The organism is Cohnella ginsengisoli (assembly GCF_029525555.1).
In the GTDB taxonomy this organism is placed as follows: domain Bacteria; phylum Bacillota; class Bacilli; order Paenibacillales; family Paenibacillaceae; genus Cohnella; species Cohnella ginsengisoli.
On the sequence record NZ_JAPDHZ010000005.1, the window covers coordinates 1 to 55,501 of the forward strand.

A 55,501-nucleotide genomic window follows, 5' to 3' on the forward strand; every position below is an offset into this window, starting at 1 on the left:
TCCTCACGGCCTGGAATCGACGGAGGGTTTTCTCGCCGACATGATGGATCCTCGGCCGGACAGCCGCGGCTTCGTCATCGCGGAGGCGGATACGGAGCTGTATATCGGGCAGATCGGGCTGGATGCGATCGAATGGAAAAACCGTTGCGGACGGATCGGCATCGTGATCGGCGCGCCGGAGCGCTGCGGGCAAGGGTTGGGGACGGAGGCGATGCGTCTGCTGTGCGGGTATGCCTTTAAGGAGTTAAACCTGAATCGGCTGGAACTGGAAGTGTACGACTTCAACGAACGGGCGTACCGCAGTTATTTGAAGTGCGGATTCGTCGAAGAGGGGGAGGCTGCGAGAGAAGCTGTATCGCAACGGTCGATATGCGGACGTGATCCAAATGGGATTATTGAGGTCGGAATGGACTGAATGAAAAGCATTCATAAAATATATTATGTAAACTAATTGCGAAAAATCCTTCTTTATGCACCATTCGTGCTTATGTTCGCATCAAGGGGGCCTTTAAATTAATGACGTTAAATAAGTTAGTATATGCTGCAAGGGGGGCGATACTAGAAGACCCTCTTTAGGGAATTTTTAGCGGACGGATGCAACTCCTAATCTTCTAAAGCGTCTAATGAAGAGATTCATAGATCGCTTGGTAGAAAAGGAGCTTACCGATGAAATTGCCTAAACCCGTTCAAAAATGGCTGCCGGCCGTCCTGGCGTCGGCTATTTTGCTGCCGCTCGGCGCACAAGACGCAACGGCGGCCGTCGCTGCCCCTGCGGTCACGATCGTGCTCGACGACGTGAAGTTCCCCGTTCCCGTGCCGCCGATCAACAGCAAGGGGACGATCCTGTTGCCTTTCCGCAAAATTGCCGAAGCGCTCGACGTTAACGCGGTATGGTTACCCGCGACCAAATCGGTCGTCGCCAAGGGCAAAGACGCTGGGGGGCAAGCGGTCGAAGTGCATCTGACGCTCGGCCAGAAATCGGCATCTATTAATGGCGTTAAATTTACGTTGAATGCGGCGCCTGTCATGTCTCACGATTCGGTACTCGTGCCGCTTGCATTTTTTAGTCAGGCCTTCGGCGCCAATGTGACATGGGACGGGCCGGCGAAAATAGTACGCGTCGTTTCGCCGCAGCGCGAGATGCGGCTGCTTGGCTTTTATGCTGTCGCGGCTTATAGTCAGCTGGCGCTAACGAAGGATATGAACGACGTTGCTTTCGGTTGGAGCCAGGTCGATTACAATGGCGAGATCACCTTAGTCGACACGACCGGCGACCGATGGTATTGGCCGCAAGCCGCCGGCGACGATACGCCGGAATCGATCGTCGGGCAGGTCAATGCGAACGGCGCCGGCAGCTACCTGGCCGTGCTGGGCAAGGACGGCAAGGGACAGCTCATGAAGATGCTGACGGACAAGACGCTGCGTGACGCTTCGATCGAACGCCTGCATACCCTTGTGAAGGACAATGCGTTCGGCGGCATCATGCTCGACTTCGAAGGGCTCGGCTGGCGTGACGATCCGGCGATGGCCCAATCGGCGCTGAATGCCTACGTCAAGCAGCTCGTCGCAGCCGTCAAGCCGGACGGCATCAAGGTGTCGCTCGCGGTACCTCCGCTGAACGGCGAATACAAAGGATACGATTATGCGGCGCTGGCCAAAATGGCCGACGAGCTTGTCATCATGGCTTACGATTACGGCGACAACAAAAAGCCGCAACCGAACGCGAAAGTCGACGAGGCGATCAGCAAGGCGATCGCGACGGGCGCGCCGAAGTCTAAGCTCTTGTTGGCGATTAATTTGGACGCGGAAAACGAGACGACGGTCGACGACAAGCTCGGCCTCGCGAAGCGCTACGGCCTGGGCGGCGCCGCTTTCTGGAGATTGGGGATTTTCACCGAGGCAGAGAGGACCGCCATTGGCCGTTCGGCGACGAAGATCGGAGGATAGGCATGCCTTTTGAAGCATTATTAAACCGCTATGATCCCGGGAGACGTTGGACCGTATCCGAAGGAGAGAGCGGCTGGAACAACACGACGCGGATCGCGGAGAGCGATCGCGGCGACAAACGCGTGCTTCGCATCTATGAGACGCACAAAGACGCGGAGAAGATCGCTTTCGAGCACGACGTGCTGCTGAAGCTCAGCGAGGCGGCACTGCCGTTCGCCATACCCCGTCCGCTCGCGCTCCCGGACGGCGCTACTTACGCGACGTTGTCAGACAGTACGGGGCGGTATGCGGCATTGTTTACCTATACGGACGGCATTCGTCCGAACGGAATGGATCCCGTCGTCGCAGAATCGATCGGTACTGCCGTCGGACGCTTGTCGCTTGCGCTGCGTGAGCTTATGCCGACGGCCGCTCCCGCCTATTTGCCCTGCTACGAGCTCGAGCGGACGCATCCGTCTTGTCCGGGCAGCGTCATCGCGGCTTTCTGCGAGGCGCCGCCGGCTGCGTTTCACGACTTGCGGGACTCGCTTCTGCGGATCGGCGAGACTATGCGCGCCTTTCAAGCGGCGCTGCAGAAGGTACGCAGCCTGCCGCATCAGCTCGTGCACGGCGATATTAACGATTCCAACTTGCTGGTGAGCATGCATGACCGTACGCAGATCGCGGCCATACTGGACTTTGAGTTTTGCACGACGGAGCTGCGCGCGATGGAGCCGGCGGTTGCGCTGGCCGGATTAATCGGCGAAGCGGGGGGACCTTCGCGCGGCCGCCGCCTTTTTGAAGGGCTTCGGCGACATCGCTCCCTTGAACGGGGAAGAGATCGATGCATTGCCTTTGCTCATGCGGCTGCGCCGGCTGGATGTATTCGTTCACTTTCTCGGGCGTTATTTGAGCGGAGTGGACGACGCGGCGGTGCTCCGTGAACAGACGATGGAGACGGCAGCCGGGTTAGCCTTGGTGGATCGGCTTGAAGCCGAGATCCGGTCGATGTGCAGAGAGACGAAGACAAAGAATGCGAGCGGATAAAATGGCTATCGCACAAGTGACGATCGTGCCGATCGGCACGGGATCGACGAGCGTGAGCGCATATGTCGCCGAAGTCGAGCGCGTCCTGCGCATGGCGCCTGAGCGGATCAAACACGAGATGACGCCGATGAGCACGATCATCGAAGGCGAGCTCGAGGACGTGCTCGCTGTCGTCAGGCGAATGCACGAGACGCCGTTCAACCATGGCGCCCGGCGCGTGTCGACGTCGATCACGATCGACGACCGCAGGGACAAGCAGGGGACGATGGCGCAAAAAATGGAGGCCGTGGCGGACAAGCTGAGGCAGCAGACGGAATAAAAAAACGGGACGATTCGAGATCGTCCCGTTTTGGCCAAGCGTTTTTTTAAGATTCCTGGCTGCGGCGCTTGTCGATCGCTTCCTCCATCGTTTTGTCCGTCAGATGAGCGTAAATCTGCGTCGTCTCCGGCGAGGCGTGGCCGAGCTGCTCCTGCGTCTTGTACAGATCGTTCGACAAATAATAGTCGGTCGCGAACGAATGCCGAAGCTTATGGACGGACAGATAAGGCTTGCCGAATCGCTTCGCGTACTTGATCACCATCTCTTGGACCGCTCGCTTGGTCATGCGCGAGCCTTCCTTCTTGCCGTTCGCCAGGGCAAGAAAGAGGGCTTTTTCCCGTTTGGGCGCATGATAGCGAATTTCGCGCTGCTGCAGGTAAGACTCAAGGTTAGACAGAGCGTCTTGACGGAAAAAAACGGGCGTTTTAAACGTATCGTCGTTGCTGCCTTTCCGGTAGACGTAGAGCAGTTTCTTTTTTAAGATCAAGATCGTCCAGGTTCAAATTCACCAGCTCCGATACGCGGAGGCCCGAATTCAAGACGAGGCTCACGATGCAGGCATCGCGCGTATGGTTCAACTCGTGTGCGTATAGGGCCTGCTTGTTGTCAGCCACATCCGCTGCATAGTGCTCGTTGATATAAGCGATAAATTCGGAGATTTCCTCTTCTTGAAGCAGCTTGCCTTCCAGCTTGGCGGCCGTATCCTTCGGTTTGTGCGTTCGCTTGATCGACACCTTGGCCATCACGTTGCGCTTCAGCAGCGGGTAGAAGTCGTCATCCTCCGCGATCTGGCTGAGATAGTGGAATAACGAGCGAAGGGAGGAGAGCTTGCGGGAGATCGTCGTCCGCGTGTTGGCGTGCTCGCGCCGGGTCGACAGCTCCATCCGGAAGCTGTCGATCTCGTCCATCTTCAGCTTTTCCAGCGCTTCGATCGGTATGTCGGACATCTTCTCCGCCGTGGTCAATCCTTCGCGCATCAGCCAGTTAAAAAACGTTTCATAATCTCTCACGTACTCCAGCAGGGACGAAGGGGAGAGGTCCGGCAGCTTATAGTTAATAAACTTTTCGACGTACCAGGGCATGCTGGGCACGCGCTGATCCAATTGCTCGCGGTCTTTTGCTTTTTGCAGGTTCATAAGGTTTGCGCTCCATGCGGTTGATTTAGGGTTATTATACCAGACGGGCGGGTCACATTGGGCATCGAGGTTTTTATAAAGGCGTCGTAAATTATATTATGTAAACAAAATATGTTTAACTGCAACGAAAGCAGTTAAAAGGGGGAGGGGGAGACCAATCAACATTTAACGACAATAAAATATTGAATTCGACAAATTAACGCTCTAAATCCTCGCAAACGAGATCCTTAATGCCTCTCCGAATGATCTCGCAACGCAGCATTTGAACAAATTCCGCATCCAATCCAAGCGATCTAGCCTCGAAGTAACTGCTGGCCAGATGGTCGTCCTGGAGATGCGCCAAAATGAACCTCATTTGGGGAATGACTTTTCCGGAAGGGGTCTTCACGAGTTCAGCCGCTTCCTTGAAGCGGAGCGTTTCCAATTGAACTTCTTCTGCGATATTCAATATTTCATGGCGATTAAGCCGTACCCGAATCATCTGCTCCTGCAGCACGGTCTGAACCGCGAGGGAGACGTACCACGCATCGTCGCTTTCCTTAAGCACCTTCATCGTAATCACCTGCAAACCTCGTTTACTTTTAGTATGAATGGAATAGAAATCTTTTGAATGCTATGCGCTTATATGTTAAAGTTTACCTGTAATTTATTGGTGTTGTCAGTGCAATTTGCGTGCGTGAAGATGCACCCATTTTTGCATAGTCTTGCATTCGGTTTGCAAAATAAAAAAGCGTACAACGTGAATTGTACGCTTCGCTTATTCTTTTTTTAGTACCAACCGGTTTCGGACTGGCTATCATTTGGATTCAGCAATGTTCTACGTAGGATTCGAACTTCTTTGGTTGTTAGTTTAAGTTGGGAGGAATCTGAACTTAATGCAGCTTCACGTTTTTCCTGGCTCATACCTTTAAGAGATTTTACTTTGGAAGCGATTTCTGACGAAGGCACTGTAATAATCAAATTGACTCCTCCTAGTGGATAATATTAACTTTTTCAATATAGCACATTTTGTAGAAAAAGAGGTTGTTTTAATGAAAAATATGACCGTTAAAATTGGTGTTGTGCTCCTATTGACTGTTCAAGTTTGGTTTTGTGTGACTATGTTTAGATATCCTTATTTAGATATAGATATTTCAAATAAAAATGGCGAATGGGTAGTCCAAGCGATCGATCACAGGAGTCCTGTTTTTAGAACGGTACTTAAAAAGGGAGATACTGTCTTGCGTATAGACGGTGAACTCCCTGAAAAGCATGTTTCCGTTAAACGGTGGGGGTCCATTGACCAAGCAAAAACGATTGAATTCATTAAGGATGGGTCTATCCAAATTATTGACACTTCAAAATTCCATACGATATCATCTCAGGACTTTTCATCGTTTGCCGGCGGTTTAGTCGGAATAAGTATCTCTATTCTTTTTTTCTTTGGTATAAAGCATTCCTTGTCTTCCAGATATTTATCTTTCGTTTTTCTGAGTATCGGATTTACATTTATGAGCCTAGGAGCTTCCTTGCGAGGCGATTTACTGGGGAAAATTTCAATAGGGGTTTGTATAATTTTAATCCCCGTTGTTCTTGTTCACTTTCTAATCGTTTTTTTTGAACGAGAAAGGGAAAATAAAAATTTCTAACCGATATATGAAGTATCTTTATGGAATCGTTGGGCTATCCGTACTTCCACAGTTCGTTTACTTATTTAATTTGAAAATGAGCAGTATCATCCATAATTATTTAGCGTTATTCGAACTGACTTTCTTTTCAATCGGAATTTTAATAGATGTTATCTTTCTACTTTATATCTATATGAAGTACCGCAAGACACATCCGCATCTGGCTTTGATGTTAAAATGGATAGGCATATTTTTTACACTGTCTACGTCTCCGGTTGTGTTATTAAGTTTTTTCTCAAAAGTGACAAGCAACCATGAATGGATTCCATCTGAATATACCAGTTGGGTCGTATTGTTATTTCCTTTATCTTTGACTTATTTATTGTCGGCTAAGAAAATCTATGATATTGACTTGGTTATCCGAAGATTTTTACTCGCAATCGTTGTTTCTTTTGTTCCAAGTATACTCGTTATTGGTTTAATTCTTATACTCGTATCTCACAAAGTAAGAATTGAAAATTTAATGCTTGCTTTTACCTTTATACTGCTATTATTCTCCGTCACTCTATATACATTGGAATATTTGACATCCAAGCTGGAAAGAGTCCTTTTTCCCAAAAAGCATTACTTACAAAGTTCACTCAATCAAATTTCAAAAAAATTAGGATTGATTTCAAGTTTTAAACAATTAAAGAGCGTGATTTTAATTGATATTATCGACATATTAAACGTACACGGAGGCGCGATTGTTTTTCAGCACGCTGAATCAACCGAAATTATTAGCGAAGGTATCGTTTCGCATGAAGAAGTCATGAATGCATTAAATGATACTGCTCCGAGTATTGATACAGGTCTTTGTTTTGAATTAACGCATAATCAAAAGTATAAGAGTTATCTATGGTTATCTCCGAAAAAAAATAACTTCATGTTTGGTTCAGAAGAAATTCAATGGCTAAAATTAATAGTTTCCTATTTGTCGGTCAGTATGGAAAACTTATTTTTAGTCAGTCAAATGTCGTTAAAACTCGAAAATTTAGCACTCCAAATCCCAAATGAAAATTCCGCTAACGACATTGCCTGGTTTAGGAAATTAATGTTCGAGCTTCAAGAAAAAGAACGGTTTCGTATTGCTACCGATTTGCATGATACGACCATGCAAGATTTATTTTTTCTCAAACGGAAATTGGCGGCCTTGCTTGATAATTACTCGGACGACTGGCAGGATTCAGAGCAGGCAAAGAGTCTGCTCGATTATATCGATATTATCAATATGAATTTGCGCCAGAGTTGCTTTGAGCTGCATCCCTATCTGCTGCATGAGCTTGGACTCGTTCGCACGATCGACAAACTGATTGAACTAGAGCGATCAGCTTTGTCATTTGAGATTGAGTTTAGGTACGCGGGACTCGATATGATCGAATCCTGCGATATGGACATGAAGCGTCATCTCTTCCGTGTATTCCAGGAGTTAATCAACAATGCGAAAAAACATTCGAACGCGACAAAAGTGCATTTTAGTTTGAATGCTTCAAACGGCAAGCTGATGATTCAATACCGTGACAATGGGCTTGGCTTCTTATCCGAACAGGATCTCGTTCGCGAGATCGGAGGCTCTCACATAGGGTTAGAGCAACTGAAGAGCAGAATTTTATCGATGCGGGGCGTATTCGAGATTAAATCCGGTCAAGGCAGAGGCATGTCGTTCAGCGCCGTAATTCCGCTCAAAGAAGGAATGACTGCATGAAACGAAAATATAAGACGATTGTCGTGGACGACCACCCATTGATGGCGCAAGCGACGCTGCAATTGCTCGGCCAAATGGAACGGATCGAGACGGCCGGCGTTGCCAAGAGCGGCGAAGAAGCGGTTCTATTGGCCACTGTCGTCTGTCCCGATCTGGTGCTGCTTGACTATCAATTGCCGGATCTGAGCGGCACGCAGGTCGCGGAGCAAATGAAGGCGGCGCATCCGAATCTCAAAATTATCATTTTCACCGGCGTCGACGTATCGGACTTGCTTCCTTTTTTTACTATCCAATCTGATTAGCGGGATCATCTCCAAAGGGGTCACCGAGTCGACGATGAAACATATTATCGCTTGCGTGCTGGACAACCATATCGTCCTGCCGCAGAGCATGCTGCCTCAGCTGAAGAGCGTATCCGGCAAAGACGCCGTCAACCAGCTATTGTCGGACGAGGAAGTGCTGCTCATGACGCTAATCATTAAGGGCGATACGTACGAGAAAATCGCCGAGCAAATGTATATCAGCAAGCGGTCGGTCGACAACTATCTTCGTCGTATCTATGAGAAGCTCGGCGTTCAGACGCGGGCGCAAGCGATCGAGAAATTCGTGCAAAGTTCGCAATACCAAAGTTGAGAGGGAGACGGGCATGGACGAGAGCGTACGAACAGAGCTTTACCGCATGGTGGACGAATACGCGCTTGAAGCGACGCTGAACGAAACGCTGCGAAAATTTATCGCGGAGAAAGCGGCGGAAAAGACGTCCTGGTCCGAGATGACACGCTGCACGCACCGGATGCTTGGCGGTCGTTCGCCGGACCTGGAGCGGCACGCGGCGCTGACTGAACTGCTCATCCTGCTGCTGGATATCGTGGACGACCTGCAGGATCGGGACAGTCCGGACAGACCCTGGATGACCTGCGATCCGGCGGTTACGCTCAACGCGGTGCTGGCCATGTTCGCTATGATCCTCGGCAACTGCGATACGCCGGGCTTCGGTCGTACCGTCGGAAGACTGCTGGCGAGATCGATTCAAGGTCAGCAAGCGGACATTACCGACGCGGTACAGACGGAAGGAGATTATTTTCATATGGTCTCGAACAAGTCCGGCGCTTTGGTGCAGCTGGCCGTCTATATGGGATATTCGCTTGTCGAGGGTATTGATCCAGACGTTCAAGCGACATTGGACCAGCTGGCCGGATGCGCGGGCATCGTGTCACAGATCGAAAACGACGCGAGAGACGTGCTGAGGCTCGATCTCAAGAACGATCTTCTGCACAAAAAGCGTACGCTGCCCGTGCTGTTCATGCTCGAAGACAGTTACGAGGAATTTCCGGCGCTGGACGAATATTACGCGGGCTCGCTGTCGCGCGAGCAGTTCGTCGGCCGACAACAGGAATTCGTGCAATATGCGCGGGATTCGGGCTGCATCGAATATTGCAAGGTCGTGCAAGCGCTCTACAAAGACAAAGCGAATGAACTGTACGATCTATTGCCCCCGATGCAAGAGCCGTGGGCCGGAAAGTTCAGAGAAATATTTGTCCCGGACTACGACGTTCGGTATAATGCAAGTTGAGAGGGGGGCGTTAGTTGATGGCAAATCACTTTGCCGGAATGCGCTTAACTCATGCAAAGCCTGCGAATAGGGCGATACTTTGCATGGGGCAGGACTTTCAGCTTTAACCGATCGCCCGTACCAGCGTTATCGTTTCTGATCATGGGCTTTGCACCTAATTAGCGCACCATACTAATTAAGGGGCTGAAAGCATGCAACCATTCATTAGAAACCATCAATATAACCTGATTAAAAAACAAGTCGGTCTTCTGCAGCACGCCTGCGCGACCGTCGCCGACCCAAAGATCGTCGAATCGGTCCGCTCGAATATGCAGTTCAAGCTCACGGAAGCATTCCCGGAAGCGAGCGAAGCGGCGCGAGAGATCGTACTCCGCGGTTCCGGGTTGGGGACGGCGCCAGAGTTCCAACTGTACCTGGCAGCTCTGGATAGCCACCGGATCGCGTTCGAGACGGGGACGGAGCAGCAGCTGAAGAAGCTCTTCCCCAAGATCAAGAAGCTGAAGCTGCCGGATCTGGCCGCGCTCGATCTCAAGGCGATCAGCTATCTGGGCTGGTCGGACATCGCCGCGAACAAGCTGTTCATCGTCTACCCGCTGAACGGACGGCTCGTCGGCATCGAAGGACGGTTCACGCCGACGAACAAGAAAGGGACCTGCTTCGTCTGCAATCGGCAGACGGAGGTCGGCCTGTTCACGGCGCTGACCAAGTCCAGGCCTGCGAACGCATCGCCGGACTATTACAAAGCGATCGGCAATTATATGTGCGCGGACAGCGAGGTCTGCAATCATAATATTACGGATCTGGCCGCGCTCGAGCAATTTTTAAGCAACGTCGTGAAGTAGAGAAGCAACGAAAAAACGGTGAAGCCCAAGCAGCTTCACCGTTTTTTATCGTTTAAGAAACGGCGGCCGGTTTAAAGACAGGTTCGTCGACTTCGCCCCGCAGCAGCGCGATCTCATGCTTGTAGGGCGGGTTGACGTACTTTTTCGCCCCGATCGAAGGTGTCTCTAGCAGCATAGGAAGGCCCTGAAGCTGAGGATGCCGGACGACATAGCGGAGGGCATCGAGCCCGATGCGGCCGTGTCCGATATTTTCGTGCCGGTCCTTGCGCGAGCCTCGCTCGTGCTTGGAATCGTTGATGTGCAGCACCTTGAGCCGGTTCAGACCGACGATGCGGTCGAACGCGTCCAGGACGCCGTCGAAGTCGGCAGCGACGTCATAGCCTGCATCATGGACGTGACAAGTATCGAGGCAAACGGACAATCGTTCATTATGCGTGACGCCATCGATGATTCGCGCCAGCTCCTCGAAGCTTCTTCCGCACTCCGTGCCTTTGCCCGCCATCGTTTCAAGCGATACTTGCACGTCGCTCCGCTCCGACAGCGCTTCATTAAGCCCTTCGACAATGCGAGCGATTCCGGCGTCAGCGCCTGCGCCGACATGCGATCCGGGATGCAGGACGAGCTGACGGCTGCCTAGCGCTTCCGTTCGTGCCAGCTCATCGCGAAGCATCTCAATGCCGAATTCGAACGTCCGCGGAGAGATCGTGTTGGCTAGATTGATAATAAACGGCGCGTGAACGACGATGTTCGAGATGCCGTGCTCGCGCATATGGGCGGCGCCGAGCTCGATATGGAGCGCTTCGATCGGCTTGCGACGGGAATTGTGAGGCGCGCCGGTGTAGATCAAAAACGTATTCGCGCCATACGATGCTGCTTCCTCGCTGGCTTGCAGCAGCATCCGGGGGCCGGACATCGATACGTGCGAGCCGAGTAAGAAAGACATGCCTGCGATACGCCTCCTCGGAAGTGAGGTCCACGAAAAAACTTGTTGAATACCATCATAAAACGACGGGCTCTCCCGGTCCATTGCCAAATAAATCAAACGCGCAGCCGCTCCTTGGAAGGAGGGACTGCGCGTCGGTCAGCAATGGCTCAGCTGCAAGCGCAGTTGAGCACCGGCTTGCGGGCGGCGGTCGTCTCGTCGAGTCGACGGACGACGGTGTCGTATGGCGCGTTCAGGACGAGCTCCGGATTCGTGCGAGCCTCCTCGGCGATCCGGATCATCGTGTCGATGAAGCCGTCCAGCGTTTCCTTGCTCTCGGTCTCGGTCGGTTCGATCATGATGCATTCCTCGACGTTAAGCGGGAAGTAGATGGTCGGCGGATGGTAGCCGAAGTCAAGCAGCCGCTTGGCGACGTCGAGCGTGCGCACGCCGTATGGCTTCAAGCCGCGACCCGACATGACGAATTCGTGCTTGCACACGCCCGGATACGGAATCTCGTAGTGCGGCGCAAGGCGGGCCATCATGTAGTTGGCGTTCAATACCGCGCATTCGGACACGTGGCGCAAGCCTTCAGGCCCATAGGTCCGAATGTAGGTGTACGCGCGGACAAGAATGCCGAAGTTGCCGTAGTACGCCTTTACGCGCCCGATCGATTCGGGGCGATCGTAGTCGAAGAAATACGTGCCGTCTTCGCGGCGGGCGACGATCGGCTTCGGCAGGAAGGGGATCAGCCTGTTTTTCACGCCGACGGGGCCCGCGCCAGGTCCGCCGCCGCCGTGCGGCGTGCTCATCGTCTTGTGCAGGTTCAGGTGAACGACGTCAAAGCCCATGTCTCCCGGACGAGTGATACCCATGATGGCGTTGGAATTCGCGCCGTCGTAGTACAACAAGCCGCCCGCTTCATGGATAATCGCGGCGATCTCGACGATCTGTTCCTCGAACAGGCCGAGCGTGCTCGGATTGGTCAGCATGAGCGCCGCTGTGTCGCTGCCGACGGCTGCGCGCAGCGCCTCCAGGTCCACCATGCCGCGTGCGTCGGACTTGATCGTGACCGTCTCGAATCCGGCGACCGTCGCGCTCGCCGGGTTCGTGCCGTGCGAGGAGTCGGGCACGATGACCTTCGTGCGACGCTCGCCGCGGCTCTCGTGAAAAGCGCGGATCATCATGAGGCCGGTCCATTCGCCGTGGGCGCCGGCGGCCGGCTGCAGCGTCACTTGATCCATGCCGGTAAGGGCGGCAAGGTCGTTTTGCAGCGTATAAAGCAGTTCAAGCGCCCCCCTGGATGCTCTCTTCCGGCTGATAGGGATGGATCTTCGCGAAGCCGGCGAAGCGAGCCGTGTCTTCGTTGATCTTCGGGTTGTACTTCATCGTGCAGGAGCCGAGCGGATAGAAGCCGTTGTCGACGCCGAAGTTACGGCGGGACAGCTCCGTATAGTGGCGAATGACATCGACTTCGTACACTTCAGGGAGCGCTGCCGGCGTCCCGCGCAGCAGGGAAGCCGGTATCAGCTCCGAAGCCGGAACCTCCGGCACGTCGCATGGCGGCAGCGAATAAGCGACGCGGCCCGGCTTGCTCAGTTCAAAGATCAAAGACTTTTCCGCCGATCCTGCATGCGTCGGTGCGCTCATACGGCCACCTCCCCCAACGTACTGGCAAAGCTGTCGATCTCCTGGCGCGTGCGTTTCTCGGTGACGGCGACGAGCATATGGCCCGCAAGCTCCGGATACGCGATGCCCAGATCATAGCCGCCGAGGAAGCCGGCCGCCAGCAGCTTCAGATTCGTCTCTCGGACGGAGACGCCGTCCGGCAGCTTCACGACGAATTCGTTGAAGAACGGAGCGCCGAGCGGCAGTTCGAAGCCGCGCTTCACCAGCTCGCCGGCCGCGTAATGCGACTTCTGCAGGTTCAAATGAGCCGCGTCCTGCAGTCCTTGCTTGCCCATCGTCGAGAGGTAAATGGAAGCGCACAAGGCGAGCAGCGCCTGGTTGGAGCAAATGTTCGACGTCGCCTTCTCTCGGCGGATATGCTGCTCGCGCGCCTGGAGCGTAAGCACGAAGCCCCGCTTGCCGTCGATGTCGGTCGTCTGCCCGACGATGCGGCCCGGCATCCGGCGCATGAGCGGCTCCGCGACGGCGAAAAAGCCGCAGGTCGGGCCGCCGAGCGATTGCGAGATGCCAAGCGGCTGCGCGTCGCCCACGCAGATGTCCGCGCCGAGCTTGCCCGGCGTCTCGAGCAGGCCGAGCGCCATCGGATTGGCGCTGACGACGAACAGCCCCTTGACGCCGTGAACGATCGGCTCGATGGCCGCCAGATCCTCGACCGCGCCGAAGAAGTTCGGCGACTGGACGAGCACGGCAGCGGTGTCGGCCGTGACGGCTTCGCGCAGCGCCGCGAGATCGGTGACGCCGTTCGCGCAGCCGACCTCGGCGATGTCCAGATTCAGCCCGCGGGCCATCGTGCGGAGCGCCTCGCGCGCTTCCGGGTGGACGGCGCGGGAGACGATCAGCTGCTTGCGCTTGGTGGCGCCGGCTGCGAGCGCGCCGGCTTCGGACAGCGCGGTGACGCCGTCGTACATGCTGGCGTTGGCCACCTTCATGCCGGTCAGCTCGCAAATGTACGATTGAAACTCGAAGATGGCTTGCAGCTCGCCTTGGCTGATTTCAGGCTGATAGGGGGGTATAGGCCGTATAAAATTCGGACCGGGAGATCATGTGGTTGATGACGACGGGAAGGTGATGGTCGTAGATGCCGGCGCCGAGAAAGCTTTTATAGCGGTCGGTATCCGCGTTCCGCCCGGCCAGCGCCTTCATGTGCGCAAGCAGGGAGAACTCGTCGAGCGCGCCGGACATCGGCAGCGTGCCGCGATATCGGATCGCCTCGGGGATGTCGCGGAAGAGCGCCTCGACGGACGTGACGCCGATCGTCGCCAGCATGTCGGCCTGGTCTTGCTCGGTCATCGGGATGTATCGATGAAGATTCGTCATTGCCCTTTAATCACTCCTTAGGCAGTCTTTTATAAAACGGGGTCTTGATCACTTCGGCCTTCAACCGCTTGCCGCGAATCTCGACCTCGATCTCGGTGCCAAGCGCGGCATATGCCGCATCGACCAGGGCAAGCCCTAAGCTGCGCTTCAGCGTCGGGGAATGCGTCCCCGTCGTCACATCGCCGATCCGCGTCTCTCCCGCATAAACCGGGTAGTGGGAGCGGGGGATGCCTCTATCGACCATCTCGATGCCAACCAGCTTGCGCGGCAAGCCATCGGCCTTCTGCGTGACCAGCGCGTCCTTGCCGATGAAGTCGTCCTTGTCCAGCTTGACGAAGAAGCCGACGCCGGCCTCAAGCGGCGTGATCGTGTCCGACAGCTCTTGCCCATAAAGCGGCAGACGCGCTTCGAAGCGGAGCGTATCGCGGGCGCCGAGACCGGCGGGCACGAGACCGAGCGGTTCGCCTGCCGCCATCAGCGCTTGCCAGACGTCGCCAGCTCGCTCGGCCGGCACATAGATCTCGAACCCGTCCTCGCCGGTATATCCCGTCCGGGAGATCAGCGCGCCGACGTCGGCCAGCGTCGTATCCGGTTTGAAGCGGAAGGAGGGAAGCGCGAGAACGTCCGGCGCAGCGCCAGCCGCTTGGAGGATGTCGGCAGCGCTTGGACCCTGAAGAGCGAGCAGGGCATAGCGGTGCGACGCGTTATCGAGGGACGCGTCCCCGATCAGATGCGAGCGCATCCATTCGAAATCCTTGTCGATATTCGACGCGTTCACGACGGCCATGAATCGATCCGCCGCGATTCGGTAGACGAGCAGGTCGTCCACCACGCCGCCGTCCGGGTAACACATGAGCGTGTACTGCGCCTGGCCGTCCGCCAGCTTGGATACGTCGTTGGTCGTCACGCGCTGCAGGAATCGCTCCGCGTCTTTGCCCGTCACCAGAAATTCTCCCATATGGGACACATCGAACAGGCCGGCTTGCTGGCGAACCGCGTCATGCTCCCTCTGAATCCCCGAAAACTGCACGGGAAGCTCCCAGCCGCCGAAGTCGATGCAGCGGACGCCTGGAAGCTCGGCATAAACCGGGTAAAGCGGGGTCCTTTTCAACTCGCTCATCGTTGTCGTTCGCCTCCTTGATTCAATTCTCGCTCAGACTCGACCGGTCTCGCCTGGACGCAAAAAAAGACAGCCGCAAAAAAGAAAGCGCGCCCCCAGCCGAAGCTGCCTGCGCCTTCTTTTCGCTCTGTCCTTTGTACCTGAGAGTTACCTTAGGTCCGTCCTCGGAACTAAGTTTCCCCGTGGGTGATTCCGCGTCCCGCAGCGGAATGCTCTCCAGAGTCGCGTCCGGCAAAGGTCCTTTTGCCTGAGAGATTCTCCTCTCTTAAGAGGGTTACTCCTTCGGCGCCGCCTCCAAGTCCATCCTGGGCGATCTCTCCCGTTGCCATCATCCGCACCTATGCGATTGTTGGTTACAGTCTATTCATACATGAGTCTGGGAGGAAGTGTCAACGATAAATTAAATGGTATACTGGGGAAACCGAAAATCAGGGAGGGCATCGATATGAACGGCAGCATCACTTTGGCGGAGGCATTCAAAAACTGCAAGCATCCGGTCGTCGGCCACGGCAAGCGGAACGTCCGGGTGCTGCTGGACGCATTGGCGGGCACGGACGGAAACGAAGAGAGCGACATGTACGGAAAAGGGGAGACGATCGAGCGGTTTCAGGCGAAAATGGCCGCTTATCTGGGCAAGCCGGATGCCGTCTTTTTTCCGAGCGGCACGATGGCGCAGCAGATCGCGCTGCGCATCCATTGCGACGAGACGGGGAAGCGGAAGGTCGCTTATCATCCGCTAAGTCATCTCGAGATTCACGAGGAGGACGGCCTGAAGGAGCTTCACCGGATCGAGACGGTGCGCTTGGCCGATCGCGATCGGCTCATCCGGCTTGACGACGTTCGGCTGCTCGACGAAGACGTCGCCTGTCTGCTGCTCGAGCTGCCTCAGCGGGAGATCGGCGGACAGCTGCCTCCTTATGCGGAGCTTGAGGAAATGTCGGCCTACTGCCGCGGGCGCGGAATCCGCCTGCATCTGGACGGCGCGCGCCTGTTCGAGATTTTGCCTTACTACGACAAGTCCGCCGCCCAGATCTGTGCGCTGTTCGACAGCGTATATGTGTCGTTTTATAAAGGGCTTGGCGGTGTCGCAGGCGCGATATTGACGGGAGAACCGACGTTGACCGCGCGTTCGAAGGTTTGGAAGCGGCGGCATGGCGGCGACCTGATCAGCTTGTATCCGTACGTCATCAGCTCGGACTATTATTTCGACAGGCGGATCGGCAAAATGGCGCAGTATTACGCAGAAGCGAAGTCGCTGGCGGAAATGTACAACGACTGCGCGCACACGATTCGTACCGTTCCAAAGGCACCGGTATCCAACCTGTTCCATGTTCATTCGGATCTGCCGAAGGAGGTGCTGGAGTCGATGCTAGCCGACGTTTGCGAAGCGACAGACATCGGTTTGGCCTCCTGGGTGAAAGCGCTGGACGATGGCGGCAGCGCCTACGAGGTGAGCATCGGCGACCGCTACGCGGCCGTACCGATAGAACGGCTGCGCGAAGCTTTCGCCATGCTGCGGGAAAAGTTGCTGGCTTATTCCGCTTAATCCAATGCCTTTGTCGGTGGACAATAAGGATTGTACGATCGGGATCTCCGCCGCCGTCGGGATGACGAATAGCGTGCCGACGATCGCGAACAGCGCGACGGGTACGCGGGTATCGGGCTTAAAGACAAGGAGCATGATAACATAAGCGATGCCATTCGTTTAAAAGCGAAGGGAGACCGATATGCGCAACAAGGAAAACGAAGTCTTTCACGCGCTGGAGCGGCTGGCAACCCCGTATGTAGGCGCCGCCCGGGCGAACGCCCTCGTCGAGCGGGCCGGCGAAGCTGCAATCGTGATGATCGGCGAAGCTTCGCACGGGACGTCGGAATTTTACGCGGAGCGGGCGGAGCTGTCCAAGCGCCTGATCGTGGAGAAGGGCTTCCGGTTTATCGCGGTCGAAGGCGATTGGCCTTCTTGTTATGTCCTGAACCGCTATGTAAAAGGCGACGCCGCGGCCGGAACGATCGCAGCGGACGCGCTGCGGGACTTCGCCCGCTGGCCGACGTGGATGTGGGCGAACCGGGAGGTCGCCGCGTTCGCCGATTGGCTCCGCGTATATAACGACGGCAAGGCCGAAGAAGACAAGGTCGGCTTTTATGGATTCGATCTGTACAGCCTGTGGGAGTCGATGGACGAGATCCTGAAGTACCTCGGGGAAAAAGATGGCGCGGACCTGGAAGCGGCGAAGCGCGCCTTCGAATGCTTCGAGCAGCATGGTCGCGAGGAGCAGCAGTACGGGATCGCGGCCAACTTCTACGGCGAAGGCTGCGAGGCTGAAGTCGTCGCGCTTCTGCGCAAGCTCCAGGACAAATGGAAGACCGCGCGCCCCGGAGACCGCGAGGATGCGCTGGCCGCCGAGCTGAATGCGCTGGCGGTGAAGGGCGCGGAGGATTATTACCGGACGATGATCCGTCACGATGCGGAATCATGGAACGTGCGGGACCGCCATATGGCGGCGGCGCTCGAGCGGCTCATGGCGTATCACGGGCCGGCGGCGCGCGCCATCGTCTGGGCGCACAATACGCATGTCGGCGACGCGCGCGCGACGGATATGGCCGAGGAGGGCATGGTGAACGTCGGCCAATTGCTGCGCGAGGCGCACGGCGGCGAGGTTTATGCGATCGGCTTCGGCACCTATCAAGGCAGCGTGATCGCGGGACGCGGCTGGGGGGCGGCCGACCGAAGCGATGAAGGTTCCTCCGGCGGAATTCGGAAGCTTGGAAGAGCTGCTTCACCGGCTCGAACCGGCCGACAAGCTGCTTCTGCTTGAAGATGCCGAGCCTGCGCTGCGCGAGTCGGCGCTCGGACACCGCGCGATCGGCGTCGTTTATCATCCCGAATACGAGCGGGGCAACTACGTGCCTACGAAGCTGGCGGAGCGTTACGACGCGTTTATTTTCCTGGATCGGACGACCGCGCTGGCACCGCTCGCTGTGGAAGCGGCTTTTTCCTAACGCTGTCCTAATTGAACGCAGAAGGAGGCGAACTTATGCCAAACGAGAAAGAAATGCACGATCTGTAAACGGAGCAAGCCGGCATCGTCGATCAACACGAGACGCGGGTGATGGACGAGCCCGTGCTGATCGAGCCGCCGGAGGTTAGCCCCGGGCCTTACAGCAAGCGGACGCAGGAAGCCGGCAAGCGTGGAAGAGAATAACGAAGAATAAAAGCAACGTTACAAGAGCGCTGCTGGCGCCGGAGCGTGCTGTAAGCGAGAAAACCATCGTTGCAGGAGCAAGCCACCGCTGTAAGCGAAACAAAGAGACCGTCAGGGCGATATTCCCTGACGGTTTCTTTGGTGTTCATGAATCCGATGACCCTATTTAATATACTTGCTCGACCATCACTTCCATGCCCGCTTCGGTCATCTCGCGCAAGTGCTGCTCGGAAATCCGGCTGTCGGTGATGACCAGATCGATCTCGCCGGGCTCCGCGAACTGGACGAACGAATTTTTGCCGATCTTGGCGCTGTCGCACAGGAGCACGGACTGCGTCGCGATCCGGATCATCGTCCGCTTGACCTCGGCCTGGTTCATGTCCGGCGTCGTGCAGCCTTTGCGGACGCTGAAGGCGTTGGTGCCGAGGAACACCTTGTCCACGTTCAGCTCGGAGAGCAGCTTGACGGCAAACGGTCCGACCGTGCAATGAAATTGCCGGCGCAGCATGCCGCCGATAACGACGACGGACACATTGTCTACGCGCTCGAGCAACGAGGCGATCTCCAGATCATTGACGATGACGGTCAGATTGTTTTTGTCCTGCAGGTGATCGCACATCGCTTTGGTCGTCAAGCCTGCATCCAAAATGATAATGTCGCCGTCTTCGACCAGTTCGGCGGCCTTTTTGGCGATCGCTTCCTTAAGCGAGCGGTCTTTGACCGTTTTGTCTTTGTTTTCCGGCTCGAAGCCGACCCGCGCGGCATCGCTTGGGATCGCGCCGCCGTGCGTGCGCTTGATCAAGCCTCTCGTCTCGAGATCCCGCAGATCGCCACGGATCGTCGCCGGCGACATCTTAAAGAAGGAGACGAGATCGGGCACGAGTACCTTCCCGCGTTCCTGAACCAATTTAGCAATAGCCGCCTGCCGCTCCTCGGCAAACATGATGTCCGAATTCCCTTCGCTCATGGCCATCTTCCTTCTAAAGTTGAATGAGAATCGCAAATTAGATCATCCGATCGCAAAAATGATCAATCTAGCACATACTTCAACTGAATTATACTATATAACAGTGAATGGTTGTTATTTGTTCGCGAAGTAACAGAATTCGAGAATGTTCCATTTAGAATGAGCATTAAACAACAACGTAGCGTGTACAAACGAAAGCCACTACTGATTACTCAAAAGCGGGTGAAAAGAGCTCATGCAGCAAAGGGATATCGGCGTATGCATCATCGGTGCGGGCAGAGCGGGCATGATCCACGCCGCGAACTTCCGGAAAAACGTGCCGTACGCCAGACTCGTCGCCATCGTCGATCCGAATGAAGAAGCGGCGGTGTCGGCGGCGAAGGAACTTGGGATCGACCGGTATTACACGGACTACAAGCAAGCGCTCGAGGACGCCGAGATCGACGCCGTCGTCGTCGTGACGCCGACGATCTACCATCGCGACATCGTCGTGGCGTCCGCGCAGGCGGGCAAGCACGTGCTCTGCGAAAAGCCGATGGCGATGAATGAACGCGAATGCGACGAGATGATCGCGGCTTGCGAGGCGGCCGGCGTCACGCTGCAGGTCGCGTTCATGAGACGCTTCGACGAGAACTTCGTCGAAGCCAAGCGCGCGATCGACGAAGGCGAGATCGGCGAAGTCGTGCTCGTGAAGTCGCTGACGCGCGGACCGAGCCAGCCGATGCCCTGGATGTACGATCTCGCCAAGAGCAACGGCCCGCTCGCCGAGGTCAACAGCCACGACATCGACACGATCCGCTGGTTCTCGGGCTCCGAAGTGTCCGAGGTATATGCGATCGGCGGCAATTACCGCAACCGGCATGTCGCGGCCGACTACCCGGACTTTTACGACAACGTCTCGCTCACGGCGCGCTTCGCGAGCGGCGCGCAGGCGAGCATCGACGGCGCGGTCGCCGTCCGCTACGGCTACGACAGCCGGGTGGAGATTCTCGGCACCGAAGGCGTCATCTTCCTCGGTCAGACGCACGAGAAGACGACGATCGTTGCGGGACCGGACCGGCTGCTTCGGCGGCCGTTCATGAACAGCTGGCGGTCGCTTTTTAAAGAAGCCTATCTCGCGGAGGATACCGACTTCATCGCGTCGATACAGGAAGGCAGGCCGCCGCGCGTGACGGGGCATGACGGGAAGATGGCCGTGCGCGTCGTCGAGGCCGGCAACGCCTCGATCAAGACCGGCGTGCCGGTCCGGCTCTAGGAGGGAAGCGAACATGTTAGCGGCCAGATTGTACGGACCCGGCGACATTCGGCTCGTCGAGGTGCCGAAGCCGGTCATTAGCGACCGGGAAATCCTCGTCAAGTTAAGGAGCGCCGGTATTTGCGGCACGGACATGCGGATGATCAAAAACGGCTATCCGGGTATCTCGGAAACGGCGCCGCGGACGCTCGGCCACGAGCTGAGCGGCGAGATCGCCGATATCGGTCCGCTCGTGAGCGGCTATCGCGTCGGAATGCGCGTCGGCATCGCGCCCAATATGGGCTGTGGCGTTTGCGGGGAATGCATCCGCGGCAACCAGCATCTGTGCGCGAACTACGAGGCGCTTGGCGTCCAGACGGACGGCGGCTTCGCCGAATACGTGCGCGTGCCGGAGCAGGCGCTGCGCTTCGGCAACGTCGTCGAGCTGCCGGCGCAGGTGACGTTCGACTATGCGGCCGTCAACGAGCCGCTGTCGTGCGTCTACAACGGGATCGAGCAGTGCCCGATCCGCGCCGGGGACGACGTGCTGATCATCGGCGCCGGTCCGATCGGCATCATGTATGCGCAGCTCGCTAAAATGTCCGGCGCCGGCAGGGTGTTCTTAAGCAACCGGTCGACGGGCCGGCTGGAGCTGGCGCGCCGGATCGATCCTTCGTTTGTCGCACTTCCGGCAGACGGGTTGAAGGCAAGCCTGCTTGCGCAAACGGGCGGCCGTGGCGCGGACGTCATCGTGACGGCCAATCCTTCGCCCGAAGCGCAGCAGCTCGCAGTCGAGCTTGCCGCGATGGGCGGCCGAATCAACTTTTTCGGCGGCCTGCCGAAGGATAGCGTGCCCGTCGCGCTGGATACGAACGTCATTCATTACAAGCAGCTGCTCGTGACGGGCAGCACGAAGGCGAACAACGCGCATTTCCGCAAGACGCTGCAGTTTATCGCGAGCGGCATTCTCGACGTGGGCAAGCTCGTGTCCGCGCGTTATGCCATCGACCGCTTCGACGAGGCGCTGGCGCACGCCGGAAGCTCGCAGGGCATCAAGACGGTCATCGCGTTCGATTAGAAGGGAGAGGAGCCAATTGCCATCCCAAATGAGCCGCGCTGACTGCACGGTTGCCGTGGACTTGGGCACGCAGGGAACGAAGGCCGCGCTCGTCACGGCGGACGGCAAGCTGCTGGGCAGCGCGTTCGTGCCTTCGAACCTGAATCGCCCCGCGCCGGGACAGGTCGAGCAAGACCCGGACGAGATGTTCGGGTCGGTCGTCGCCGCCATCCGGTCGGCGGTGGACCGTTCAGGCGTACCGCCCGGACGCGTGGCGGCGATCGGCATCGGCGGCCAGATGGCGGGCGTGCTTGGCATTGACGAAAACTGGCATGCCGTGACGCCCTACGACTCCTGGCTCGACAGCCGATGCGAAGCGGCGATGCCGCTGATTCGGGACTGGGGCGAGGAAGCTTTTATCGGCATCACGGGCAGTCCGGTGACCTATGCGCACGGACCTAAGATTTTGTGGTGGCGGCGCGAGCGTCTCGAGGTATACGGCGCCATCGCCAAGTTTCTCGTGCCGAGCGCCTACGTCGCAGGCCGGCTCGCCGGCTTGCGCGCGAAGGATGCCTACATCGACCATACGCATCTTCATTTTACCGGCTTCGCCGACGTAAGGCGGATGTCTTGGTCGGATGAGCTGCTGCGGGCGTTCGGCATCGACGGCGACAAGATGCCGACCATCGTCCGGCCGTGGGACATCGTAGGCGGACTGACCGATACGTACGCTGCGATGGCCGGGCTTCTGCCTGGTACGCCGATCGCGGCGGGCCTTGGCGATACCGCCGCCGCGACGCTCGGGGCGGGCATCGCAAGACCGGGCCTGCTCTTCGACGTGGCGGGCACGGCATCGGTGCTTTCCTGCTGCACGGCCGAATATCGGCCGGACACCGAGGGCAAGACGCTGATCTACGCCCGCTCGGCGCTGCCTGATCTGTGGACGCCGCTTGCTTATATTAACGGCGGCGGTCAGTGCCTGGCCTGGTACAAACGGCTGACCGGCCTCGATTACGACGAGCTGAATGCGCTGGCCGAAGCGGTGGATCCGGGCTGCGGCGGCCTGACTTTTATTCCGCATTTCGGCGGACGCGTATGTCCCAATACGCCCGCGCTTCGCGGAAGCTGGAGCGGTCTTGCCTGGTCGCACGAGCGCGGCGCGCTGTTCCGGGCGATCCTCGAATCGGTCGCCTACGAATACAAGCATTACCTCGGCACGCTCGGGCGTCTCGTCGGCCAAGCTGCGTACGAAGCGGTCCATGTCGCGGGCGGCGGCGCGCGCAGCGCGTTGTTCAACCGCATCAAGGCGGATGCGCTCGGCATTCCGTATCGCCCGCTGCAGGCGGAGGATACGGCGCTGATGGGCGCGGCGCTCGTCGCGGGCCACGGCGTCGGGCTGTTCCCGGATCCTGCCGCATCGGCCGAGCGCTTCGCGGCGCCGGGCGAGGCGATCCAGCCGGACGCGGATAGACACCGTCAGTATGCCGCGGCCGCAAGCCGGTATCGACGGACGGTGGACGGCATGCAGGCGGTGTACGCGAGCCTGGATGCTGACGAATGAAAACAACGAATGAGCATATCGCGGAAATCAGCAATACGGCAAGCGACGCGTGCCCGGACGCACGCGCATCAAGGAGAGGAGCAAGTCCCATGAAGCTGCCGCCAAGCGCGGCGTCGCCGACGATGTACTTCGTCGGCGTGACGACCGGACAATCGTCCATTATGAAGCTGTTTCCGCTATGGGCCGAGGCGCTCGGCCTCGGCGGCCCGAAAATCGTCGGCATCGACATCGCCATACACGCGAATCCAGAGACATACCGGGATTGCGTGCGCTTTATCAAAGAGGATCCGCTCTCCCTGGGCGCCCTCGTCACGACGCATAAGATCGACCTGTTCAACGCCGCGCGCGACCTGTTCGACACGCTCGACCCGTACGCGGCGACGTTCGAGGAGATCTCGTCGATTTCCAAGGCAGGCGGCGCGCTCGCCGGCCACGCCAAGGACCCGATCTCAAGCGGATTGTCGCTTGAAGCGTTCGTGCCGCCGGGACATTGGAAAAAGACGGGCGGACACGCGCTGATCATGGGCGCTGGAGGCAGCGCGCTCGCTATCTGCAGCTACCTGACGCATCCCGATCGCGGGGACGACGTGCCGGACACGATCGTGATCACGAACCGCAGCCCGGAGCGGCTCGAATCCGCGCGCCAGCTGCTCGGCCGCATCGATACGCACGTGCGGTTCGAATACAAGCTTTGTCCGTCGCCGGCCGACAACGATGCGGTGCTGGCGGGCATGCCGGCGGGGTCGCTTGTCGTCAACGCGACCGGACTCGGCAAGGACCGTCCGGGTTCCCCGCTGACGGACAACGCCGTTTTTCCCCAAGGCGGCCTCGTTTGGGAGCTGAATTACCGCGGCGCGCTCGACTTCATGCATCAAGCGCTTCGCCAGCAGGCGCAAAGGCGGCTCCACGTGGAGGATGGCTGGATCTACTTTATCCACGGCTGGACGCAGGTGATCTCCGAGGTGTTCCATGTGCCGATCGAGGGCGAGACATTCGATCGGCTGGAAAAAATCGCGATGGAGCTGCGCGATGGCAGCGAAACGAAGGGAGCCGCGCAAACATGACGCAAACGCACGCGACCGGTCCGAAGCTCGCCAATCCGTTAACGCCGTTTACGCTCTATTTCAGCCTGAACAACGGACTGTCCGACGCAGCGCCTTCGCTGCAGCGCCAGCTATCGAAAATGAAAGGGATGTATGCGGACGACGAGGCTTATCGCAGCTTGCTCGCGGACGGCGCCGACCCGCTCGTCTATGAGTTCCACGAGCTCGGCATTCCCGAGTCCGACGGCAACCTGGCGTTCGGCACGAGCATCGTCTATCCGGGCAAGGTCGGCGACGAGTATTACATGACCAAGGGACACTTCCATACGGTTCTCGACACGGCCGAAGTCTACTATTGCATCGGCGGCAAAGGGATGATGCTCATGGAAAATCCGGAAGGCGACTGGAACGTTCAGGAATTCGCGCCGGGAAAGGCCGTTTACGTACCCGGACGATACGCGCACCGCAGCATCAACACCGGACATGAACCGCTCATTACGTTCTACGTCTTCCGCGCGGATGCCGGACACGACTACGGCACGATCGAGACGAAGGGCTACCGCAAGGTCGTCGTCGAACGCGACGGGCAGCCGGCCGTGCTCGACAATCCGAAGTGGAAGTGAGCCGCGTGCCGCGCAAAGGAGGTGTGCCGTCATGGCTCCGAAGCTTAAAATCGTCGTGACGCCGCGTTCGTTCGGCAAGTCTGACCCGGCTCCGATCGAGCTGCTCGCGTCGCAAGGTTACGAAGTCGTTTACAATCCGTACGGACGGATTCTCACGAAGGAAGAGATGAAGGGACTGCTTGCGGATGCGGACGGCGTCATCGTCGGCGTCGATCCGCTGGACCGCGAGGTGCTGGCGGAAGCGCCCGGGCTCAAGATTATCTCCAAGTACGGCGTCGGCACGGACAACATCGACCTGAAGTACGCCGAGGAGCGAGGCATCAAGGTCACGCTGGCGACGGGCTCCAACACAGAAGCGGTCGCGGACTTCGCCTTCGCGCTGATGATGGCTGTCGCCAGACGAGTGACCGTCATCGACCGGGCCTGCCGGGACGGCATATGGAAAGCCGATGCCGCAATCGACGTTCACGGCAAAACGCTGGGCTTGCTCGGCCTTGGCGCGATCGGCAAGGCGGTTGCCCGCAGAGCCTCGGGGTTCGGGATGAAGGTGCTCGCCTACGATCTATTCCGCGACGAAGCGACCGCAGCCGCTTACGGCATCGCCTACCGCGATTCGATCGGGGACATCGTCCGCGAGGCGGACTTCATCAGCCTGCATTTGCCGCTCGACGGCAAGACGGCTGGTATCATCGGCCGCGAGCAGTTCGAGCTCATGAAGCCGACCGCGGTGCTCGTAAATACGGCGCGCGGGGGGGCTGATCGACGAGGCTGCGCTGCTCGAAGCGCTGCGGGCGGGACGGATCTGGGGGGGCGGGCATCGACGTGTTCGAGAAGGAGCCGCCCGACAATCCGGCGCTGCTCGCCCTCGGCAACCTGATCGCGGGCTCGCACTGCGCGGCGTCCACGCAAGGGGCTGTAACCAACATGGGCATTATCGCGACGCAAAATCTGATCAAGCACCTGGAGGTGTCCGTATCATGAAGCTCGGCATTCACGCCTACGCCTGGTGCTCCCAATGGAGCAACGAGACGCTTGGGCTCATTGATCGCGTCAAGGGACTCGGTCTCGACTTCATCGAGATTCCGCTCATGACGCTGGACGCATTCGACGCCGCCGCCGTCAAGCGCCGCCTCGAGGACGCCGGTCTCGACGCGGTGACGTCCACGGTGCTGCTGCGTGGCACCGACATTACGAGCGCCGACCCCGCCGTCCGCGCTGCCGGAATCGCGTATTTAAAAGAATGCGTGCGCGCGACGGCCGCCATCGGCAAGGCGAATCTGTCCGGCGTCGTCTATTCGCAGCACGTCAAGGAGACGAACGCCCGGCCGACCGAGCAGGAATGGGGCTGGGCGGCGGAGGGGCTTCGCGAGGCGGCCGTTTATGCGCAGGCATACGGCGTGCAGATCGGCCTCGAGCCCGTCAACCGTTACGAATCGAACCTGGTCAATACGTGCGGGCAGGCGATCGCGCTGAAGGACATGATCGGCGAGCCGAATATTAAGATCCATCTTGACACGTATCACATGAATATCGAGGAGAAGAGCTTTTACGAAGCGACGAAGGCGGCAGGCTCGGATCTGATTCACTATCATATTTGCGAAAACGACCGCGGCATCCCCGGCACGGGGCTCGTCGACTGGGACGCGATTTTCCGCGCGCTGTCCGAGATCGGGTACGCCGGGTATGCCGCGCTGGAGTCGTTCGTCGACGTGACGGACAACATGAACACTTGGGTATGGCGCCAGCTGGCGCCGAGCGGCGACGCGCTCGTCGAGGAAGGCGTGCGGTTCATTCGAGGCAAAATGGCGGAATACGGCCTCGCCTGAGCGGGCGATAGGCATTAGCAGGCGAAAGGTGTAAGCAGGCGCAGGCAGACGTAAGCAGCGTAGGCAGCGTAGGCAGCGTAGGCAGACGTAAGCGGGGTCAATTAAATGCGCAAAGGCAGGCCAGTGTTTGCGGGCCAAAAGCGGAAAGAGCATACAAGTATAGGAGCGAGGCATATGGCGGATCTTGCACATCGCTACGAGAGCGGATTTCCGAAGATCGGCATCCGTCCGATCATCGATCGCCGCAAACTCGTGAAGGCGGCAACCCAGGAGATGACGATGGAGCTGGCGCATGAGGCCGCAAAGCTGCTGTCGGCGCAATTGCGATATCCGGACGGAAGCCCGGTCGAATGCATCGTGAACGACGTCTGCATCTCCGGCCTTAAGGAAGCGGCGGCTTGCGCGGACAAGTTCGCGAAGGAAAAGGTCGGCGTGCTGCTGACCGTCGCCTCCGGCTGGTGCTACCCGCTCGAGACGATGGAGACGGATGCGCGGCTGCCGCATGCGGTATGGGGCTTCAACGGCACGGAACGCCCTGGCGCGGTCTATATGGGCGCGCTTCACGCGGCGCACAATCAGAAGGGACTGCCGGTATTTAAAATTTACGGCCGGCACATCCAGGACATCGGCGAGCGGACGATTCCGGCAGATGCGGCCGACAAGCTGCTGCGCTTCGCGCGAGCGGGCCTCGCGGCGGCGCTGCTGCGCGGCAAGTCATACTTGTCGATCGGCTCGGTGTCGATGGGCATCGCGGGCTGCATCGTCGAAGACGATTTTTTTCAAAGATATCTCGGGATGAAAAACGCCTACGTCGACATGACGGAGGTGAGCCGCCGCATCGAGCGCGGCATTTACGACGAGGAAGAGTTCGGCCGTGCGCTCGCTTGGGTGAAGGAAAAGTGCGCCGAAGGCCCGGATCCCAATCCCGCGGCACTAATCATTCCTGTTGAACGGAAAGCGCAAAACTGGGAGACGGTCGTCAAAATGGCGTTGATCGTCCGGGATCTGATGATCGGCAATCCGCGTCTTGCCGAACGGGGCTACGAGGAAGAAGCGTACGGTTATAACGCGATCGCGTCCGGTTTCCAGGGACAGCGGGAGTGGACCGATCACCTGCCGAGCGCGGACTTCCTCGAAGCGGTGCTGAACAGCTCGTTCGATTGGAACGGCACGCGGGAGCCCTACATCGTCGCGACGGAAAACGATAATCTGAACGCGGTGACGATGCTGTTCCAGCATTACTTGACGAACACGGCGCAAATCTTCGCCGACGTGCGCGCCTACTGGAGTCCGGAGGCGGTGGCCCGCGTGACCGGCCATAAGCTCGAAGGACGCGCGGCCGGCGGGGTGCTGCACCTGATCAATTCGGGACCGGCGGCGCTCGACGGCACGGGCGAGATGACGAAGGACGGGCTGCCCACGATGAAGCCGCACTGGGAGATCACCGAGGCGGAGATCGACCGCTGCCTCGCGGCGACGTCCTGGCGACCGACCTACATGGATCAGTTCGCGGGCGGCGGGCACTCGACGGACTTCCTGACGCGCGGCGGCATGCCCGCCACGATGGCGAGGGTCAATCTTGTCGAAGGCGTCGGTCCGGTGCTGCAGCTGGCAGAAGGCTATACGGTCGAGCTGCCGGAGGACGTACATGCCGCGCTTGACGAGCGAACGACGCCCACCTGGCCGACGACCTGGTTCGTGCCGAATCTCGTGCCGGGTGATCCGGTTTTCGACGATGCCTACACGGTCATGGAGCATTGGGGCTCCAACCACTGCGTCGTCAGCTGCGGTCATATCGGGGACGATCTCGTCACGCTGGCGAGCATTCTGCGCATCCCGGTCAATATGCACAACGTCGACGCGAAGCGGCTGCTGCGGCCGAGCGCCTGGAGCGCGTTCGGCACGAAGGATCCGGAAGGCGCGGACTACCGGGCATGCGCGGCATACGGTCCTTTGTATAAATAAGGGGAAAAGGCGGCAGAAGCTGTCGCCAATGCGTTAAAGACGCACTTGTATACGCATCCAGAACTGATGTATACAACAGACTGTCGCTCGAGGAGATGAAGGGAAGTGCGGCTCGATCGACAAGTTTATCGAAGAAGGACTCGGCGTTACGAAGCAGGGACGCGCCAAGCTGAAGGCGATGTACACGGAATAGGATCCTGCTGTGCGATTCCTATACAACGAAAGAGCGAGACGGAGAGCCGTATTTACGGTTCGCCGTCTCGCTTTTTCATGATGCGCCCCTTCCGCGTGAATCCGATTCCCCGACGTTAGCGCCTTCCCGCCTCGAAACGAGACGAGTAACCATCGTTCCGAAGATGCTGATCATGACGACGACCAATCAAAAGACCCAAGGCATGGTTTAACTGGCGCACTTAAATAATGATTTAAGGATGGCTTCATCGCTCGTTTAGTTATCGCGAATAATGTAAGGAAGCAGGCGAAGGAGGGGTTCGACAATGCGGCGTCTATCGGTTATATTTCTATCGTTAATGCTGTTAACGATTTGGGCGGCGCAGGCGTCGGCTGAAGTCGTTCCTTCGCTTTCCGTTGTAGACTTTCGATACGATTGCGCAGGGAACGGCGTACCTACGATCTATCTCACGTTAATCAACGCTAGCCAAAAGCCGCTGCAGCCTGTCGTGAAGGTGACCGTTAACCAGGCGTATTCAACCAGTCAAGATGCTTATCGATATCGAAAAAAAGCGTCGCTTCGAACCAAAGTCTTGTCCCTCGTCTTGTCGGACGGCAAAGAGCGAGTTGGCTTGACTTTGGACAAACGGCTGAAGCCCGGAGACTACGAGGCGATCGTCGAATTTCCGCAAATGGACAAGCTGAATGACAGAAGGTTCGACTTCAACGTCACCGAATCCGATCCAATGACGGGGATGCGACCGCTTCAACAAAAGCAACCGGCTGACTTCGGCGATTTAAAGCCGGCAGCTTGGCGAACAGCGCTCGCCGTATTTTTGCCCGCGACCGTCGCAGCCGTCATCTCGGCAGTCGTTTTAAGACGAAGGAGATCTCATCGATGAAATTTACGCTCAAGCTGAGCGCGGCCTTGCTGCTGAGTATCCTTTTCGCCGCAGGGTTCGGCCTCGTTGCGCTGCTGGTAGGCTACCATCGTTTGAACGTATTCGACCGTTCGGTCATTCGCTTCGTGCAAGGCTGGGAGTCCCCGCCGCTGTCGCACGTCATGAAGTTTTTCACGGCCATCGGGGCTGGCTTGCCTGTAACGGCGATCGCGGTCGGTATCGTCTTGCTCTTGTTTTTCGTGCTAAAGCACCGGCGCGAGCTCATCTTGTTTGTTTTTGTGCTGGGCGGATCCCAATTGCTCAATGTGATTCTGAAGCTCGCATTCCACCGCGAACGCCCCGATATTCACCGGATCATTCAGGTGGCCGGCTACAGCTTTCCGAGCGGGCACTCGATGGGCGCGTTCAGCCTTTATGGCGTATCGGCGTACTTGCTGTGGAAGCATATTCCTGCACGGTGGGGAAGAGCGATCCTGATCGCGGCCAGCGCGGCGCTCGTGTTGGCGATCGGCGTCAGCCGAATATACTTGGGCGTTCACTATCCGAGCGACGTGATCGGCGGCTATCTGGCCAGCGGATTTTGGCTCGCCTCGTCCATCTGGGTATACCGCAAATACGACAAGCGCCGCGTCCGTCAGTCGTGACTGCGGTATTTTAGCGCAGTGGGCCGAGTCCGTCGTGGATTCGGTTCCGATCACCGGCCGCCGAAGTGAAAAACAAAAAAGGCGATGACGTAGTCATCGCGAGAGAAGCGATTTACTGCAAGACGAATGTAAGGTGAAGCGACTGGAAGCGGCTAGGCCTGTTCTAAATAATGCACAGCAGCGGAAGCGAGCATCGCCGCCCCGACAGGAAGAGCGCTCTCGTCCAAGTCGAACATCGGGTGGTGCAGCGGATAAGACGTCCGCTCCGTACCGTCGCCGACGCCAAGCCAGAATAAGGCGGACGGCACTTCCCGCGCGACGAAGGCGAAGTCTTCTCCGCCCATGGTCGGCCGTTCGTTGAACCATCTGCCGATACCGAGCGTCCGGTCTGCCGTATGCTTGACGAGCTCCGTCATGCCTTCGTCGTTGATGACCATCGGGTAGCTGAACTTGTAATCGCATTCGTAAGCGGATCCGAACGAGTCGGTGACGCCCCGTACGATCCGTTCGATTCTGGCAGGCATGAGCGCTTGCAGGGCAGGGTTCAAGGTGCGGACCGTTCCGATTAATTCAACCTCCGGGGCGATGACGTTGGAGGCGAATCCCCCCCTTGGATCTGTCCGATCGTCACGACCACCGAATCCAGCGGGTCCGTCTGGCGGCTCGCGATCGTCTGCAGCGCAGTGATCACTTGCGCGGCGATCGGGATGGCGTCGATCGTCTGGTGCGGCGCCGCGGCATGCCCGCCGCGGCCGATGATCCGGATGCGGATGCGATCCGCCGCGGCGTAAAACGTGCCCGAGCCGACGCCGATCCTGCCGGTGTCTATCGTTGGCTTCACATGCAGGGCAAAGGCGGCATCTACGCGCGGATGATCGAGAACGCCGTCGTCGATCATGGCTTTGGCGCCGGCCAGTCCTTCCTCTGCAGGCTGAAACATGAATTTGATATGGCCCTTGCGCGGCGCGTCGCATGAGGCGAGCAGCTGCGCCGCGGTCATGAGCATGGCCGTATGTCCGTCATGGCCGCACAAGTGGGCTTTCCCTTTCGCGATAGAAGCATAATCCGCCGTCTTGCCGTCCGGAATCGGCAGGGCGTCCATATCGGCTCTGAGCAGTACCGTCGGCCCGGGTTCCGTCCCCTGCAGCAGGCCGACGACGCCGGTTTTGCCTACGCCCGTACGTACCTCGAGGCCCAACCGGGTCAAATGATCCGCCACGATGCCGGCCGTTCTATTTTCTTCATAACCGAGCTCGGGGTTCCGGTGAAAGTCGCGCCGCCATGCGGACAACTGCGCACGCATGTCCAGGGCGGCTTGATAGAAGGGATGTCGTTCGGTCATGTCTTATTCCTCTCCTTGTCCCCATCGCTTAAAATTTTGGGAATAGTCAGTTAGCGCCACATTGAGCATAGTCGAACCAGGCGTATAAAGGGCCGGGTCTACCTTGCATTTTATAGGGGATTCTTATGTTTATGTTTACACCCCGTTAAAGAACGCTTCATTCGCCGATTAGGATCGAGCATTATATTGAAGGTAAGAGCCTGCGCTTCGCGCCTGCCGCGCAAAGCGTATCGAGGGGGGAACGGCGATGGAGGAACGGGCAGGGAAAATCCTGATCGTATACGCAAGGTTCGGGGACGGCCATTACCAGGTATCCAAGGCGCTCGAGCAGCAATTCGCTTCGCATCCGGGGACGCGGTTCGAATTGCATCTCGTCGATCTGTTCGCGGAAGCGCATCCCGCGATGGACGCGATCGTCCGCTGCGCGTATGCCAAGAGCATGACCTGGTTCCCGAAAACGTACGGCTGGAGCTACAAGGTCACCAACGGCATGAAGCACGATCGCCCGCTCGGCAGATGGCTGCATGCCTTCGGCCAAAGCAAGATGGCTGCGCTTCTGCGGACGATCAAGCCCGACGCGGTCATCCACACGTTTCCGTTCCTCGCGACATACCGGGCCATGGCGTCCTCGGGCATCGCGATCCCGACCTACACCGTCATTACCGATTACGAGCTGCATACCCGCTGGATCCATCCGCTCACGGACGGCTACTTCGTGGCGACGGAGGAGATGAAGGCGCAGATCGCCGGCATGGGCATCCGCGAAGATCGCATCCATGTCACGGGCATTCCGATTCGCGGGCAGTTCCGCGGCGAGCGCCGTTCAAGGCTGGAGATATGCGGCGAAAAGGGACTCGATCCAGATCGGACGTACGTCCTCGTCATGATCGGCGCGCTGTCGGATCCCGAACGGCTGGTCGATTCGCTGCTGACACTGGAACTGTCCGCCACGCTGCTGCTCGTCGCCGGCCGCAACGCCAGGCTCTGCAGCAGGCTCGAAAAGCGCTACGAAAGCCGAACTGAGGTGCAGGTGATCGGCTATACGGATCGCATCGAAGCGTACATGTCCGTCGCGTCTTGCATCGTCACGAAGGCAGGGGCGGTCACGCTAACCGAGGCGATCGCGATGGGCGTACCCGTCGTCGTGTACAAACCGATACCGGGCCAAGAGCAAGGCAATGCGGAATACTGGGGACGGAGGCAAGCGCTGCGCATGGCCAAGGACGCGGCATCTCTCCGCGAAGCCGTGGCGCTCGCGATCCGAAGCCGCGAAAATCCGCCTGCAAGTCCGATCGTGCCAAAGGACGCTTCGCGTGTCATCGTAGCCGAAGTGCTCTGCGGCGGAGGCGCGGGACAGCTAGCGAAGCGGTCCTCGGGTATGCCTTCGCCGTCCGGTTGGCCGACGTTCGACCCGCGATTGATAAAATCCGGGCCATAAAGGAAAAGCCGGGGCCGGCAGCGAATCAAACGAAGGAGCACAAGTCCTATCGATTGAAAGGGAGGCCGGCCCGTGGCGCAATTTTCGCAAGTCATACCGATCCTGCGCATTTTCGACGAAGCCATCGCAAAGACGTTTTACTTGGACTTTTTAGGCTTTTCGCTGGACTGGGAGCATCGGTTCGAACCCGAAATGCCGCTCTATATGCAGATCTCCAAAGGCAGCATTCAAATTCATCTGAGCGAGCATCACGGGGATTGCTGTCCCGGCGCGGGGATTCGTATCAACATGAGCGGCGTGCGGGAGTTCCAAAAAAGAACTGATCGATAAAAAATACATGTATGCCAGGCCTGGTTTGCAAAAAACGCCGTGGAATTCCGAAGAATGCACCGTGACGGATCCTTTTGGCAACCGTCTGGTGTTTTGCGAGTATCTAGAAGCCGAATGAAAACCAAACGTATCTACGAACCGTTCGACGAATCGGACGGCAAACGGATCCTGGCCCGGTCGAAGCGCCGGGCGGAGAGCGAAGCGCAAATCGCAATGCCATTAGGATGATTCCTCCATCTAAGTTAATATAGATCATAAGCTTGGCAACCCGATGGAGGAAGGATGATCGATATGGAGTACGTAAAACTGGGGAATACCGGACTGGACGTATCCAGGCTTTGTCTGGGCTGCATGAGCTTCGGAGACGCGAGCCGTTGGACGCATCCGTGGATTCTCGACGAGGAGAACAGCCGTCCGATCATCCGAAAGGCGCTTGATCTGGGCATCAACTTTTTCGATACGGCCAATGTTTATTCGACGGGCGCGAGCGAAGAGATCGTCGGTCGGGCTTTGAAGGCGTATGCGAACCGGGACGAGGTCGTCATCGCGACGAAGGTGCACTTCCGCATGCGTCCGGGACCTAACGGCGCAGGGCTATCCCGAAAGGCGATCTTTAGCGAGATCGACTACAGCCTGAAGCGGCTCGGAACCGACTATGTGGATCTATATCAGATTCATCGCTGGGACTACGACACGCCCATCGAAGAGACGATGGAGGCTTTGCATGACGTGGTCAAGGCAGGAAAAGCAAGATATATAGGCGCCTCCGCGATGTTCGCTTGGCAGTTCCTCAAGGCGCTGCATACCGCGGAGAATAACGGCTGGACGCGGTTCGTTTCCATGCAGAACCATTACAATCTACAGTATAGAGAAGAGGAGCGGGAGATGCTCCCGCTTTGCAAGGAAGAGAAAATCGCCGTGATCCCATACAGCCCGCTCGCGTCCGGCAGGCTGCTGCGCGATCCGGGCGTCACGACGGCTCGCTTCGAAACCGACGAGGCCCAGCGGACGAAGTACGACGCGATGCAAGCAGCCGATCGGCCGATCGCGGATCGGGTCGCGGCGATCGCGGCGCAACGAGGCATTCCTCGCGTACAGGTCGCGCTTGCCTGGATGCTGCAAAAGGACATCGTCGCTTCGCCGATCATCGGCGTGACGAGCATGTCCCAGCTCGAAGAAGCGATACCTGCGCTGTCCGTCAAGCTGACGCCGGAAGAGATCGCATCGCTCGAACAACCGTATGTACCGCACCCGGTCGTCGGCGCCATCGCGAGATAACAGCAGATCCAGGAATAAAAGGCACGCCTTTATGGCGTGCTTTTTCGTCGTCTGTGAGGGGATTTTGCATTTTGCGCGCCTCGCAGTTATGCGTCGCATATTTTCGTTCGCCGATTGGGAAAATATAGCCATCGGGGTTCTTTTGGGGAGGGCATCTCATTTGAGACGATTGAGGAAATGGATGCGACAAAATCCGAAGTATCCCGCCATGCAGGAGTCGCTCGATAGAGAGGGCGAGGAAGACGCGAGGCTAACCGCAGCGCTTGAGCAGAACGAAGCGACGTTCCGGCACGTTTTTCAGGATTGCTCAGATATCGTCTTCCGGCGCGTTTGTCTTGAACGACAGGAATCGCTGCTGGTCATTTATATCGCCAGTTTGGCGGACGAACAAGTCATCGACGATCATATTTTAAAACCGTTGATGTCGCGCGAGGCGGCTCAAGCCGACTCGGAGCGAACAGGTGCGGAAGCGTTGACGGACCGGCTGATCACATCGGCGTCCGCGAAGCTATCGTCGGACGTCAATGAAATCGTACGTCAGCTATTGAACGGTCATGCGGCCGTGCTTCAAGACGGCGACAATAGCGCTATATTGGCGAAGGCTGACGGCATCAAGCAGCGGAGCCTTGAAGAGCCTTCCTCCGAACCGGTCATCCGCGGACCGAGAGACGGATTCATCGAAAACATTTCCACGAACATGGGATTGCTTCGCAGCCGGCTGAAAACGCCACGGCTCAAAATGGAGACGGTCACGATCGGAGAGCTGTCCCGGACGCAGGTCATACTCGCTTATATCGCGGGGATCGCGGCGGCATCGCTGATCGGAGAAGTGCGCGAAAGAGTGGGACGGATTCAGATCGACGGCATTCTGGATTCCGGCTACATCGAGGAGTTTATCGAAGACCTGCCGTACTCCCCGTTCCCGCAGACGCACAGCACCGAACGGCCGGACGTCGTCGCCGCCGAGCTCTTGGAAGGAAAAATCGCCATTTTGGTCGACAACACGCCATTCGCGCTTATCGTCCCCATGACGTTCTGGACCGGCTTACAAGCGAGCGAGGATTATTATATTCGGTGGCCCGTCGCCACCTTCGTACGCTGGATCCGGTTCCTGTTCCTTTTCATCGCCATTTTCGCCCCCCTCTTTGTATGTGGCGATTACGACTTTTCATCAGGAAATGATTCCGACGAACTTGGTGCTGAGCATCGCATCCGCCAGAGAGGCCGTTCCCTTCCCGGCTTTCTTCGAGGCGCTGCTGATGGAGATCGTATTCGAAGCGCTGCGGGAAGCGGGGGATTCGCCTGCCGAAACAAATCGGTCAAGCAATCAGCATCGTCGGCGCGCTCGTCATCGGCCAAGCGGCCGTGCAAGCGGGCATCATCTCCGCTCCCGTCGTCATCATCGTGTCGATCACGGGCATCGCCACGTTTACGATTCCGCGTTACAGCTTTGCAAGCGGCGTACGGCTGCTGCGGTTTCCGATCCTGCTTCTGGCAGGCACGCTCGGATTGTACGGGATCGTGCTCGGATTATTAAGCATCGTGCTGCACGTGGCTTCGTTGCGTTCGTTCGGCGTTCCGTACTTGACGCCGCTCGCCCCGATTCAGCGCTCGAGCTTGAAGGATATCCTCATCAGGTTGCCGATCTGGGCGAAGAGGCATCGTCCGCAGGCGACGGCGATGGCCGATCGGGTTCGCGAGCCGGCCGGACAACAGCCGAGCCCTTACCGGGGGGAGGCGGTCATGAATCGCGCTTGGCAAGCCTGTTTGCTATTGTCCGTATGCGTGTTGAGCGGGTGTTGGGACCGAACGGAGATCAACGATCTGGCGTTCATCGCCGGAAGCGCGTTCGATCTGACGGAGAACGGCGATTACCGGCTGTCGCTGCAGATCGCGATTCCTTCTTCGACCCCTGGCGGAGTCGCAGGAGGCGGACCGCAGCAGAAATTTTTCGTCCTGTCGGCTACCGGGAAGAACGCGAACGAAGCCTTCGAAATGCTGCAAAAGAAGAGCTCGCGGAAGCTTTTTACCGCCCATCGCAGCGTGATTTTCATCGGCGAAACGCTGGGCCGTCGCGGAATTAACGGCGTGCTTGACGTTTTCGCGCATGATCCGCGTCAGCGATTGCGAACTTACATGATGGTCGTTAAGGGGGGGGCGAAGCGCGGAAAGTGCTGCAAACGAAATATCCCTTTGACCAGGTGCCGATGGAGGCGATCAAGGAAATGGAAGGCCAGCATAGCGAGATTGCGGTGAATTTGCGCGATTTATTTATAGCGGCATCGGATAGGGGGGATCGATCCGATCATGGGCACGATCGAAGTCGAGTCTGAAGGGAACGATCCGGGCAAGGCGGAGCTGTTCAAGTTGGCCGGGGCCGCCGTGTTCAAAGATTTGAGATTGGTCGGTTTGCTGAACGGCTATGAAACGGACGGCCTCAATTGGGCGACCAATCATATGAAGGACGGGAGAATCAACGCAGAGCTGCCGGGCGGTCAAGGGAACGTGGGGATGCTCATTACCCATGCCGAACGAAAAATCACGGCTGAAATTAAAGGGGATCGCGTCTGGTTTAACTTATTGCTCCAGGGAAGAGGTACGTTGATCGAAAATAATACCGATCTGGATATCACCCGACCGAAAATGATCGCGCTGGTGCAGCATGCACTGGAACAGTCGGCCAAGAAACAAGTCCAGGACGTCATAATTAAACTTCAAAGGCAATACAACGCAGACGCCGTCGGCTTTGGCCAAATACTCCACCGAAACAAGCCAAAGGAGTGGAAAAAGCTGAAAAGTCGGTGGGATCGAAGCTTTGCCAAAGCGAACATCGCAGTAGACGTGAAGCTGACGATCGGCAGTGCCGGCATGTCCGGGCCGCCTTTACAACTAAACCAGAAGGAGAATCGAAAATGATCGCATACATCGCGGGATACATCGTGCTTGGCAGTGTATGGACGATCATGCGCATGAGATCGCTGCTCGCCTCGCATAAAAACAAAGAAGCGGCCGTGTATGGCGGGACGATGGGCATATGCCTCGTTATCGGTGCCTTGCTGCTGGCGCGGACGAAGCTGCCAAGCTTTATTCTCCCGGTTCAGCGATTGCTCGAGCCCTTCGGACAATACTTGTTAAAGCATTGAAGGCGCGGCCTTTCTTTTGGCAGCGTCCACTATTAACAGCAACAACGGGATAAGGCTTTGATTCAAGAAGGCCAGAAGCGGGAACGTAAAGACGAGATAATTGAGCAGAGCGGCCGCGTTCGGAAAAATCCAGACGGAGCCGATCAAAGACAGCAGGGAGAGCGGAAAGACGAGATCCCGATAGTCGCTAATTCCGAAAATCCGGCTTATGCACACGCAGAATATGAACAGAGACACCGATATTTTGACGAAACAACCGATGACCCATGTGGAAACCGCGATTGCTTCGAGACGCTCGAAAGAGCCTTCGATGCCGATGTATTGGACGACGCTCAAGAACGAATAGGTTAATTTATCCGTCAACGGACCGAGAATCATAACCGTAAGCATGATGAGGCTGACGGACATCAGCGTGACGCACGTCAGGGCGATAAGCGAAACTTTGCGCGCTTTAGAGGAGGATTCGTAGTAGGAAAGGAGCCAGCCCAAAATAAACACCTGATTCATGAATCCGCCAGCGGGATTAAACGCGCCTTGCAGCACCGGGCCGAATCCGTTCTCGACAATCGGCTTGAGTTGATGGACATCGGCGTCCTTGATGGTCAAGACCAGGAGGGGGATGAACAAGACGAGCAGGAGCAAGGTCAAGAACTCGTTGGATCGGGCGATGACTTCAATGCCGAGAAAGGCGGCAATGCCGCTTAAGGCCAGCAAAGTCAAGCTGATCACGAGGAAGGGGCTTTCCGGAAGCAAAAGCGTGCTGACAAAGCCCGTGTGCTGCGTCGTTAAAGTCGATATCGAAATGAACCAGTAATACGCATAGCTGGCCGCCGCTAATTTACCCAGCCATTTCCCGAGAATGCGTGCGCTGTATTGTTCGATGGTCAATCCGGGATATCGCCTCGATAGCTCGCACATGACCCAAATGCTCACGAAGCCGGTCGCGGATGCGATCAGCTCCGAGATCCAGGCGTCCTGCATGGCGAACATTACCGTAAAAGAAGGAACGGTCAACAAGTTCGTCGAGATGATAAAAGTGAAGATCAAGTAACCCAGCTGGGTGCGGCTGATTTTTTCTGTGACCTGCATATGGTTTCTCCGTTTCCCGGCAAATATGTTCCCAGTATTCGCTAGGCGGGAGTCGAATATACATTAGTTTTCAACAAGAAGATTCATAATGGATATTATGTTAACTAAAATGAAGTCAGGATATGACCTTGGCGACAAGAAAGGCGATGCCTGCCGCCACGCCGCCGACTAACGTGGTTTGCGCAGCGCTCTTAAGCGGTCTAGAGCCGGTAAATTTACCTTTTTACGTACCCGAAAATAAATAAGGCAATTAAGGTCGCGATGATGGAGACGAGCAGAGCGGCAGCGGCGCGATGAATAAGGATATAAGGGATTAAAGGAATGAACCCGCCAACGATATACGATAAACCGATCGTAAATGAACTGTTGCGGGCCCTTTTGGGCTCAGGCTCTTCAAGTCCAAGCTCGTGCTTCATCATAAATGCGACCCAACGATTCTGGTCCCCGCTTATTTCCTCGACTGCCGATTCGATGCTTGATTCCTGAATTCCCCATTTTCGGAGAACTTCTGCGACTTCTTCCTTTTCTCGCTCTGGAACTTCAATGATTTCCCGCCGTTCCCTCTGCAGTTCGTTTTCATAATGCTCTCGGTCCGTTCGGGCGGCCAGATAGCCGCCTAATCCCATGGCGATCGAGCCGGCCGCGATTTCCGCAAGACCGGCGATGACGACGATATTCGTACTGGAGACGGACCCGGAGAGACCGGCGGCAAGGGCAAAAGGGACTGTCAGCCCGTCCGACATGCCGATGACGATGTCCCGAATGGTATCGGATGCAGTAAAATGACGTTCAATATGCGTTAACTTTTCGGATTCGTTCACAATTTTCGCTCCTTGCGCAAGCGTCGTCGTTCAATCGTGATTTCCCTTCGGCGGATTTACCGGAGTACCGTTTGCCTTCACGCCTATGCCATTGTCGTAAACCATTTTTCCGCCATAATAACCGGTTCCCAAGACTAAAGCACAGGAGGCAATGGCAATTGCTAAATAAACAATAAGCGAGAATTTGAAAAGAGATTTTTTGCCTCGAAATATCATGAATAACCTCGCCGCGACAAGAATGCTTACCACCCACGCTGTAATATCCGCTAATGTACTATGGATTTCTAAAAATGAGGTGTTGCCCCGAGCATCTTCCTCGGGTCCGGTTGCTACAGACAGCCATGCGGATAAAACGGCAGCAAGCCAAATCCATATTCCTTGCCTCAGCGGTAAAGCACGGTGTCGGATCGATACAATCAGATCATACAGCAAACCGACGGTAATCAGCACGATCGGAAAGTGGACAAGAATAGGATGCGTGTGGTTTAAGATTTCATTCAACATTCGACTTCCCCCCTTAATGGATGGCTTTCGTTCTGACAGTGTCATTTTAACTTGTATTTATTTAAATTTTCTTAAATTTGCTGTTTCCATTCGGCAGCATCAAAAATATTTCAATTCGGTTTAAACTCAGCGTCGGCGTTGATCCCTTCTGGCCGCAAAACGTCTGGCGAACATCGGGTAATGACGTTCTTGTGTGCGAGGAATCCAAACTTCCGCTTTTGTTCCCAAGCCGATCTCGGAACGAATTCGGATCGTGCCGCGATGCGCTTCAACGATCCATTTGGCGATGGACAGTCCGAGGCCGGTTCCTCCTTGCGAGCGGGAGCGAGCTTTGTCCCCGCGGTAAAACCGCTCGAAGACATGCGGAAGATCTTCCTTGGGAATACCGCATCCGGTGTCAGCGACGCTCAAATAAACCGAATGGGATCGGAACTCGCCACTGACCTGTATCCGTCCCGTGAAGGACGTATATTTGAAGGCATTATCCATTAATATGACCAACATTTGGCGCAAACGCGCCTCGTCTCCCAAAATCGTCAATGGCCGCTGTACGTTTGTTTCGATTTTAACCCGCTTGTTTTCGGCGAGAAATCGAAACTGATCCGCCACTTCGAAAATCAGAGAATCAAGCGCAACATCGGAGGTTTGGATCTGTATCTGGTTAGAATCAGATCGCGCGAGCGTCAGGAGATCGACGATTAGCTTTCCCATCCGCTTACTTTCCTGAAGAATAACGGCGATATTGTGGCTCTCTTCTTCGATGGAACGTTCGGGATGGCGAAGCAGAAGTTCCGTACGGGCCTGTAAAACCGCGGTCGGCGTACGCAATTCATGCGAGGCGTCGGCTACAAAGCGCTGCTGCTTCACCCAAGAACGGTGGATAGGAACGAGCGCTTTCTGTGCGAGAAACAAGCCGGCAAGAATGGAAATGGCCGCGCCTGCCACGATTCCAACGGCAAGATCAAGCGATAGCAAACGGAGCGTATTTTCCACGTCTCTCAAGCTTCGGATAACGGTGATCGAATGTGCCTCGAGGCTGGCGTTAGTATTGAGAAACGTCAAAGCCCGAAAGCGATTGCCGCCCGCCGTCAAGGTTCGAATCGCCCGATCGGCGGAAGGCCTGCGCAGCTGCGCGGCTATCTTCGGATCGAGCGACCGATCGGGGGGATTGTCCGATCAAGCTACCGTTCGGATCCCAGAAAAGGTAAGTCGTTTTCTCATCCTGCTGGGGATCTTGATCCTTGCCGCGAATCAGCTCCGTCAAATTATGGAACGATTCAATTCGAGGCACCGATTGCATTAGCACTTCATCAGCTTCATGAATTAGGCGATGCCGCAAATGAACGTAAAGCACGGAGCTGAGCAACAAAAGAACGAGCAGGAGGACAGCGGCGTTCAGGATGGCCAGCCTAATACGGAGGTTACTGAACATCTGATTCACCCGTAAACTTGTAACCGACTCCACGAATGGTGCGAAGCGCCGAATCGGCGCCTAGAGAGGCTAGCTTCTTGCGGAGATGGTGTACGTACACGTCGACGGCCGTCAATTCCGACGATGAGTCAAAACCCCATACCCGTTCAAAAATCTGGTCACGGGTTATAATTCGGTCTTTGTTGCATAGAAAGCATTCCAGCATTTCGTACTCCTTGACCGTCAAATTCAGCGACGCGTCGCCAACGAATGCCGACCGATCCGCAGGAACGAGTCGGATGGAGCCCGCCTTTAATTCGCCTTCCTGCCCGATCGTGCCCTTCCGGCGAAGGACTGCCCGTGTGCGGGCTAGCAGCTCGGAGACAGCGAACGGTTTTGTGACGTAGTCGTCCGCACCTGCATCGAGCCCGGCCACCAGATCCTCCACGGCATCTTTAGCCGTCAGTATAATAACCGGAATTTCCTTGTTTTTCACTCTCAGCTTGCGGACGATATCGATTCCGTTCATTCCCGGCAACATCACGTCGAGAACGATCAAATCGTGAACGGCCTTCTCAGCCCAATACCAGCCATCATCGCCGTTCTCTATGCCGTCGGTCGTAAACCCTTCGCCTTCAAAGACGTCACGGACGATCCGAAGAAGAGAAGCATCGTCCTCTACCACCAGCACTCGCATTCTGATCCCACCCATTTCGGTCTCATCATCCTCACCATGTTATCAAAAAGCCAGGCTTTAAGAAAATTTAAATAATGTCCTGCTACACTGGTCCTGTAGCGCAAGGAGGATTGCCGATGGCCAAAATGAAAAAGAAATGGATCGTTCTTTGTTCCGCCGCGATCGGCGTCATTTATGCTTCGGAATATGTTGCGTCGAATTTCCAAGCATACCTGCCACAACCGAGAACGCGAGTCGGAACGGACATGCAGGCTTCAGGCAGCTTATACCCGATCGGCCCGACTTCCACAGAGGGCTTGCTTAACGCGGGCAATCCGATTCCGAGCAGTTCGGCACTTCCGGAAAAGAATGGCGAATCTCCAAACGCCGCCGCCAACGCTACTCCATCAGCGGACGCGCCTGCGAAGAGTCCGGGTTCTGTCAATAAACGCTACAACGACGGTACCTATACGGGGATCGGCAGCAACCGGCGGGGCTCGATTCAAGTTGCCGTCACGGTGAAGCGCGACAAAATTACGGATGTGGAAATCAGTGACTTCGCGATGCATTACTCCGAGAGCGATGTCGTCGATCTGCCGGACCAAGTGCTGCATAAGCAAAGCTCGCAGGTGGACAATGTATCCGGCGCCACATACAGCACGCAGGCTTTCGAGGATGCGGTAGCTGACGCACTGGCGCAAGCGAAGATTGGGTAGGTGGCTAGAGGCGATGCGAAGAACAAAGTTGTACATGGATACTGTCATCGACATTCAGTTAGAGACCGAACGGTCGAAGGCAGAGGCAGAGACGGCTATCGAACGGGCCTTCGCAGCATTTCGCAAGGTGGAGGACGCCTGCAGCCGATTTCATCCCGACAGCGAGCTCATGAGGGCTTGCTGTCAGATCGGCGTTTCGGTGCCAATCGGGTCTTACTTGTTCGAACCGCTAAAGTTCTCTTTGGAACTTGCGGATTGGACAAGCGGCATATTCGATCCGACGGTGGGTGGAACGATGGAGAAGCTCGGTTTTAACCGCAGGTACTTGACGGGTGAAATGGCGGACAATCCATCAGACAGTTCTGTCTCTTTTCGGGACATCGAGCTGGACGCGCATAATCGGACTTTGCTGCTGCGAAAACCAATGGTCATCGATCTAGGAGCGGTGGCCAAAGGGTTCGCCATCGATTTGGCGGCTAGGGAGCTCCGTCAGTTCGAACGCTTCATCGTCAACGCCGGCGGCGATCTGATCGCGGGTGGGGCAGATGAGCGAAACAACGTCTGGAACATCGGGATCCGTCATCCGAAACGGAGGGACGAGTCCGTTCAGACGGTGAACATATCGAACGAAGCCATCTGCACGTCCGGAAGCTACGAGCGAAGAAGCGCCGCCTTTGGAGGCGTCCATCATATCGTCGATCCACGAACAACATAGTCGCCGAACGCCTGGGTCAGCTGCAGCGTCATCGCTCCCTATGCCATGCTGGCTGACGCCTTTTCGACCGCCGCATTTCTACTGGGAGAGGAAGAGGCCGAGTCTCTTCTCGAACAGGCTGGGCTTCATGGCGTTTTCATCAAGCCGGATTTACGGATCGTCAAGGTTGGAGGAATGTAAGAAATGAAACCGAAGGTATGGCTCAAGTCGCCGAAAGGAAACGTACTGCTCATCCTGCTCGCGTTCCTGGGAATCGCCTCCGCCGCTTCCCGTGAATGGGATGGCGTGAAGAATGCCCTGATTGCGGTCGCATCGGCAGTCGCTTTCGACGCCGTCTGCTGTCTGATCGAGCGAAGGAAACGAATTTTTCTCGACGGTGCATTCATCACAGGTTTGATCGTCGCCTTGATTCTGAGCCTTACGTCTCCATGGTACGTCGTTGCGGCAACCGTCGCCGTATCCATTTTGTCCAAGCACTTGTTAGCTTACCGGAAAAAGCCGCTGTTCAACCCTGCGACCTTCGGATTGCTTTTGTCCGTTCCTATTTTTCATGCGCAGCAAAGCTGGTGGGGAGCGTTCGGGGATTTGCCGGTTTGGCTCTTGCCCGTCGTTCTGATCGGCGGCTTCTGGGTGACCAACCGGATTCAGAAATTTCCCCAAGTGTTCTCTTTCGCGGTCGTGTATCTTCTCGCGCTATTCGTCCTGGCCTCTGGCATACTGCCTATTCACGCTGAGAGCTTGCGGACCGGCGGCTTTTATGACGCGCTGAGACCGCCTTTTATCAACGCAGCGCTGTTTTTTGCCATGCTGATGCTGACGGACCCGCCGACTTCACCTGCCAAAACGGCTGATCAAGTCTTATTCGGAGTGATTGTCGGCGCTGCTGGCTCCGTTATCTACGGGCTGTTTGGAGGGCTGATCTATTTGTACATCGGATTGCTGGCCGGCAACGTTTATCAAGCGTTAAGATTCAAGTTTTCAAAGCGACCGACGAGAGCAGCGCGTCCCGAACCTGAAATTCAAACTCATCGCTATTTAAGCTAATTTAAAGCTTGTTTCTATATACTCGCAGTCAAGCATTCGATTCGAAAGCTCGCAGAAAACAACCTTGGAGGGATCGACGCATGGCATTATACACGAGAGTTGACCAGGATACTTGCATTGCTTGCGGAGCGTGCGGCGCCGCGGCGCCCGAACTTTTCGATTATGACGACGATGGGTTAGCGATGGGCATTTACGAGAACGACCGTAACCGAGGGGTAACGGCCATTCCCGGGAGTTTGTATGACGATCTTCAAGATGCCCTTGATGGATGCCCAACCGATTCGATCAAAAGCAGCGACCACTCCTTCTAAAACAGGACGTAGTCGATGATTCAGCAAAGACCAGGATACGAATAATGCCCCGTCCAGGGACGGGGCATTATTCGTATATTCTAAGTAAGTCATTTTCTCCGGGAGACGGCGATCGACTTTTGGAGCCGGTAGACAACTCTTTCAGTTTTGCGAACAGCATAGGGGACGGATCGTGTCGCCAAGGCTGTTTAATTCCTCCAGAGATAACCTCGCAACCACATCAAATCCCTTTCCGCGTCCACGGGGTCTCACGACAACAGTTCCCATATCAGAAATCGGACCGAGTCCTACTCCTGCCGGGAAGCTGTGAAAAATCATAACTTTATTGCTCCCCTTGGGCGGTTGCTCTTCCAGCTCCTCATTAAGGTTATTCAGTATTCTTGCTTGTTCCATCTGATCCAAATTTCCGCTCAAACGATAAATATCATAACCTAACGGATCGACCTTAATATTTCCTGTTTTGAAGGCTAAAGCAGCGGTTTCAATCGCTCTGCAAAATGGACTGGCCTGAATAGGAGCAGCAACCGGGATCCTTAATTTTTGAAAGGCATCTCCATACAAGACGGCTTGCATTCTTCCCAAAGCGGAGAGATTCCGCTGGGTCGTACAATCTTGAAAGCTTAAATTTGCTTGGTCCGTGCCTTCAGTGGCTTCCCCATGTCTGGAATAGAAAATGTAGCCGCCTTCTCGAAGCGAATTTAATAATGCGCGTTGAAATGATCTTGCATGTCGGCCATCATTTTGCATTGAAAAATCGGTTTGGTAGGCTGCTCCCGTTTCTAAGGAAACGATAGCGTAACGATGGGCTATTGCTTTATTCAAAGATTGCTGACTGGCGTAGTGATGGAATAGTGCCGGATGGCTTGCAGCGGCAAGCTTTAAATGCCCGAATAGGTCTGCTTGTTGAAAGTGGTGCGACGCTAATTGTGCAGAATGTATGATTGGTTTAGTAGGGTATGTCAAAAATATCGCTCCTTTAGTTTAATGCCACAGCCATAAAGACATATATAATGTATGCGCCATGGTGTAGGAGTGTCTTTTTTTTCGACGAGGTTGACAAAGAGGCGTCTCGTCGTTAATATACCTATAGGGGTATAGGTAATGGTTTGATATATTCTGAATTGTTCGCCACAAGTAACAAGGAACAAATCAAAGGAGGTTCTTGCATTGTCCGTTATTCACGCGAATCAAACGCTTGATTGCAAAGGTCTTGCTTGCCCAATGCCGATCGTGAAAACGAAGAAGGCGATGGATCAGCTTGAAGCGGGCCAGGTCATTGAAGTTCAAGCAACGGATAAAGGCTCGCTTGCAGATATCCAAAGCTGGGCGAAAAATACCGGCCATCAGTATCTGGGAACGGTAGAAGAGGGAGAGGTACTGAAGCATTATCTACGCAAATCCAGTCCGGGCGAAGTTAAGGAAGAGAGAAAACATCCCGATGTGGTTACGAATGAAGTCTTGTTAGCAAAGCTGGCAGCTGGTGAAAACGTAAAGATACTCGATGTGCGGGAACAGGCGGAAAATGTCTTTAACCGCATTCCGGGCGCCATCTCCATTCCGCTGGGCGAGCTCGAGAACCGCATCAACGAATTGAAGCCGGACGACGACATTCATGTCATCTGCCGCACGGGTACCCGCAGTGATCTTGCCTGTCAGCTGCTGACCGAGAAAGGCTTCAAAAACGTGACAAATGTAGAACCGGGGATGTCCGGATGGACTGGACCAACGGAAAACAACCATTAGTTATACAAAACTAATTACACAAAACGGAGGTTACCAACATGAGTACGAAAGTGGCCATTATCGCAAGCAACGGCGGTTTGTTCGACGCCTACAAGGTATTCAACATCGCAACGGCTTCAGCTGCAACGGATGCCGAAGTGGCGATCTTTTTCACCTTCGAAGGGCTTAATTTGATTCACAAGCAGGCGCATCATCAATTGCCGCTTCCGGCAGGAAGGGAACAAATCGCCGAAGGCTTCAAAAACGCAAACATTCCTAGCATCCCCGAGCTTGTCGCAATGGCACAAGAACTGGGCGTCAAGATCATCGCCTGCCAAATGACGATGGACGTCATGAACCTGAAAAAAGAAGATTTCATCGATGGCATCGAAGTCGGCGGAGCGGTCACGTTCCTGGATTTCGCCAAGGATGCCAACGTCTCGCTGACTTTCTAAAAACAAAGGGGGGAAACGTAAGATGGAGGCCACAACCGGATTGAGCATCATGACGGCCAAGGAACTCACCCAAATCGTCCTGGCCCACGAAGAACTGTTCATTCTCGACGTTCGCAACGAAAGCGACTTTAACGACTGGAAAGTCGAAGGCGAAAGCATCGATATCGTTAATATTCCTTACTTCGACCTGCTGGACGGCGTTGACGATGCGCTGGACAAAATTCCGGACGGCAAAAAACTGCTCGTCGTCTGCGCGAAGGAAGGCTCCTCGAAATTCGTGGCGGAACAAATCGTCGAAGCGGGCCGAACTAACGTGCAATACCTGGAAGGCGGCATGAAGTCGTGGAGCGAGCACCTGGAGCCGGTGAAGGTAGGCGAGCTCAATGGGGGCGGATCGTTGTACCAGTTCGTTCGGATCGGTAAAGGCTGCTTGTCTTATATGGTCGTCTCGAATGGCGAGGCTGCCGTGATCGACACGCTGCGCATGACGGATGTATTCGAGCAATTCGCCAAAGCGCAAGGCGCTCAAATCAAGCATACGCTCGACACGCACCTGCATGCCGACCATATCTCCGGCGGACGCAAGCTGGCAGAGCAAACCGGCGCCACCTACTGGCTGCCGCCGAAGGATGCAGGCGAAGTGACCTTTGCCTATGAGAAGCTTGAGGAAGGTCGGAACATCACGGTTGGCAACACGACGATTCGGATTCAGCCGCTCTACTCGCCGGGCCACACGATCGGGAGCACGTCGTTTATCGTGGACGACCAGTATCTGCTGACCGGAGATATTCTGTTCATCGAGTCGATCGGCCGTCCCGATCTCGCAGGCAAAGCCGAGGACTGGGTGAGCGATCTGCGTGAAACGCTGTACAGCCGTTATAAGGGATTACCGCAGGATCTGTTTGTCCTGCCGGCTCATTTCGGCAAAGTAACGGAGCTGGGTGAAGGCGGCAGGGTGATGGCGAAGCTGTCCGATCTGTATCGCAATAACCCCGGCCTGAACATGAAGGAAGAAGATGCGTTCCGCCGAGCGGTAACGGAAAACCTGCCGCCGCAGCCTAACGCCTATCAGGAAATCCGCCAAACGAATATGGGCAAAATGAACCCAAGCGAAGACGAGCAGCGCGAGATGGAAATCGGTCCGAACCGCTGCGCCGTGCACGATCGTTAAATAAGGAGGAAAAATGATGAAAGCAGATCTTGTTCTAGATACGAAGGGAATGGCTTGCCCGATGCCGATCGTGAAGGCGAAGAAGGCGCTCGACGGTCTCGCCCCGGGCCAGATTATGGAGGTACAATCCACGGATAAAGGATCCGTGAATGACTTTCAAGCGTGGGTCAAGCAAACGAAACACGAGCTTCTTAGCTATAAGGAAGAAAGCGGCATTTATAAATTCTTTGTGAAGAAGATCTAATGGCTCTAAAGGGAATAAGCGAACACATCGGCGTGTTCGCTTATTTCAACTCGTCGTAAACAATCGTTACGCCGAGCGTGCAGTAGCTTTCTTCTTTATAGTGACCCTGCGGGCAGGCTTTGGTGCAGCACGCTGCATTGCTTACCGCTTGTAGCCTGTCATCGCATACCGGGCATTTATCTTCAAATAAAGCCAGGACCTTTCTTAACACCATTACACCTCATTCCACATGCGTTTAATCGGTTTTATTATATCCCTTTTTCGATTATTCGTATATGGCTTACATGAAACTCAGTGCCTAGAAAATCAAAGGAGGAGGCCGATGGACGTTCTGCTATATATTGTTATGATTGTGCTCGGTTTGGTGGGATCCTTCTTTTCCGGCTTGCTTGGGATCGGCGGGGCGATCATCAACTATCCCTTGCTGTTATATATTCCGTTGCTATTCGGCGTCGCTCATTTCTCGGCGCATGAAGTGTCTTCGATAAGCATGTTTCAAGTTTTTTTTTGCTTCGCTCGCGGGCGTATTGGCGTTTCGGAAAAAAAGCAAAAACGGCCCTTCGGTCGTACACAAGGGGCTTGTCCTGTATATGGGCAGCAGTATCCTTGTAGGAAGTCTGATCGGCGGATTCGTTTCCGGCATGTTGAACGGCGATGTTATTAATCTGATCTACGGTATCCTTGCCGTGCTCGCGGTCATCCTTATGCTCATTCCGCGGAGAGGTACGGAAGAGGCGGGTACGGATCAATTGCGCTTCAATAAATGGATTGCGGTAGTCGCCGCTTTTGTGGTAGGCATCGTGTCAGGTATCGTGGGAGCCGGCGGCGCGTTTATACTCATCCCGATTATGCTGACGGTTCTTAAGATTCCGACACGCACGACAATCGCCTCTTCGCTCGCCATCGTCTTTATATCGGCGATTGGCGGCGTCATCGGAAAAATCACCGGCGGCGATATTCCGCTGTGGCCAACCGTGTTCACCGTTATCGGGAGTCTGATCGGTGCGCCGCTAGGCTCGAAAATAAGCGCCAAAATAAACGTGAAAGTGCTGAGATACGGCTTATTTGTATTGATAGCCCTCACCGCTGTTAAGGTTTGGTCGACCATCCTTTAAAGCGCATCCGATAGGGGTTGTAATTCTTTTTTCAAACCTTGTATTATACCTATAGGGGTATAAGTATAGAGATGAAAGGCGGGTTTCATTATAATGGCAGATCAATCGACGATCGTGCTGTTCAGCGGCGATCTGGATAAAGCAATCGCGGCGTTTATTATTGCGAACGGTGCGGCAGCCTATGATCATGAAGTGACGATCTTCTTCACCTTCTGGGGTTTGAATGCACTCCGCAAGGACGAGGTGGTTAAAACAAATAAAGGCTTGCTTGAGAAGGCGTTTGGCTGGATGATGCCGCGCGGCGCCAAGAAGCTGGGCTTATCTAAAATGAACTTCGCGGGTCTTGGTCCCCAGATGATCAAGCATGTCATGAAGAAACACAACGCATTGACGTTGCCTCAATTGATCGAGCTTGCACAAGAGCAGGGGGTAAAGCTTGTGGCTTGTACGATGACAATGGATCTGCTCGGCCTGCAGCAGGAAGAGTTAATCGACGGTTTGGAATATGCAGGCGTAGCCGCGTATCTGGGTGATGCGTCGAACGGCAAGGTCAATTTGTTCATTTAATCGGTGTCGATATTTATTTTTTGCTCTATACTATACCTATACTGGTATGACTGAGAGGAGCAGATAAGATGGAATACAATTACACGGATTCGATGAAAACGCGCCTTCGCCGAATTGAAGGTCAGATCCGAGGCGTGCTGCGGCTGATGGAGGAAGGACAGTCCTGTAAGGACGTCGTAGCGCAGCTGTCAGCCGTTCGCAATGCCTCGGACAAGGCTATTGCACAGATCGTAGCGGAAAATCTGCATCAGTGTATATTGGCTGAGCAAGCCGCCGGCAATCAAGATACCGGAAAAATGGTACAAGAGGCCGTCGAGTTGTTAGTGAAGAGCCGTTAATCGCACACTTGGCCGGTTGATAAAACCATGAATAAGGAGAGAGACCATATGGCATTCAAGATTCCAAAGACATCGACGCCGCAGGATGTGGCTGACAAGCTGAACAAGGGGGAGAAGCTAAATCTGCTTGACGTTCGTGAGCCAGATGAGTGGGCGGCCGGTCATGTCGAAGGTGCCAAGCACATTCCGCTGGGCCAGCTTACCGGACGGATGCATGAATTGGACCCGTCGAAAGAGACCATCGTGATCTGCCGAAGCGGCAATCGGAGCGGCCTGGCTTGCGAATTGCTCAGCGAGCAGGGATTCGACGTTGTGAATATGACCGGCGGACTGAACGCTTGGACGGACAAGCTGGTATCTCTAACGCTATAAAATAACCACGAACTGCGGCAGCTGCGTCATCGATCAGCTGCTGCAGCGCTGTAGAGAGGACTTCATATGATACTCTTGTCTGTCCTTGCCGGGGCTGTGATCCTGTGGGTCCTGCACGGGTATTTGCCCGTTCCTTCCCTCTATAATGTGCACGGCATTGAATGGGTGGATTCAAATCAAAACAATCCAAATGTGAAAATACTCGATGTAAGGGATGCGTCGGACTATCTGGAGCGACATGTTCCCGGCTCGATCAATATATCACTCGGACGCCTGCCTTATGTGTGGCATAAAGAGCTATCCCAGGAAAACAAAGTTGTTATATTGTCCGCAAGCCGTTATCAGCGCAATAAAGCCGCCCGCATCTTGCATAAGCGCGGTTTCCGGCAACTATATGCGGTAAAAGGTCATGTTTTTATGCCGACAGGCAAACGATCCAATGCGGAAGGGTGTGGATGTTTTGGACATGGGTACAATCATTAACATTGTATTTATCGCGCTTGTCGTTTGGTTTGCTTATACGAGGTTTAAACCGGCTAAAGGGCTCCGGAACCTGAACGCAGAGCAATTCCGTACTGAAATGGCGACAACCACACCAGGCAGACCGACGGTCGTGGATGTTCGTGAGCCGAGCGAATATAAGAGCGGATTTATTGCCGGTGCCAAAAACATTCCGTTATCCCAATTGAAGGGACGACTCTCCGAGATCCCGAAGGATCAACCGGTTCTGCTCTATTGCCGAAGCGGGATGCGAAGCAAAAGCGCGGCGAAGGTGCTGCAGAAAAGCGGACATCAAAAACTGTCTCATTTGCAAGGCGGTCTGAGCGCTTGGAACGGCAAACTAGCACGTAAGTAATGTCAGTTCAACGTTTGATGGAGACCGCTTAGGGTAACGATAACACGATTGAGAAATTCAATTGAATACGTTCTGATTGTTGAGGAATGATGATTATGGGAGGCGACACTAATGTTCCATTATACGGTTGATACAACCAAAACGCCTGAACAAGCGATTGAAGCTTTGACGGAAAATCTAAAGGCAGAGAAGTTCGGCGTCCTGTGGCAGCTAGATATGAAGCAGAAGCTGCAAGAGAAAGGCGTTGAATTTGAAATGCCGTATCAGATCCTGGAAGTATGTAATCCGGTCGAAGCCAAGCGTGTATTAACTGAAAACGCATTGGTCGGATACTTTCTGCCTTGCAAACTGGCCGTGTATGTGGAGAACGGCACGACCAAGATCGGCATGCCAAAGCCGACGGCGGTGATTGGGCTTGTGGAGAACGACGCCTTGATGAACATAGCCTCTGATATCGAAAAGCGTTTGACCGCTTGCGTGGATAAGAGCATCTAAGTCATAGCTTACGAGGGCGCTGTCCCAAAAGCCCTTCTAAAGTTGAAACAAGAGGCTGAAATGAAGCCGAATTAGTAAAACGGGACGAAGCAGAGGTATTTTCCTGCTTCGTCCCGTTTACGTTTTTGGTCTACGGCTACTTTCTTGAGCAAATTATGGGCAAGAAACGATGATGGCGCACAAGCGACTTCTATCACGAAGCAACAGAGCATCTGAAGCAAAGGGCAGGAACGGTGACCGACAGGGACAGGACTGGGTCTTCCGATCGCTCATTCTAAGGATGTCATTTTCTCCAGGAGGCAGCAATCGACTTAATGCGGCGGTAGGCAGAACGGTCTTTCAGCTTTGCGAACAGCGTATGGGACGGATAATCGAAATTGACCTCGATTAACCAGACTTTCCCTGACCGATCGATTCCGTAATCGATACCGATCTGTCTGGAATACTTATAGCGGTCGAATCGGTTGCAGATCCTATAACTTAGCTTTTTTTAGCATCTCCATCTTAGCGGCATGGCTCTTTTGCCCCGCCTGACGAAGAGCCTCAGGCACGGACAATACGTATCCATTGCCTCGCCTAACGTTGGTAATCACGCTTCCTGCGCCTGCTACCTTAGCCAGCATCCCGATATAGGTCCAGCGGCTTCGATGACGCATCATCATGACGCGAATGTCGAACGATCTTCCTCCTGCTTTAGCGAGCGGAATCGCTTTTTGAACGACGTGAATCGGCTTTTTCCGAAGCTTGAGCTTGCGATGCAGCGCATTGGGGGGAAGGTAATTCGGTCGCCTTTCCGCTAACCTTGACATACTTATAGCGGCCGGAATCCGTCTTCCAGGCTTTGATGATACCGGCGCCTTGATGTTCGTAATTCGGCTTGATATAGACGGATCCATATTTGTTCAAGTAGCTTCGGAGGCTCATCTTGCCATAGACAGCCGTTGGCGGCATATGGCTGCGGACAAGATTGTCTTTGTAATAAAAACGGTGAAGCTCCCATTTGCCCATCGGTTCACTTCTCCTCGAGGTTCGTCGCTCTTCTTCATTATATGGGCATCTGCGGGACCGGGTTGGGCATTTTCCGAATCGGGCTCGTCGCCGTAAGGGCTTCGGATTTTCAGAAATATGGGCCGGGTCGGATGTCCCCAATCGCTTTAGCGCACATATGATATTCCTACTTGGCAAAAAATTCTGGATAACTGTGGCTAATCGGAGGAGGAAATGAACAACAAACGGCTTGCTTTCTTTTTGTCAATTGGCGTGTTTATCGTCCTTTTATGCGTTTGGATATTGGTTTCGGACAGCGGATTCGTTCCGCTCTTATTTTTGCCCTCTCCAAGCTCCGTGTGGCAAGCCTTTGTTTCTGATGCTTTTGGCCAGGGCTACCACGGGTCAAGTCTTTTGGAATCATCTGGGCACGAGTCTCGCTCGAATTCTCATTGCCTTTCTGTGCTGCGTCCTGACGGCGGTGCCGATCGGACTATTATGCGGGAGATGGCATTCGATTCGCGCTATTGTCGCTCCGCTTGTTCATTTTTACCGGCCATTACCGCCATTGGCCTACTATACGCTTTTAATTTTATGGTTTGGAATCGGGGGAGATGTCGAAGATCATGCTTTTATTTCTTGCTGGCTTCGCTCCGATTTTTATCGCTTGCGTGTCCGCCGTCGAAAGCTTAGATCCCGCCAAAATGCTGGTTGCTCGGATCTTAGGCGCATCGGGCTGGAAGCTTTTCCGATACGTCATTTTCCCTTCCACGCTTCCGGATATCTTTGTTGGCATGCGAACTTCTTTAGGGTTCATCTACACGACGCTTGTCGCAGCGGAGATGGTGGCGGCGGAATCGGGTGTCGGATGGATGGTGCTGGATGCCAGCAAATTTTTGAAGAGCGATCATGTCTTTGTCGGGATTCTGGCGATGGGATTGACCGGGTTGGTTCTCGAAGGTTGTTTCCGGTGTCTGGAACGTCTGTTCGTACCTTGGAAAGGCAAAGCCGAGTAATCGAGGAGGAGTGGTACAATTGAAATTTATACGCCTTGTCGGAATCGTTCTGCTTGCCGCCATGATGGGGCTAATAGCGGGGTGCGGGGACCCGGGCAGTAAATCGAAGGAAATCCGTATCGGGTTTCAGACCATTCCGAACACAGAAGCCGTGGCAAAAGGCGCAGGATGGCACGAAAAAGCCCTGAGCGGATGGAAGGTAAAATGGGTTCCATTTGACTCCGGACGCGACGTAAACAACGCCTTGGCGTCTGACAGCATTGACATCGGATTGGTGGGGTCCACATTAGTTTCGACCGGTTTGTCAAAAGGGATCGATTATGAAGTGATATGGCTTGCAGACGTGATCGGGGACAATGAAGCCTTGGTCGTCAAAGACACAAGCGGCATTCAGGAGATAGGGGACTTGGTCGGAAAAACGATTGCCGTTACTTTTGGCTCTACCACGCAATATTCCTTGCTGGGCGCCTTGCAGGCTTCGCAAATCGATTCAGGCAAGGTTCATATCATAGATATGAAGCCGGCCGATATGCTGGCTGCCTGGAATCGGGGAGATATCGACGGCGGTTACGTCTGGCAGCCGACCTTGCAGCAAATGCAGCAAAACGGGGGGACATGTGCTGATCACAAGCGGGCAACTGGCACATAAAGGCATCGTTACCGCAGACGTAATCGTTGTTCGCAAGTCCTTTGCAGAAAGTCATCCCGAGCAAGTCAAAACCTATCTCGCTTCGCTGAATAAAGCCGTGACGTTATTTCGAAGTCATCCCGATGAAGCTGCCGCAGTCGTAGCCAAAGAATTTGGGATTTCGCATGAAGAAGCCTTAGAGATGATGAAAGAATTGATTTGGCTTTCAGCCGATGAGCAGTTGACCTCCGATTATTTAGGAACGCCCGATCATCAGGG

Annotated in this window: 61 protein-coding genes, 8 pseudogenes and 2 riboswitches (1 of these 71 cut by a window edge); of the genes and pseudogenes, 49 read left to right on the top strand and 20 right to left on the bottom strand. The window is 55.5% G+C overall.

From position 1 onward, the window contains the following. The 4 genes from OMP38_RS25995 to OMP38_RS26010 all read left to right on the top strand — a co-directional run. Positions 1-415 (top strand): GNAT family N-acetyltransferase (locus OMP38_RS25995; protein WP_277567675.1); only part of this gene is annotated, 415 nt, incomplete at its 5' end. 251 nt (positions 416-666) lie between these two features. Further along, positions 667-1,947, top strand: a complete 1,281-nt coding sequence (locus OMP38_RS26000; protein ID WP_277563398.1) for a stalk domain-containing protein — start codon at positions 667-669, stop codon at positions 1,945-1,947. A gap of 2 nt (positions 1,948-1,949) precedes the next feature. Beyond that, entirely contained in the window at positions 1,950-2,870 is a 921-nt protein-coding gene (locus tag OMP38_RS26005) for a phosphotransferase (protein ID WP_277567676.1), read from the top strand. A 104-nt stretch (positions 2,871-2,974) separates the two neighbouring features. Continuing rightward, positions 2,975-3,292 carry an MTH1187 family thiamine-binding protein gene (locus OMP38_RS26010; RefSeq protein WP_277563395.1) on the top strand — a complete coding sequence of 106 codons (318 nt, stop codon included), beginning with the start codon at positions 2,975-2,977 and terminating at the stop codon, positions 3,290-3,292. Positions 3,293-3,338: 46 nt separating this feature from the next. Here OMP38_RS26010 and xerS read toward each other — a convergent pair. The 3 genes and pseudogenes from xerS to OMP38_RS26025 form a co-directional block, all read right to left on the bottom strand. Further along, a pseudogene (gene xerS, locus OMP38_RS26015) lies at positions 3,339-4,428 on the bottom strand (tyrosine recombinase XerS). Positions 4,429-4,624: 196 nt separating this feature from the next. Further along, positions 4,625-4,981, bottom strand: a complete 357-nt coding sequence (sda, locus tag OMP38_RS26020) for a sporulation histidine kinase inhibitor Sda (protein WP_277565119.1) — start codon at positions 4,979-4,981, stop codon at positions 4,625-4,627. Between the two features lie 215 nt (positions 4,982-5,196). After that, positions 5,197-5,388 (bottom strand): hypothetical protein, encoded by a 192-nt coding sequence (locus OMP38_RS26025; RefSeq protein WP_277563394.1) that lies wholly within the window; start codon positions 5,386-5,388, stop codon positions 5,197-5,199. A 71-nt stretch (positions 5,389-5,459) separates the two neighbouring features. Between OMP38_RS26025 and OMP38_RS26030 the strand changes: the two genes are divergently transcribed. The 6 genes from OMP38_RS26030 to OMP38_RS26055 all read left to right on the top strand — a co-directional run bounded on the left by OMP38_RS26030 (position 5,460) and on the right by OMP38_RS26055 (position 10,194). Further along, positions 5,460-6,056, top strand: coding sequence for a hypothetical protein (locus OMP38_RS26030; protein WP_277567677.1), 597 nt, complete (start codon positions 5,460-5,462; stop codon positions 6,054-6,056). A 208-nt stretch (positions 6,057-6,264) separates the two neighbouring features. Next, positions 6,265-7,779 (top strand): sensor histidine kinase, encoded by a 1,515-nt coding sequence (locus tag OMP38_RS26035; protein WP_277567678.1) that lies wholly within the window; start codon positions 6,265-6,267, stop codon positions 7,777-7,779. Beyond that, a complete protein-coding gene (locus tag OMP38_RS26040; RefSeq protein ID WP_277567679.1) occupies positions 7,776-8,081 on the top strand; it encodes a response regulator in 306 nt (101 codons plus the stop codon). Before OMP38_RS26035 ends, OMP38_RS26040 begins: the two co-directional genes overlap by 4 nt. A gap of 34 nt (positions 8,082-8,115) precedes the next feature. Next, entirely contained in the window at positions 8,116-8,412 is a 297-nt protein-coding gene (locus OMP38_RS26045; protein WP_277567680.1) for a response regulator transcription factor, read from the top strand. 13 nt (positions 8,413-8,425) lie between these two features. Further along, positions 8,426-9,352 (top strand): polyprenyl synthetase family protein, encoded by a 927-nt coding sequence (locus OMP38_RS26050; protein WP_277567681.1) that lies wholly within the window; start codon positions 8,426-8,428, stop codon positions 9,350-9,352. Between the two features lie 191 nt (positions 9,353-9,543). Beyond that, positions 9,544-10,194: a FusB/FusC family EF-G-binding protein gene (locus OMP38_RS26055; protein ID WP_277567682.1), complete on the top strand. Its 651-nt coding sequence runs from the start codon at positions 9,544-9,546 to the stop codon at positions 10,192-10,194. Positions 10,195-10,246: 52 nt separating this feature from the next. Here the strand turns inward: OMP38_RS26055 and OMP38_RS26060 are convergent, their stop codons facing one another. The 4 genes and pseudogenes from OMP38_RS26060 to gcvT all read right to left on the bottom strand — a co-directional run bounded on the left by OMP38_RS26060 (position 10,247) and on the right by gcvT (position 15,242). Beyond that, a complete protein-coding gene (locus OMP38_RS26060; RefSeq protein ID WP_277567683.1) occupies positions 10,247-11,137 on the bottom strand; it encodes a deoxyribonuclease IV in 891 nt (296 codons plus the stop codon). A gap of 149 nt (positions 11,138-11,286) precedes the next feature. Further along, a pseudogene (gene gcvPB, locus OMP38_RS26065) lies at positions 11,287-12,766 on the bottom strand (aminomethyl-transferring glycine dehydrogenase subunit GcvPB). Then, positions 12,763-14,122: pseudogene (gene gcvPA / locus OMP38_RS26070) on the bottom strand (aminomethyl-transferring glycine dehydrogenase subunit GcvPA). Before gcvPA ends, gcvPB begins: the two co-directional pseudogenes overlap by 4 nt. Before the next feature lie 10 nt (positions 14,123-14,132). Beyond that, on the bottom strand, positions 14,133-15,242 hold the full coding sequence (gcvT, locus tag OMP38_RS26075) for a glycine cleavage system aminomethyltransferase GcvT (protein ID WP_277567684.1): 1,110 nt from the start codon (positions 15,240-15,242) through the stop codon (positions 14,133-14,135). A gap of 125 nt (positions 15,243-15,367) precedes the next feature. Next, a riboswitch (glycine riboswitch) is annotated at positions 15,368-15,464 on the bottom strand. A 3-nt stretch (positions 15,465-15,467) separates the two neighbouring features. Further along, positions 15,468-15,574: riboswitch (glycine riboswitch) on the bottom strand. Between the two features lie 113 nt (positions 15,575-15,687). Between gcvT and OMP38_RS26080 the strand changes: the two genes are divergently transcribed. The 3 genes from OMP38_RS26080 (at position 15,688) to OMP38_RS26090 (ending at position 18,242) form a co-directional block, all read left to right on the top strand. Further along, positions 15,688-16,788 (top strand): threonine aldolase family protein, encoded by a 1,101-nt coding sequence (locus OMP38_RS26080; RefSeq protein WP_277567685.1) that lies wholly within the window; start codon positions 15,688-15,690, stop codon positions 16,786-16,788. 181 nt (positions 16,789-16,969) lie between these two features. Then, on the top strand, positions 16,970-18,058 hold the full coding sequence (locus OMP38_RS26085; protein WP_277567686.1) for an erythromycin esterase family protein: 1,089 nt from the start codon (positions 16,970-16,972) through the stop codon (positions 18,056-18,058). Beyond that, positions 18,006-18,242, top strand: coding sequence for an erythromycin esterase family protein (locus OMP38_RS26090; RefSeq protein WP_277567687.1), 237 nt, complete (start codon positions 18,006-18,008; stop codon positions 18,240-18,242). The genes OMP38_RS26085 and OMP38_RS26090 overlap by 53 nt, the downstream gene beginning before the upstream one ends. A gap of 369 nt (positions 18,243-18,611) precedes the next feature. On the opposite strand, the gene OMP38_RS26095 is transcribed toward OMP38_RS26090, so the two are convergent. After that, positions 18,612-19,412: a DeoR/GlpR family DNA-binding transcription regulator gene (locus tag OMP38_RS26095; RefSeq protein ID WP_277567688.1), complete on the bottom strand. Its 801-nt coding sequence runs from the start codon at positions 19,410-19,412 to the stop codon at positions 18,612-18,614. A 235-nt stretch (positions 19,413-19,647) separates the two neighbouring features. Here OMP38_RS26095 and OMP38_RS26100 point away from each other — a divergent pair, with 235 nt between their 5' ends. The 11 genes from OMP38_RS26100 to OMP38_RS26150 all read left to right on the top strand — a co-directional run bounded on the left by OMP38_RS26100 (position 19,648) and on the right by OMP38_RS26150 (position 30,438). Continuing rightward, positions 19,648-20,667 carry a Gfo/Idh/MocA family oxidoreductase gene (locus OMP38_RS26100; RefSeq protein WP_277567689.1) on the top strand — a complete coding sequence of 340 codons (1,020 nt, stop codon included), beginning with the start codon at positions 19,648-19,650 and terminating at the stop codon, positions 20,665-20,667. 13 nt (positions 20,668-20,680) lie between these two features. Beyond that, positions 20,681-21,724, top strand: a complete 1,044-nt coding sequence (locus OMP38_RS26105; protein ID WP_277567690.1) for an alcohol dehydrogenase catalytic domain-containing protein — start codon at positions 20,681-20,683, stop codon at positions 21,722-21,724. A gap of 16 nt (positions 21,725-21,740) precedes the next feature. Beyond that, the gene (locus OMP38_RS26110; protein WP_277567691.1) at positions 21,741-23,264 is read left to right on the top strand and encodes a xylulokinase; all 1,524 of its coding nucleotides are present in this window, start codon (positions 21,741-21,743) and stop codon (positions 23,262-23,264) included. 89 nt (positions 23,265-23,353) lie between these two features. Next, positions 23,354-24,328, top strand: coding sequence for a shikimate dehydrogenase family protein (locus tag OMP38_RS26115; protein WP_277567692.1), 975 nt, complete (start codon positions 23,354-23,356; stop codon positions 24,326-24,328). Further along, complete coding sequence (locus tag OMP38_RS26120) at positions 24,325-24,930, top strand: glucose-6-phosphate isomerase (RefSeq protein WP_277567693.1); 606 nt, start codon at positions 24,325-24,327, stop codon at positions 24,928-24,930. Before OMP38_RS26115 ends, OMP38_RS26120 begins: the two co-directional genes overlap by 4 nt. A gap of 31 nt (positions 24,931-24,961) precedes the next feature. After that, positions 24,962-25,807: an NAD(P)-dependent oxidoreductase gene (locus OMP38_RS26125; RefSeq protein ID WP_277567694.1), complete on the top strand. Its 846-nt coding sequence runs from the start codon at positions 24,962-24,964 to the stop codon at positions 25,805-25,807. Further along, entirely contained in the window at positions 25,753-25,911 is a 159-nt protein-coding gene (locus OMP38_RS26130) for a hypothetical protein (RefSeq protein ID WP_277567695.1), read from the top strand. The genes OMP38_RS26125 and OMP38_RS26130 overlap by 55 nt, the downstream gene beginning before the upstream one ends. Beyond that, a complete protein-coding gene (locus tag OMP38_RS26135; protein WP_277567696.1) occupies positions 25,908-26,756 on the top strand; it encodes a sugar phosphate isomerase/epimerase family protein in 849 nt (282 codons plus the stop codon). The genes OMP38_RS26130 and OMP38_RS26135 overlap by 4 nt, the downstream gene beginning before the upstream one ends. A 174-nt stretch (positions 26,757-26,930) precedes the next feature. Next, the gene (locus OMP38_RS26140) at positions 26,931-28,721 is read left to right on the top strand and encodes an L-fucose isomerase (RefSeq protein WP_277567697.1); all 1,791 of its coding nucleotides are present in this window, start codon (positions 26,931-26,933) and stop codon (positions 28,719-28,721) included. An 803-nt stretch (positions 28,722-29,524) separates the two neighbouring features. Beyond that, positions 29,525-29,794: a hypothetical protein gene (locus OMP38_RS26145; protein ID WP_277567698.1), complete on the top strand. Its 270-nt coding sequence runs from the start codon at positions 29,525-29,527 to the stop codon at positions 29,792-29,794. Further along, positions 29,791-30,438, top strand: a complete 648-nt coding sequence (locus tag OMP38_RS26150) for a phosphatase PAP2 family protein (protein ID WP_277567699.1) — start codon at positions 29,791-29,793, stop codon at positions 30,436-30,438. The genes OMP38_RS26145 and OMP38_RS26150 overlap by 4 nt, the downstream gene beginning before the upstream one ends. Before the next feature lie 152 nt (positions 30,439-30,590). Here the strand turns inward: OMP38_RS26150 and OMP38_RS35130 are convergent, their stop codons facing one another. Continuing rightward, positions 30,591-30,986 (bottom strand): M20/M25/M40 family metallo-hydrolase, encoded by a 396-nt coding sequence (locus OMP38_RS35130; RefSeq protein ID WP_338130661.1) that lies wholly within the window; start codon positions 30,984-30,986, stop codon positions 30,591-30,593. Positions 30,987-31,003: 17 nt separating this feature from the next. Continuing rightward, positions 31,004-31,780, bottom strand: coding sequence for a M20 metallopeptidase family protein (locus tag OMP38_RS26155; protein ID WP_338130662.1), 777 nt, complete (start codon positions 31,778-31,780; stop codon positions 31,004-31,006). Positions 31,781-32,027: 247 nt separating this feature from the next. Here OMP38_RS26155 and OMP38_RS26160 point away from each other — a divergent pair, with 247 nt between their 5' ends. From OMP38_RS26160 to OMP38_RS26195, 7 genes and pseudogenes are all read left to right on the top strand, one after another. Continuing rightward, positions 32,028-33,218 carry an MGDG synthase family glycosyltransferase gene (locus OMP38_RS26160; RefSeq protein ID WP_277567700.1) on the top strand — a complete coding sequence of 397 codons (1,191 nt, stop codon included), beginning with the start codon at positions 32,028-32,030 and terminating at the stop codon, positions 33,216-33,218. A 72-nt stretch (positions 33,219-33,290) separates the two neighbouring features. Continuing rightward, positions 33,291-33,666: pseudogene (locus OMP38_RS26165) on the top strand (glyoxalase superfamily protein). 173 nt (positions 33,667-33,839) lie between these two features. Continuing rightward, positions 33,840-34,826: an aldo/keto reductase gene (locus OMP38_RS26170; RefSeq protein ID WP_277567701.1), complete on the top strand. Its 987-nt coding sequence runs from the start codon at positions 33,840-33,842 to the stop codon at positions 34,824-34,826. Positions 34,827-35,007: 181 nt separating this feature from the next. After that, positions 35,008-36,560: pseudogene (locus OMP38_RS36235) on the top strand (spore germination protein); the annotation flags it as partial. Positions 36,561-36,641: 81 nt separating this feature from the next. Then, positions 36,642-37,082, top strand: a pseudogene (locus OMP38_RS36685) (Ger(x)C family spore germination protein); the annotation flags it as partial. Between the two features lie 51 nt (positions 37,083-37,133). Further along, positions 37,134-37,742 carry a Ger(x)C family spore germination C-terminal domain-containing protein gene (locus tag OMP38_RS26190; protein ID WP_277567702.1) on the top strand — a complete coding sequence of 203 codons (609 nt, stop codon included), beginning with the start codon at positions 37,134-37,136 and terminating at the stop codon, positions 37,740-37,742. After that, the gene (locus OMP38_RS26195) at positions 37,739-37,969 is read left to right on the top strand and encodes a hypothetical protein (RefSeq protein ID WP_277567703.1); all 231 of its coding nucleotides are present in this window, start codon (positions 37,739-37,741) and stop codon (positions 37,967-37,969) included. Before OMP38_RS26190 ends, OMP38_RS26195 begins: the two co-directional genes overlap by 4 nt. Here the strand turns inward: OMP38_RS26195 and OMP38_RS26200 are convergent. The 6 genes from OMP38_RS26200 to OMP38_RS26225 all read right to left on the bottom strand — a co-directional run bounded on the left by OMP38_RS26200 (position 37,958) and on the right by OMP38_RS26225 (position 42,491). Then, positions 37,958-39,058 carry a GerAB/ArcD/ProY family transporter gene (locus OMP38_RS26200; protein WP_277567704.1) on the bottom strand — a complete coding sequence of 367 codons (1,101 nt, stop codon included), beginning with the start codon at positions 39,056-39,058 and terminating at the stop codon, positions 37,958-37,960. The genes OMP38_RS26195 and OMP38_RS26200 overlap by 12 nt on opposite strands. Before the next feature lie 215 nt (positions 39,059-39,273). Further along, positions 39,274-39,879, bottom strand: coding sequence for a VIT1/CCC1 transporter family protein (locus OMP38_RS26205; protein WP_277567705.1), 606 nt, complete (start codon positions 39,877-39,879; stop codon positions 39,274-39,276). A gap of 30 nt (positions 39,880-39,909) precedes the next feature. Beyond that, on the bottom strand, positions 39,910-40,383 hold the full coding sequence (locus OMP38_RS26210; protein WP_277567706.1) for a DUF2231 domain-containing protein: 474 nt from the start codon (positions 40,381-40,383) through the stop codon (positions 39,910-39,912). A 126-nt stretch (positions 40,384-40,509) separates the two neighbouring features. After that, positions 40,510-41,475 carry a sensor histidine kinase gene (locus tag OMP38_RS26215; RefSeq protein WP_277567707.1) on the bottom strand — a complete coding sequence of 322 codons (966 nt, stop codon included), beginning with the start codon at positions 41,473-41,475 and terminating at the stop codon, positions 40,510-40,512. Further along, positions 41,426-41,824, bottom strand: coding sequence for a hypothetical protein (locus OMP38_RS26220; RefSeq protein ID WP_277567708.1), 399 nt, complete (start codon positions 41,822-41,824; stop codon positions 41,426-41,428). Before OMP38_RS26220 ends, OMP38_RS26215 begins: the two co-directional genes overlap by 50 nt. Next, positions 41,805-42,491, bottom strand: coding sequence for a response regulator transcription factor (locus tag OMP38_RS26225; RefSeq protein WP_277567709.1), 687 nt, complete (start codon positions 42,489-42,491; stop codon positions 41,805-41,807). The genes OMP38_RS26220 and OMP38_RS26225 overlap by 20 nt, the downstream gene beginning before the upstream one ends. 116 nt (positions 42,492-42,607) lie before the next feature. Here OMP38_RS26225 and OMP38_RS26230 point away from each other — a divergent pair, with 116 nt between their 5' ends. The 4 genes and pseudogenes from OMP38_RS26230 to OMP38_RS26245 all read left to right on the top strand — a co-directional run bounded on the left by OMP38_RS26230 (position 42,608) and on the right by OMP38_RS26245 (position 45,256). After that, entirely contained in the window at positions 42,608-43,186 is a 579-nt protein-coding gene (locus OMP38_RS26230) for an FMN-binding protein (RefSeq protein ID WP_277567710.1), read from the top strand. Positions 43,187-43,220: 34 nt separating this feature from the next. Further along, positions 43,221-44,081: pseudogene (locus OMP38_RS26235) on the top strand (FAD:protein FMN transferase). A gap of 3 nt (positions 44,082-44,084) precedes the next feature. Then, positions 44,085-44,945 carry an RnfABCDGE type electron transport complex subunit D gene (locus tag OMP38_RS26240; protein WP_277567711.1) on the top strand — a complete coding sequence of 287 codons (861 nt, stop codon included), beginning with the start codon at positions 44,085-44,087 and terminating at the stop codon, positions 44,943-44,945. 80 nt (positions 44,946-45,025) lie between these two features. Next, on the top strand, positions 45,026-45,256 hold the full coding sequence (locus tag OMP38_RS26245; RefSeq protein WP_277567712.1) for a ferredoxin: 231 nt from the start codon (positions 45,026-45,028) through the stop codon (positions 45,254-45,256). 141 nt (positions 45,257-45,397) lie between these two features. Here OMP38_RS26245 and OMP38_RS26250 read toward each other — a convergent pair whose 3' ends face one another. Next, complete coding sequence (locus OMP38_RS26250) at positions 45,398-46,219, bottom strand: histidine phosphatase family protein (protein ID WP_277567713.1); 822 nt, start codon at positions 46,217-46,219, stop codon at positions 45,398-45,400. A 204-nt stretch (positions 46,220-46,423) separates the two neighbouring features. On the opposite strand from OMP38_RS26250, the gene OMP38_RS26255 reads away from it, so the two are divergent. The 11 genes and pseudogenes from OMP38_RS26255 (at position 46,424) to OMP38_RS26305 (ending at position 52,591) form a co-directional block, all read left to right on the top strand. Further along, positions 46,424-46,999: a sulfurtransferase TusA family protein gene (locus OMP38_RS26255; RefSeq protein ID WP_277567714.1), complete on the top strand. Its 576-nt coding sequence runs from the start codon at positions 46,424-46,426 to the stop codon at positions 46,997-46,999. Between the two features lie 38 nt (positions 47,000-47,037). Further along, positions 47,038-47,433 carry a DsrE/DsrF/DrsH-like family protein gene (locus tag OMP38_RS26260; RefSeq protein WP_277567715.1) on the top strand — a complete coding sequence of 132 codons (396 nt, stop codon included), beginning with the start codon at positions 47,038-47,040 and terminating at the stop codon, positions 47,431-47,433. A gap of 22 nt (positions 47,434-47,455) precedes the next feature. Next, entirely contained in the window at positions 47,456-48,604 is a 1,149-nt protein-coding gene (locus OMP38_RS26265; protein ID WP_277567716.1) for an MBL fold metallo-hydrolase, read from the top strand. Positions 48,605-48,620: 16 nt separating this feature from the next. Beyond that, positions 48,621-48,848: a sulfurtransferase TusA family protein gene (locus tag OMP38_RS26270; protein ID WP_277567717.1), complete on the top strand. Its 228-nt coding sequence runs from the start codon at positions 48,621-48,623 to the stop codon at positions 48,846-48,848. A gap of 322 nt (positions 48,849-49,170) precedes the next feature. Further along, positions 49,171-49,963, top strand: a pseudogene (locus OMP38_RS26275) (sulfite exporter TauE/SafE family protein). 93 nt (positions 49,964-50,056) lie between these two features. Continuing rightward, positions 50,057-50,530 (top strand): DsrE/DsrF/DrsH-like family protein, encoded by a 474-nt coding sequence (locus tag OMP38_RS26280; protein WP_277567718.1) that lies wholly within the window; start codon positions 50,057-50,059, stop codon positions 50,528-50,530. A gap of 68 nt (positions 50,531-50,598) precedes the next feature. Next, positions 50,599-50,868 carry a metal-sensitive transcriptional regulator gene (locus OMP38_RS26285; protein ID WP_277567719.1) on the top strand — a complete coding sequence of 90 codons (270 nt, stop codon included), beginning with the start codon at positions 50,599-50,601 and terminating at the stop codon, positions 50,866-50,868. Between the two features lie 48 nt (positions 50,869-50,916). Next, positions 50,917-51,240, top strand: coding sequence for a rhodanese-like domain-containing protein (locus tag OMP38_RS26290; protein WP_277567720.1), 324 nt, complete (start codon positions 50,917-50,919; stop codon positions 51,238-51,240). A gap of 66 nt (positions 51,241-51,306) precedes the next feature. Beyond that, positions 51,307-51,723 carry a rhodanese-like domain-containing protein gene (locus tag OMP38_RS26295; RefSeq protein ID WP_277567721.1) on the top strand — a complete coding sequence of 139 codons (417 nt, stop codon included), beginning with the start codon at positions 51,307-51,309 and terminating at the stop codon, positions 51,721-51,723. After that, positions 51,707-52,096, top strand: coding sequence for a rhodanese-like domain-containing protein (locus OMP38_RS26300; RefSeq protein ID WP_338130663.1), 390 nt, complete (start codon positions 51,707-51,709; stop codon positions 52,094-52,096). The genes OMP38_RS26295 and OMP38_RS26300 overlap by 17 nt, the downstream gene beginning before the upstream one ends. A 111-nt stretch (positions 52,097-52,207) precedes the next feature. Further along, a complete protein-coding gene (locus OMP38_RS26305) occupies positions 52,208-52,591 on the top strand; it encodes a DUF302 domain-containing protein (protein ID WP_277567723.1) in 384 nt (127 codons plus the stop codon). Positions 52,592-52,874: 283 nt separating this feature from the next. On the opposite strand, the gene OMP38_RS35135 is transcribed toward OMP38_RS26305, so the two are convergent. From OMP38_RS35135 to OMP38_RS26310, 3 genes are read right to left on the bottom strand one after another with little or no spacing between them, the layout of a single operon-like run. After that, positions 52,875-53,063 (bottom strand): YheC/YheD family protein, encoded by a 189-nt coding sequence (locus OMP38_RS35135; protein WP_338130665.1) that lies wholly within the window; start codon positions 53,061-53,063, stop codon positions 52,875-52,877. A gap of 1 nt (position 53,064) precedes the next feature. Continuing rightward, a complete protein-coding gene (locus tag OMP38_RS35140) occupies positions 53,065-53,400 on the bottom strand; it encodes a YheC/YheD family protein (RefSeq protein ID WP_338130664.1) in 336 nt (111 codons plus the stop codon). After that, the gene (locus OMP38_RS26310) at positions 53,285-53,599 is read right to left on the bottom strand and encodes a YheC/YheD family protein (RefSeq protein WP_277567724.1); all 315 of its coding nucleotides are present in this window, start codon (positions 53,597-53,599) and stop codon (positions 53,285-53,287) included. The genes OMP38_RS35140 and OMP38_RS26310 overlap by 116 nt, the downstream gene beginning before the upstream one ends. Before the next feature lie 593 nt (positions 53,600-54,192). Between OMP38_RS26310 and OMP38_RS26315 the strand changes: the two genes are divergently transcribed. The 3 genes in view from OMP38_RS26315 to OMP38_RS26325 are tightly spaced (at most 19 nt apart) and all read left to right on the top strand, a layout consistent with a single transcriptional unit that may run on beyond the window. Then, positions 54,193-54,594 (top strand): ABC transporter permease, encoded by a 402-nt coding sequence (locus OMP38_RS26315; RefSeq protein WP_277567725.1) that lies wholly within the window; start codon positions 54,193-54,195, stop codon positions 54,592-54,594. A 19-nt stretch (positions 54,595-54,613) separates the two neighbouring features. Next, on the top strand, positions 54,614-55,243 hold the full coding sequence (locus OMP38_RS26320; protein ID WP_277567726.1) for a taurine ABC transporter substrate-binding protein: 630 nt from the start codon (positions 54,614-54,616) through the stop codon (positions 55,241-55,243). Beyond that, positions 55,212-55,501, top strand: the 5' portion of a protein-coding gene (locus OMP38_RS26325) for a hypothetical protein (RefSeq protein ID WP_277567727.1). Its footprint extends 157 nt past the window's final position; the window shows 290 of its 447 coding nt (coding positions 1-290); its start codon is at positions 55,212-55,214; its stop codon lies off the right edge, out of view. The genes OMP38_RS26320 and OMP38_RS26325 overlap by 32 nt, the downstream gene beginning before the upstream one ends.

Coding starts and splice junctions, on each gene's coding strand:
- OMP38_RS26080 (WP_277567685.1), top strand. CDS start 15,688: ATGAACGGCAGCATCACTTTGGCGGAGGCATTCAAAAACTGCAAGCAT.
- OMP38_RS26240 (WP_277567711.1), top strand. CDS start 44,085: ATGAAACCGAAGGTATGGCTCAAGTCGCCGAAAGGAAACGTACTGCTC.
- OMP38_RS26095 (WP_277567688.1), bottom strand. CDS start 19,412: ATGAGCGAAGGGAATTCGGACATCATGTTTGCCGAGGAGCGGCAGGCG.
- OMP38_RS26315 (WP_277567725.1), top strand. CDS start 54,193: ATGTCGAAGATCATGCTTTTATTTCTTGCTGGCTTCGCTCCGATTTTT.
- OMP38_RS26260 (WP_277567715.1), top strand. CDS start 47,038: ATGAGTACGAAAGTGGCCATTATCGCAAGCAACGGCGGTTTGTTCGAC.
- OMP38_RS26100 (WP_277567689.1), top strand. CDS start 19,648: ATGCAGCAAAGGGATATCGGCGTATGCATCATCGGTGCGGGCAGAGCG.
- OMP38_RS26045 (WP_277567680.1), top strand. CDS start 8,116: ATGAAACATATTATCGCTTGCGTGCTGGACAACCATATCGTCCTGCCG.
- OMP38_RS26035 (WP_277567678.1), top strand. CDS start 6,265: ATGTTAAAATGGATAGGCATATTTTTTACACTGTCTACGTCTCCGGTT.
- sda (WP_277565119.1), bottom strand. CDS start 4,981: ATGAAGGTGCTTAAGGAAAGCGACGATGCGTGGTACGTCTCCCTCGCG.
- OMP38_RS26030 (WP_277567677.1), top strand. CDS start 5,460: ATGAAAAATATGACCGTTAAAATTGGTGTTGTGCTCCTATTGACTGTT.
- OMP38_RS26010 (WP_277563395.1), top strand. CDS start 2,975: ATGGCTATCGCACAAGTGACGATCGTGCCGATCGGCACGGGATCGACG.
- OMP38_RS26285 (WP_277567719.1), top strand. CDS start 50,599: ATGGAATACAATTACACGGATTCGATGAAAACGCGCCTTCGCCGAATT.
- OMP38_RS26230 (WP_277567710.1), top strand. CDS start 42,608: ATGGCCAAAATGAAAAAGAAATGGATCGTTCTTTGTTCCGCCGCGATC.
- OMP38_RS26305 (WP_277567723.1), top strand. CDS start 52,208: ATGTTCCATTATACGGTTGATACAACCAAAACGCCTGAACAAGCGATT.
- OMP38_RS26105 (WP_277567690.1), top strand. CDS start 20,681: ATGTTAGCGGCCAGATTGTACGGACCCGGCGACATTCGGCTCGTCGAG.
- OMP38_RS26150 (WP_277567699.1), top strand. CDS start 29,791: ATGAAATTTACGCTCAAGCTGAGCGCGGCCTTGCTGCTGAGTATCCTT.
- OMP38_RS26295 (WP_277567721.1), top strand. CDS start 51,307: ATGATACTCTTGTCTGTCCTTGCCGGGGCTGTGATCCTGTGGGTCCTG.
- OMP38_RS26190 (WP_277567702.1), top strand. CDS start 37,134: ATGGGCACGATCGAAGTCGAGTCTGAAGGGAACGATCCGGGCAAGGCG.
- OMP38_RS26000 (WP_277563398.1), top strand. CDS start 667: ATGAAATTGCCTAAACCCGTTCAAAAATGGCTGCCGGCCGTCCTGGCG.
- OMP38_RS26290 (WP_277567720.1), top strand. CDS start 50,917: ATGGCATTCAAGATTCCAAAGACATCGACGCCGCAGGATGTGGCTGAC.
- OMP38_RS26310 (WP_277567724.1), bottom strand. CDS start 53,599: ATGGGCAAATGGGAGCTTCACCGTTTTTATTACAAAGACAATCTTGTC.
- OMP38_RS26050 (WP_277567681.1), top strand. CDS start 8,426: ATGGACGAGAGCGTACGAACAGAGCTTTACCGCATGGTGGACGAATAC.
- OMP38_RS26265 (WP_277567716.1), top strand. CDS start 47,456: ATGGAGGCCACAACCGGATTGAGCATCATGACGGCCAAGGAACTCACC.
- OMP38_RS26270 (WP_277567717.1), top strand. CDS start 48,621: ATGAAAGCAGATCTTGTTCTAGATACGAAGGGAATGGCTTGCCCGATG.
- OMP38_RS26195 (WP_277567703.1), top strand. CDS start 37,739: ATGATCGCATACATCGCGGGATACATCGTGCTTGGCAGTGTATGGACG.
- OMP38_RS26225 (WP_277567709.1), bottom strand. CDS start 42,491: ATGCGAGTGCTGGTGGTAGAGGACGATGCTTCTCTTCTTCGGATCGTC.
- gcvT (WP_277567684.1), bottom strand. CDS start 15,242: ATGAGCGAGTTGAAAAGGACCCCGCTTTACCCGGTTTATGCCGAGCTT.
- OMP38_RS26120 (WP_277567693.1), top strand. CDS start 24,325: ATGACGCAAACGCACGCGACCGGTCCGAAGCTCGCCAATCCGTTAACG.
- OMP38_RS26160 (WP_277567700.1), top strand. CDS start 32,028: ATGGAGGAACGGGCAGGGAAAATCCTGATCGTATACGCAAGGTTCGGG.
- OMP38_RS26040 (WP_277567679.1), top strand. CDS start 7,776: ATGAAACGAAAATATAAGACGATTGTCGTGGACGACCACCCATTGATG.
- OMP38_RS26140 (WP_277567697.1), top strand. CDS start 26,931: ATGGCGGATCTTGCACATCGCTACGAGAGCGGATTTCCGAAGATCGGC.
- OMP38_RS26060 (WP_277567683.1), bottom strand. CDS start 11,137: ATGTCTTTCTTACTCGGCTCGCACGTATCGATGTCCGGCCCCCGGATG.
- OMP38_RS26210 (WP_277567706.1), bottom strand. CDS start 40,383: ATGTTGAATGAAATCTTAAACCACACGCATCCTATTCTTGTCCACTTT.
- OMP38_RS26055 (WP_277567682.1), top strand. CDS start 9,544: ATGCAACCATTCATTAGAAACCATCAATATAACCTGATTAAAAAACAA.
- OMP38_RS26200 (WP_277567704.1), bottom strand. CDS start 39,058: ATGCAGGTCACAGAAAAAATCAGCCGCACCCAGCTGGGTTACTTGATC.
- OMP38_RS35140 (WP_338130664.1), bottom strand. CDS start 53,400: ATGTCAAGGTTAGCGGAAAGGCGACCGAATTACCTTCCCCCCAATGCG.
- OMP38_RS26115 (WP_277567692.1), top strand. CDS start 23,354: ATGAAGCTGCCGCCAAGCGCGGCGTCGCCGACGATGTACTTCGTCGGC.
- OMP38_RS26085 (WP_277567686.1), top strand. CDS start 16,970: ATGCGCAACAAGGAAAACGAAGTCTTTCACGCGCTGGAGCGGCTGGCA.
- OMP38_RS26170 (WP_277567701.1), top strand. CDS start 33,840: ATGGAGTACGTAAAACTGGGGAATACCGGACTGGACGTATCCAGGCTT.
- OMP38_RS26005 (WP_277567676.1), top strand. CDS start 1,950: ATGCCTTTTGAAGCATTATTAAACCGCTATGATCCCGGGAGACGTTGG.
- OMP38_RS26125 (WP_277567694.1), top strand. CDS start 24,962: ATGGCTCCGAAGCTTAAAATCGTCGTGACGCCGCGTTCGTTCGGCAAG.
- OMP38_RS26280 (WP_277567718.1), top strand. CDS start 50,057: ATGGCAGATCAATCGACGATCGTGCTGTTCAGCGGCGATCTGGATAAA.
- OMP38_RS26155 (WP_338130662.1), bottom strand. CDS start 31,780: ATGACCGAACGACATCCCTTCTATCAAGCCGCCCTGGACATGCGTGCG.
- OMP38_RS26300 (WP_338130663.1), top strand. CDS start 51,707: ATGGGTACAATCATTAACATTGTATTTATCGCGCTTGTCGTTTGGTTT.
- OMP38_RS26135 (WP_277567696.1), top strand. CDS start 25,908: ATGAAGCTCGGCATTCACGCCTACGCCTGGTGCTCCCAATGGAGCAAC.
- OMP38_RS26245 (WP_277567712.1), top strand. CDS start 45,026: ATGGCATTATACACGAGAGTTGACCAGGATACTTGCATTGCTTGCGGA.